The following is a 57,671-nucleotide window of genomic DNA, read 5'->3' on the forward strand; positions in this document are numbered from 1 at the left end:
CAACGATGAAGGTTCTCAACGCTTCGTCCTGGGGTCTTTTGAAGTTACTGCTGTTGCAGGCAGTGTTTGTCCTGTCTTGGAGTTCCGGCTTTATTGGCGCCAAGCTGGGTGCGCAGAGTGCGGGAGCCTTCAATCTGTTGTTCTGGCGATTTCTGCTGGTGTCGGTGTGCCTGGGGCTGTTTTTGAACGTCAGGTTGCTGAGGATTTCCTGGGCGCACATTCGTCATCACGCAGTGATCGGGTTTCTGTCGCAGTTCCTGTACTTGAGTTGTGTTTACGTGGCGATCCAGAACGGTTTACCGCCGGGGATTGCCGCGATCATTGCAGCATTACAACCATTGATGACCGCTGCATTGTCAACGGGCAGTGTGGTCGAGCGCAGTGGTGGCTGGCAGTGGTTGGGGTTGATGATCGGTTTTGCCGGGGTGTCGATTGTTATCGCGGGGCAGTACAGCAGCAGCGGGGCAGATGTGGGCCTGGTCATGTATTTATTGCCTATGGTGTCGGCGTTGGGCCTGACCTTGGCCACCCTGTATGAGCGCCGGTCAGTTCAGGCGCAGCACAATGGCTTGACCCTGGCGCTGTTCATCCAATCGCTATTGACCTTGATCGGCTTTACCGTGGCCGTGCTATATACCGATACACTGAGCATTCCCCACGAACCCGAAGTGCTGGTCTCGATTGTCTGGCTGACGGTGTTTTCCACCTTCATCGCCTACTTGAGTTTGTGGATGCTGCTGCGGGTGATGACGGCTACCGATGTGGCGTCGCTGGTCTACCTGGAACCTCCGGTGACCCTGGTATGGGCAGCACTCATGTTTGGCGATGTGATTTCTGCGTCGACCTACGTGGGCATTGCAGTAGTGGTCGCCGGGTTGATCCTGGTGCGTCTGAAACGACCGACAGTTGTGTGTGCCCTGAAATAGCCCCCCAGTGGCGGGCACACTGGCACGCGGCTTGGCCAGGCAATCAGTGTATTGGGCCTTTGGAACGGCCCTCAACGTGCTGTAGCAATGACCGACCGGCGCGTAGCGCCTGGACGGCCATTGGTGTATCAGACCCGACGCATCACTGCTTTTAGAGGGGCACCCAATGTGGCGGTAGAGCGTAGAGTCACTGAACCACGCGATAACACGGCACATACGCCGCGCCACCCGGCAGCTTCATCCGGTGCTGTTCCACAAACGCCTTCAACAACTCATCCAATGGTTTCATGATCGCCGGATCACCGTGAATCTCATACGGGCCATACTGCTCGATCAGCCGGATACCCTTGTCCTTGACGTTGCCCGCGACAATCCCTGAGAACGCCTGGCGCAGGTTGGCCGCCAGTTCATGGGGCGCCAGGTTGTGGTTTAGTTGCAGGCTGGCCATGTTTTCATGGGTTGGGTCGAATGGGCGCTGGAAACCTTCGTCGATTTTCAGCAGCCAGTTGAAGTGGAACGCATCGTTGCGTTCGCGGCGGAACTGCTTGACCGCCTTCAGGGCGCTGGTCATTTGTCGCGCCACTTCGGCTGGGTCGTCGATGATGATCTGGTAGTGGGCCTGGGCCGCTTCGCCCAGGGTGGCGCCGACAAAGGCGTGCAATTGGTGCAGGTACGGCGCGGCCTGTTTTGGCCCGGTGAGGATCACCGGGAACGGCACGTCGTGGTTATCCGGATGCATCAGGATGCCCAGCAGGTACAGGAATTCTTCGGCTGTACCGGCACCGCCCGGGAAGATGATGATGCCGTGGCCGACCCGTACAAAGGCCTCCAGGCGTTTTTCGATGTCCGGCAGGATCACCAGTTCATTGACGATCGGGTTTGGCGCTTCGGCAGCGATGATGCCCGGCTCGGTCAGGCCCAGGTAGCGACCGCCAGTGATGCGTTGCTTGGCGTGGGAAATGGTTGCACCCTTCATCGGGCCTTTCATTACGCCGGGGCCGCAGCCGGTACACACGTCGAGGCTGCGCAGGCCCAGTTCATGGCCGACTTTCTTGGTGTATTTGTATTCTTCGGTGTTGATCGAGTGTCCGCCCCAGCACACCACGATCTTTGGCTCGACACCGGGGCGCAGGGTGCGGGCGTTGCGCAGCAAGTGGAACACGTAGTCGGTGATGCCCTGGGAATTGCTCAGGTCGATGCGCTGGCTGTCCAGTTCGTTTTCGGTGTAGACGATATCGCGCAGGGCGCTGAACAGCATTTCCCGGGTGCTGGCGATCATCTCGCCATCGACGAAGGCGTCGGCCGGGGCATTCAGCAGTTCCAGGCGTACGCCGCGATCCTGCTGGTGGATGCGCACTTCGAAGTCTTTATAGGCGTCGAGGATGGTCTTGGCATTGTCGATATGGGCGCCGGTGTTAAGAATGGCCAACGCGCACTGGCGGAACAAGGTGTAGGTACTGCCGGAGCCTGCTTCACTCAGTTGCTGGACTTCACGTTGGGACAACGTTTCGAGGCTGCCTTTGGGGCTGACGGAGGCGTTGATGACTTGTCGTTGAGGCATTCTGATTCCCTGAAAGCACAACCACCGGGCTGCGTGCGGCCAGTGGCTTGATGATGAGGAGCGCCGAATACGGTCGCACAGGACAGGCATTTTCTCCGGCCGGCAGGCCGGACGCAAACACCGTCGGGCCTCATCATGCCGCAGAACTTGCCGAATCCGCGCCCGTGCCGGAAAAATATATAGCCTTTGTCCCGTGTGGATTGGATTTTGAGAACAGAAGATTTGCAGCTATCGTGACGCTTCGGTTTTTCGGACGTCATAGACCGGTACGATTGAAGCTGAATGGCCACCATTGGCCTTCGGCCCCTTGGAAGAGGCAGAAATTTTTATGATCATCAAACCGAAGGTTCGTGGCTTTATCTGCGTGACCGCCCACCCAGTTGGCTGTGAAGCGAACGTCAAGGAGCAGATCGGCTACGTGACCGAGCACGGCGCCATCGAAGGCTGCCCGAAGAAGGTCCTGGTCCTTGGTGCTTCCACCGGCTACGGCCTGGCCGCGCGCATCAGTGCCGCGTTTGGCTGCGGCGCCGACACCCTGGGTGTGTTTTTTGAGAAAGAAGGCGAAGAAGGCAAACTCAGCTCTGCCGGCTGGTACAACAGCGCCGCCTTCCACAAATTTGCCGCAGAAAAAGGCCTGTACGCCAAGAGCATCAATGGCGATGCGTTCTCCGATGAGATCAAGCGCCTGACCATCGAAACCATCAAGAAAGACCTGGGCAAGATCGACCTGGTGGTCTACAGCCTGGCAGCGCCGCGCCGTACCGACCCCCAAGGCGTGGTGCACAACTCCACCCTCAAGCCGATCGGCAAAGCCGTGACCCTGCGCGGGATCAACACCGACAAGGGCATCGTGGTCGACACTACCCTGGAACCTGCGACCCAGGAAGAGATCGACGGCACGGTCAAGGTAATGGGCGGTGAAGACTGGCAGCTGTGGATCGACGCGCTGCGTGACGCCGACGTGCTGGCCGAAGGCGCCAAGACCACCGCGTTCACTTACCTGGGCGAAAAATTGACCCAGGACATCTACTGGAACGGTTCCATCGGCGAGGCCAAGAAGGACCTGGACACGAAAGTCCTGACCCTGCGCGACAACCTGGCTGCGCTGAAAGGCGACGCCCGTGTATCGGTGCTCAAGGCCGTGGTCACCCAGGCCAGCTCGGCGATCCCGATCATGCCGCTGTACCTGTCCCTGCTGTTCAAGGTAATGAAAGAGCAGGGCAGCCACGAAGGTTGCATCGAGCAGGTCTACGGCCTGTTCAAGGACAGCCTGTATGGCAAAGAGCCCAAGCTCGACGCCGACGGCCGCCTGCGTGCCGACCTCAAGGAGCTTGAGCCGAAGGTTCAGGACGCGGTCGCGGCGCTGTGGAATCAGGTTTGCGACGACAACGTCAACGAGATCAGCGATTTTGCCGGTTACAAGGCGGAGTTCCTGCGCCTGTTCGGTTTCGAGATCGACGGCGTGGACTACGACGCTGACGTTAATCCGACCGTGAAGATCAAGGGCCTGGTTAAGGCCTAAGCGCTTCGGTTAAAGAAAAACGGCCTTTCGGGGCCGTTTTTTATTGCCGGTGAAAACCCGTTCTCAGAACGGCCCTACGCGTCGTCGCGCGCCTGCAATCGGCCTGGATATGCCAAACTCCGCCTCCTGTCACATTCAAACTAACGGAGGATCTTCATGACGATTCGTGCAGTAGTTTTTGATTTCGGCGGTGTCCTGTTTGATTGGAGCCCGCACCATCTCTACCGCCAATTGATTGCGGATGACCGTGAGCGTCAATGGTTCCTGGACACTATCTGCACCCAGGCCTGGAACACCGAGCAGGATGCCGGGCGCACCCTGGCCGAAGCGACCCGTACGCTGATTGCCGAACACCCGCAACATGAACCCTTGATCCAGGCATATTACGATCGTTGGCACGAAATGCTGCGCGGTCCGCTACCCGAGGGCGTGGCGATACTGGAAGCCTTGCATGAGGCAAAAATGCCGCTGTTTGGCTTGACCAATTGGTCCGCCGAGACCTTCCCCTATGCCCGCAAGCATTATCCCTTCCTGCAGTATCTGCGCGACATCGTGGTCTCCGGCGAAGTGAAGCTGATCAAGCCTGATGCCGCCATCTACCACGTCAGCCTTGGTCAGGTCCGCGCCCATTTGCCGGATATCCAACCCGCTGATGTGGTGTTTATCGATGACGTGGCTGGCAATGTCGAGGCCGCCATGGCCCTGGGGTGGCAGGGGATTCACCACGTGTCCGCCGAGCGCACCCGTGAACGGCTGCGGGAACTGGGTGTGAGCTTCTAGCGCGCCCAATGTTCCAGTACAAAGTCGACGAAAGCTCGCAGCTTGGGTAGGCGATAGCGGTCTTGGGCATACAACAGGTGCATGGACCGGTAAGGCGGTTGATAGCCTGGCAGCAATGCAACCAGTTTGCCGGCGCGCAGGTCGGGACCCACCAGGGCATCGGGCAGCATGACGATGCCCATGCCTTCTACGGCCGCACGGTGCAAGGCTTGGGAGCTATTGATGGTCATGGGGCCAGACACCGCGATTTCGACTTCTCCCTCGGGCCCTCGCAAACGCCATTGCTTACCGGCGTTGCGCCAGTCGTCGGTTGAGGGATAAGCGAACGCCAGGCAATCGTGCTGTTGCAGGTCGGCGGGAGCGTGCGGTGTGCCCCGGCGGGTCAGGTAATCCGGGGAAGCGCACAAGGTCATCGTGTAGTTTTGCAAAGGCCGGGCGATCAGGCTGGAAGGGTGTAGCTCGCCGAGCCGGATGGCCACATCGAACCCACTGTCGATCAGGTCAACCGACTGATTACTCAGCATCACATCCAACTGAATCTGCGGGTGGCGCCGGGAAAACTCGCTCAGCGCCGGAGCCAGGCGCTCGGCGCCGAACGCTGGCGGAGCGGTGATCCGCAACAGGCCCTTTGGGGCTTCGCTGTGGACTTGCTCGGCCAATTGTTCGGAACCGGCCACCAGCCCCAGCACTTCCAGGCAGCGCTGGTAATAAAGGCTGCCGAACTCGGTCAGGCTCTGTTTGCGGGTGGTGCGTTTGAGCAGGCTGACCCCCAGTCGCTGTTCAAGGGCGCGCAAGTGATTACCGACCATGGTGGTAGACATCCCGCAGGACTGCGCCGCCGCCGTCATGCTGCCAGCGTCCACCACCTTTACATACACGGTCATCGCCTGGAACAGGTCCATTATCAAGCCTTGATTTAAAGTTATTGCAGTTTTGAGCAGTTTATCCAGCTTGGGTGGCTAACGATACTGTTGCTATCACTACGATGCCCTGGAGCCTGACACCATGACCGCCGCCTGCCTGATGAGCACTTATCAACCTTTGGCCTTGAGTTTTACCCGCGGCTTGGGCACACGCTTGTGGGACCGGCAGGGCCGTGAGTACCTGGACGCCGTGGCCGGTGTGGCGGTGACCAACGTGGGTCACTCCCATCCGCGCCTGGTGACGGCGATCAGCGAGCAGGCAGGATTGCTGCTGCACACATCCAACCTGTACAGCATTGACTGGCAACAGCGGCTGGCCCAGCGCTTGACCCAACTATCAGGGCTGGACCAGGTGTTTTTCAATAACTCTGGCGCCGAGGCCAATGAGACAGCGCTGAAACTGGCGCGGTTGCACGGCTGGAAAAAGGGCATTGGGGAGCCACTGGTCGTGGTCATGGAAAACGCCTTTCATGGCCGCACCCTGGGCACGATGTCCGCCAGCGATGGGCCATCGGTTCGCCTGGGTTTCCAACGCTTGCCGGGAGACTTCATCAAGGTCGGTTTCGGTGACCTGAAGGCGTTGGACGCAGTGACCCGGGAGTTTGGCGCGCGTATTGTCGCGGTGCTGCTGGAACCGATCCAGGGCGAAAGCGGCGTGCAGCCTGCACCGCCTGGCTACCTGAAAGCTTTGCGCGATCACTGCACACGGAACGGCTGGCTGTTGATGCTGGATGAGATCCAGACCGGGATTGGCCGTACCGGTCGCTGGTTTGCCTTCCAGCATGAAGGGATCGTGCCGGATGTCATGACCCTGGCCAAAGGCCTGGGCAACGGTATCCCGATTGGCGCATGCCTGGCGCGGGCCGCCGTGGCCAAGCTGTTCACGCCGGGCAGCCATGGCAGCACCTTTGGTGGCAACCCGCTGGCCTGCCGTGTGGGGTGTACGGTGCTGGATATTATTGAGGAGCAAGGGTTGCTGGAGAATGCGACGCAACAGGGTGAGCGGCTGTTGGCGCGTTTGCGGGTGGAGTTGAACGAGCATCCGCAGGTGCTGGCGATACGGGGACAGGGCCTGATGATCGGGATCGAGTTGGCCGTGCCTCAACGGAACCTGGTACAGCGTGCGGCGCAGGAGCATGGTCTGCTGATCAACGTTACGCGGGGCAAGATCATTCGCTTGTTGCCACCGTTGACGATTGATAGCAAGGAGGTGGAGATGATCGTGCGAGCCATTGCCCACTTGCTGTAGCCGCTGCCGAGGCACGAGGCTGCGATAAGGGCCGCAGGACCTTCGGCCATTTCAAAACCCAGACGACTGCTACGCAGCCGATCGCAGGCTGCGCCAGCGGCTACAGGCGATCGGTGATCGGCTTTTGTAGCCGCTGCCGAGGCACGAGGCTGCGATAAGGGCCGCAGGACCTTCGGCCATTTCAAACCCCAGACGACTGCTGCGCAGCCGATCGCAGGCTGCGCCAGCGGCTACACTCCATTCAGCCATTCCTGATTCATCGTTTCGGTGTCCCCCAGGTAATCCAGCAACCAGGTCATGGCCGGAGACAGTTTGTTCTGCGACCAGGCCACGCAGGATGGGCTGGCGGGGAAGGGCCGGGACAATTGCAGGGCAACCAGCTCACCGCACTCGATCCACGGCAACACCTGGTGCGCCGGCGCCATGCCGACGCACAGGCCGTCCCGCAGGCAATCGATGGCGGATGCCCAATGAGGCACGACCAGGCGCCGCTGGTTATCCAGGGTCCAGGTGTCGCGCTTGGGCAGGTTGCGGGAGGTGTCAGTCATGCACAGGGACGCGAAGGGCCGCAGTTGATCGTCACTGAGCAAGCCTTCCTGCGCGGCCAGTGGGTGGCGGGCGCTGACCACGCACAGCCAATTCAACAGCCCCATGTCGCGGAAGGTGAAGCGGCTGGCTACCGGTACTGCGCTGGTGGCGCCGATCACGATATCGGTGCGTTCGTCCGCCAGGGCGTCCCATACACCGTTGTACACCTCGTACTCCAGCAGCAATTCCACTTCAGGGAACTGACGGTAGAAATCCAGCACCAATTGCCGGCAGCGTTGCGGTTTGACGATGGAGTCCACTGCCACCTTCAACTGACCGCTCCAGCCATTGGCCACCTGTTGGCACAGGCGACGAGTGCCGAGCATTGTTTTCATCACCCCGCGAGCTTCTTCGATAAACAACTTGCCGGCTGGCGTCAGTTCCACGTCACGATGACGACGGACAAACAACGGCACTGCCAACCACTCCTCGATTTGTCGAACCGTGTAGCTGATGGCCGAAGGCACGCGGTGCAGCTCTTGGGCGGCAGCGCTGAAGCTGCCGTGGCGAGCTACCGCGTCGACTACATCCAAGGAGTATTCAGACCACATGTCGGCTGCCTTCAAAAAATTTGATGAGAGTCTCCAATTATTATCACTTCACAGGAGAATTGTCAGCTTCATACTAGGTGTCAGTCAGCAAATAGTTTGATGGCAGATTCAGTAAGGCTTCAATGAAAAATTCTTTTGGTTTCACCTGGTACCTGGCTGGGCTGAGCATGCTCGGTTATCTGGCCATGGATATGTACTTACCGGCGTTTGGCGCCATGGGCCAGCAATTGCAGATTTCGGCCGGTGCCGTGGGCGCCAGCTTGAGTATTTTCCTCGCCGGCTTTGCCGTCGGGCAGTTGTTGTGGGGGCCGTTGTCCGATCGGCTGGGACGCAAGCCGATCCTGCTCACCGGTTTGAGCCTTTTTGTGCTGGGTTGCCTGGGGATGTTCTGGGTCGAGACGGCGCCCCAATTGTTGGCGTTGCGGTTTATCCAGGCGATTGGCGTGTGCTCTGCTGCCGTCAGTTGGCAAGCTCTGGTGATCGATCGGTATCCGGCGAACAAGGCCCATCGGGTATTTGCCAGCATCATGCCGTTGATGTCCCTGTCTCCGGCCCTGGCGCCATTGCTGGGGGCTTTGGTGTTGAATCACTGGAGCTGGCAAGCGATCTTCGGTGTGTTGTTGGGGGTTTCGCTGTTGCTGTTGCTACCGACCTTTTTCCTCAAGCCCGCACCTAAACGTTTGGTCACTGATGCTGAACCTTCCCGGCTCGGTTACGGGCAGTTGCTCAAGTCGCGGGTATTCACCGGTAACGTAATGATCTTTGCCGCGTGTTCGGCCAGTTTCTTCGCTTGGCTGACTGCTTCGCCCTTTATCCTCGGCGATATGGGCTACAGCCCTAATGACATTGGCCTGAGCTATGTACTGCCGACGCTGGCCTTCCTGATAGGCGGCTACAGTTGCCGCAGTGCCTTGCAGCGTTTGCAGGGCAAGACCCTGTTGCCGTGGTTGCTGGTGGCGTATTGCATCAGCATGGTGGCGTTGTACCTTGTGGCCACCTTGACCGTGCCGACCCTCACCACCTTGCTGATTCCGTTCTGCCTGATGGCGTTGGTCAATGGCGCCAGCTACCCGATCGTGGTGGCGAATGCGCTGATGCCCTTTGCGGAAAACTCCGGCAAGGCTGCAGCACTGCAAAACACCTTGCAACTGGGGTTGTGCTTTCTCAGCAGCCTGCTGGTGTCGTCGATGATCGATCAGCCGCTGCTGATCACCGTGATCGTGATGCTCGCGACCGCGCCGTTGGCGGTGTTGGGTTACTGGTTGGCACGGACGAAGGCTGATGATTCCACTGCCGGCTTGGTCCGTACCCCTTAAAGCGTCACGTCCATATTCACCGTCGGTGCCCATGTTCCTTGGCTCATGGCGGCCAGATCGTTGTTTTTGTAACGCCGACGGAGGGGTCTTGTTCGATTGATTGTATACAACTCTATGGACATATAGTCTTGGTATTGCATACAGTGAGCGCACAACAAAAACAGAGACCCCCTCACCATGACTATCCCGAAGGCGTCACCGCAACGGCCAGAAGACGAGAATCTCGGCATTGCCGCCAATATGGCTTATGGCCTGCAGCATGTGCTCACCATGTACGGCGGCATCGTTGCCGTACCGCTGATTATTGGCCAGGCGGCCGGGTTGTCGCCGGCGGACATTGGTCTGTTGATCGCCGCGTCGCTGTTTGCCGGTGGCTTGGCAACTTTGTTGCAAACCCTTGGCCTGCCGTTCTTCGGTTGCCAATTACCGCTGGTGCAAGGGGTGTCCTTCTCCGGTGTGGCAACCATGGTGGCGATTGTCGGCAGTGACGGAGCGGGAGGGGTGCCGGCGATTCTCGGGGCGGTGATGGCCGCGTCCTTGATCGGCTTGCTGATCACCCCGGTGTTCTCGCGGATCACCAAGTTCTTTCCGCCGCTGGTGACCGGTATTGTCATCACCACCATTGGCTTGACCCTGATGCCCGTCGCCGCCCGTTGGGCCATGGGCGGTAATAGCCACGCCGAGGATTTTGGCAGCATGCCCAATATCGGCCTGGCGGCACTGACCCTGGTGCTGGTGTTACTGCTGAGCAAGATTGGCAGCGCGACCATTTCGCGGCTGTCGATTCTGTTGGCAATGGTGGTCGGCACCGTGATTGCGGTGTTCCTCGGCATGGCCGACTTTTCCAGCGTGACCCAGGGGCCGATGTTTGGTTTCCCCACGCCGTTCCATTTCGGCATGCCGACCTTCCACCTGGCGGCGATTATTTCCATGTGCATCGTGATCATGGTGACGCTGGTGGAAACGTCGGCAGACATCCTGGCGGTGGGCGAGATTATCGACACCAAGGTGGACTCCAAGCGTTTGGGTAACGGCTTGCGTGCCGATATGCTGTCGAGCATGTTTGCCCCGATCTTCGGCTCGTTCACTCAAAGCGCTTTCGCCCAAAACGTGGGCCTGGTGGCGGTGACCGGGGTCAAGAGCCGTTTTGTGGTGGCCACCGGCGGGGTGTTCCTGGTGGTGCTCGGTTTGCTGCCGTTCATGGGGCGGGTGATTGCGGCGGTGCCCACATCGGTGTTGGGCGGTGCCGGAATTGTGCTGTTCGGCACGGTGGCGGCCAGTGGTATTCGCACCCTGTCCAAGGTTGATTATCGCAACAACATGAACCTGGTCATCGTCGCCACCTCCATCGGCTTCGGCATGATTCCCATCGCCGCGCCAAGCTTCTATGACCAATTCCCCGGCTGGTTCGCCACGATCTTCCATTCGGGGATCAGTTCGTCAGCGATCATGGCGATTTTGCTGAACCTGGCATTCAACCACTTCACTACCGGTAACTCAGACCAGCAGTCGGTATTCGTCGCGGGCACCGAACGCAGGCTGTGTTTCCAGGATGTGGCGGCGCTGCGGGATGGGGATTATTTCAGCGGCGGCAAGTTGTTTGATGCCGAAGGCCAGGAAATTCCTGTGTTGGCGCAGGTGCCAAAAGTGACGGTGCCGGAGCGGGCGCAAACCAGCGAAGTGTAATGACGCATCACGAAAAAGATCGCCGCCTTCGGCAGCTCCTGAAAGAGGCTGCGAGAGGCGGCGTTCTTTTAATTCGTTTTGCAGGTCTCATCCAGAAATTTCACGACCGTGCCCATGCACGCCTGGCGCTCCTCGATGTGAGGCATGTGGGTGGAGTCTTCAAACAACGCCCAGCGAACATCGGGAATCTCTTCCAGGAACGGCTTGACCACTTGAGCGGTCGCCGGGTCATGGCGCCCGGAAATGACCAGGGTGGGCACCTCGATTTTCGACAGGCGGCCTGTGATGTTCCACTCTTTCAAACGGATGCTTTGTTCTTGCATGAGCAGGGTTTGCTGCACACCTTGCGGCAACAGCGTACGCAGGTGCTGGTTTTCGCTGATCCAGGTTCGCATGCAGCTTGGGGAGTTGGCGACGATCAGTGTGCGCAGCCCCCGGGGATGCAGAAGGGCGTGTTCGCAGCCGAGCACGCTACCCCGGGATTGCCCGAGAAGGGCGTAGTTGTTGCTGATTTGCAGGTGATCCAGCAGGTTGTCCAGCTCTTCCAGAAACAGGTTGAGGCTCCAGAATGAGGGGGCCTTGTCGGGCAGGAGCGTTGAGCGACCATTGTCCAGTTGGTCGTAGTGAATGACGGCATGGCCACTGGCAGCCACATCCTTGAACGCGTCGAGGTATTCATGGGTACCGCCCGGGCCGCCATGGAGGATCACCAGTGGTGTCAGGCCGCTATCAAGGTTACCGGTCACCCGATACCAGGTCCGGTAGGCGCCAAAGACAGCAAAGCCTTCGCGGGTTGTTTCGATGAACTCCATTTCGTGCCCTGCCATGGAAAAATGATCAGGTACACAATAGTCGGCACGACAAAATTGCGTAACTAGCAAAACAGCTAGGTTTTCCATCTACTCAAAAACCCAGGGGCAAGTTTGCCGGCACAGATAAAGTCCGGGGCGAATCATGAAAAACTATTCAATGCTTGACTTATCCTTTTCAATCAGTAACATACGGCGCATTCCGCGATAGCTCAGTTGGTAGAGCAAATGACTGTTAATCATTGGGTCCCTGGTTCGAGTCCAGGTCGTGGAGCCAGATATTGAGAAAGCCTGCAGAGATGCGGGCTTTTTTTTGCTCGAGATTTTGTCAGGGAGCTGTGCAAGCAAGCTCCAACTGCAGAACAATCCCCCCGAAGCATCGATTCGGGGCTCGCCTGCCTGGCAATGCTGGGCAGATTCAGGACTCCATTGTGTGACCCGCCCCCAACCTTTGGTTTAGTCTGGATCAATACGTTGATCTCTAGCACCTCAGGAGTACTGAACATGACCGATTCATCTCCCTACCTTCCGCCCAAGGTCTGGACCTGGGACACCGAGAACGGTGGCACCTTCGCCAGCATCAATCGGCCCATCGCCGGTGCGACCCACGATCAGGAGCTGCCGGTGGGGCGCCATCCGCTCCAGCTGTATTCCCTGGCGACGCCGAATGGGCAGAAGGTCACCATTTTGCTGGAAGAGTTGCTGGCCCTCGGTCATCAGGGCGCCGAATACGATGCGTGGTTGATCCAGATTGGCGAGGGCGAGCAATTTGGTAGCGGCTTCGTGTCGGTGAACCCGAACTCGAAGATTCCTGCATTGATGGATCGCAGTGGCACGACACCCATTCGGGTCTTTGAGTCGGGGGCGATTTTGCAGTACCTGGCGGAGAAGTTTGGAGCGTTCCTGCCAACTGAGCCTGCTGCCCGCGCCGAATGCCTGTCGTGGCTGTTCTGGCAGATGGGCAGCGCGCCGTACCTGGGAGGCGGGTTTGGTCATTTCTATGCCTACGCACCGACGAAGATTCAATACGCAATCGACCGGTTTGCGATGGAAGCCAAGCGCCAACTCGATGTGCTGGACAAGCAACTGGCGGTGAGCGAATACATTGCCGGCGATGAGTACACCATTGCTGATATCGCGATCTGGCCCTGGTACGGCGGTCTGGTAAAGGGCCGGCTTTATGATGCCGCCCAGTTTCTCTCGGTACAGGACTACCCGAATGTCCTGCGCTGGGCCGACGCCATTGATGCGCGCCCGGCGGTCATGCGTGGGCGCAGGGTCAACCGTGTTTCGGGGGAGCCGGCCGAGCAATTGCGCGAACGCCACGATGCAGCGGATTTCGACGACCGAGCTTAGTTCGCCAGCCAATTCGACACGCCAAGCTATCACCGAACACAAGCGCGCCGCCGTGCGCGGCGGAGCCTTCCTCGTTGAGGGTTTCGACGCGGGCTTGCAGGCGCTCGGCTTGGGTCTGGGCGTTGCTTTTATCTTTCGGAAATTTTGTCGGCCATATTGGGAATTTTCTGACTCGCTTGATGGCATGGGGTGCCGTAGGTTTGTCAGTTTTACCCTGGAGCAACGCACTTATGGATCAGGTTTCACCCAAAATGGTATCCCGGCGACGCGGTCGTTTGGAGTTGCTGCAAATTAAGGTCGGCATTGCCGCGAGTCTGTTATCTATCGTAACCCTGGCGTGCGTGGCCGGGTGGACGATCTGGGTGACGCACTACGTCAAGCGCGAGTCGGAAATGACCACCTTAATGCTCAAGGAAATGACACAGAAGACGGATCTGAGCCCTCATGTGGGCACGGTATTGGCGACCAAACTGACAACCGCCGAGGGCGGCGGTAGTTTGGTGGAGGTTGGGGTTACGCTGTCCAATCAGGGCAATGATATTGCCAGGATGAACCTGGGTCAGCGGGTGTTATCGATTGTCAAAGTGCAGCGCTTTGACTCGGGGCTGCCGGTTTATGGCCCTGCTTGGGATGTGGCGGCGGCTCGCTACGACGGTATGTCGTCTGCGTTGTTGGTGTTCCCTTATCTCGATATCGGGCCGTCTGAATCCTATGAGCTTAAGTACATGGTCAGGCTTGATGAACCAGGTTTGTATTTGGTGCGGTTTTTATCCCGGATGAAGAGTGATCATATTGACCGTCACAAGTTGAGGATGAATACGCCAGCCCTGATCGAGTATTCGACGGGCGCAGATGCATTTATTACCGTGCCGTAGTTCCTGGCGGGGACGTTTATCGCGATACCAGATCTTCTGGACCATTGCGCAGTCGATCTTTTCGGGAATAGCGATTGCCAGTGACGTCGCCGCCATCAATTCCTTTGGCCTGCGTTGTTTGGTGGCGATGCGTGTTCGACGCCATCAGTGGCCGCGACTCACGGCGGTAGTGGCTGCGGATATATCCCAGCTCAGCATAACGTGGGATATCGCTGCGTCGATGACCTCATGGCCCACGCCATCCCTGGCAAGGATGGAAATGCCCTGGAGGAAGCTGTCGAACACAGTGGCCAGGGCATGGGCATTGGTGGGTAACTGCCCGGCGGCCATGCCGCGTTGTACGCAGGCCGCGATCCCGGCGCGGGTACGCAACCGGGACTGGGTAAGCGCCGTAGTCACCCGCGCATTCTCCGGGGAGGGCGCGCTCATGACGCCCAGGGCTACCATGCAGCCTTTGGGATGGCCTCTTTCACACTGCATGCTGGCCGATTGGCGCAGGGCGGTTTCGATGGACAGGCGGGGTGGCAGGTTTTCATCCCACAGGCATTCGGTGACCTGGGCAAACGTTGCCAGGTAACGCTGCACGCATTCCTGGAACAAGGCGTCCTTGGAGCCGAAGGCGGCGTAAAAACTCGGGGCGGAGATCCCGCCTCCCAGGCCAGCTTTTAATTGGCTCAAGGACGTGGCGTCGTAGCCGTGCTCCCAGAACAGGTGCAAGGCCTGTTCGATGGCTTGATCGCGGTCGAAGCTGCGGGGGCGTCCCATCTGCGCCATGATGAAATCCTCTGAGTGATGACTTAAATACTAGTCGATACATAAGTCGTTGACAACGAGAGTCTGTCTCCGTCAACATTTGTATCGATCGGTATTTATATGGCTCATCGAGCCAACCTCAACCCAGGAGTCTTCCCTGTGACCCCCTCTATTTCTCTATCAGTCGACGCTGTGCCTGAACGCTTGCCCATTGGCGCCTTGCTGGCCCTGGCCATGACCGGCTTCATCTGCATCGTTACCGAAACGTTGCCGGCAGGCTTGCTGCCCCAGATCAGCGATGGCCTGGCGATCTCCCAATCGTTGGCTGGCCAGATGGTCACGGCTTACGCCTTGGGTTCGGTGCTGGCGGTGATCCCCTTGACTATCGCCACCCGCGGTTGGCGCCGGCGCAATGTGCTGTTACTGACCATCGTTGGATTTCTGTTGTTCAATTCGATCACCGCGCTGTCGCCCCATTACGGACTGACGCTGGTGGCGCGCTTCTTTGCCGGGATGGCGGCGGGACTGGCGTGGAGCCTGCTGGCCGGTTACGCCCGGCGCATGGTGGCACCGGAGCAACAGGGCAGGGCGCTGGCACTGGCCATGGTCGGCACGCCGATTGCGCTGTCACTCGGTGTGCCGCTTGGCACTTGGCTGGGCAGTGTGGTGGGTTGGCGCACCGCGTTCGCCATCATGTCGGCCATGACCCTGGTGTTGATTGTCTGGGTGCTGATAAAGGTTCCGGATTACCCCGGACAGGCCGCCCACCAGCGGCTGCCGCTGCGCAAGGTACTGACGACACCTGGCGTACGGCCGGTATTGGCGGTGGTGATTGCCTGGATGCTGGCCCACAACATTCTCTATACCTACATCGCGCCGTTCGTAACGCCCGCCGGGCTGTTGGAGCGGGTGGACCTGGTGCTGCTGGTCTTTGGCGTGGCGGCGTTGGCGGGCATCTGGATCACCGCCAGGTTGGTCGAACCGTTGCTGCGCAGGACGGTACTAATCAGTCTGGCGACCTTTGCCGCGACGTGCCTGGCATTTGGCTTCTCGGCACAAGTGCCGGTGGTGATCTACGTCGGCGTGGCAATCTGGGGCCTGAGTTTTGGCGGGGCCGCCACTTTGTTGCAAACCGCCCTGGCGGATGCGGCGGGTGATGGGGCGGATGTGGCGTTGTCGTTGAATGTGGTGGCCTGGAACAGTGCCATTGCTGGCAGTGGTGTGGTCGGCGCAATCTTGCTGGATACCTGGGGCGTGGCCTCGTTCCCGTGGGCGATGCTGGTATTACTGGCCGTAGGGTTTGCCATCGCGTGGACGGCCCGTCCCCATGGCTTCAAGCCTGGGCGTCGGGCAGCCGGCAAGGCTACTGTCGCGGCACACTGAGCCTTTTTGTGTGCATGCCCCAGTGCTATCGCAGGCTTGCTGGGGCTCGACACACTGGATTCACTTTACCCCGTCTTCCTCACCAAGCATGATGCGCCGCTCGCACTCATGCCATAGGTGCCGGACATCCGTGGTGAAAAGGAACTGCAGTTGAACGAACAGACATTGTCCATGCGCCTGGAGCGCGTGGCCGCGCATGTGCCAGCCGGTGCGCGCCTGGCGGATATCGGCTCTGATCACGGTTACTTGCCAGTGGCGTTGATGCGCCGTGGCGTCATTGCGGCGGCGGTGGCCGGTGAGGTGGCCTTGACGCCGTTTCACGCGGCCGAACGCACCGTGTGCGAGAGTGGTCAGGACCTGCGCATCAGCGTACGCCTGGCCAATGGCCTGGCGGCGATCGAGCCGGGAGACGGGATTACTGCGATCAGTATTTGCGGCATGGGCGGCGAGACCATTCGCGACATCCTCGACAGCGGCAAGGCGCGCCTGACCGGCCAGGAACGCCTGATCCTGCAGCCCAATGGCGGCGAGCAGCCATTGCGCCAATGGCTGATGGAAAATGGCTACCGCATCCTCTTCGAGGAACTGCTGCGGGAAAACCGCTTCGACTACGAAATTATCGTCGCCGAACGCACCGGGCCGGTGGTCTATACCGTCGAACAACTGTACTTCGGCCCGCTGCAGATGCAGGCCCGCAGCCCGGCGTTCCTGGCCAAGTGGCAACGCCTGCTGCGCCATAAGCAGCGAACCCTGACCCACTTCGCCCGAGCGCGACAAGCGTTGCCTGAGGAAAAGGTGCAAGACATCGCCCGACAGGTTCGATGGATCAGCGAGTTGCTGGCTTGAGCTCGGTCGGCCTCACTTACTCTTTTTCAACGCCTTCAACCGCAAAGACGCTCTCTGCACGGCGGCCATCTTCTCGGGGCGCTTCATCCGTTTCCACTGACGAATATCCTCCTTGCTCCGCCCACAGCTGACACACAGATCGCCACTCAACTGACAGATTGAGACACACGGATTCTCGATATCCTTAGCCAAGATTTACTCCCTTCCCCGCATACAGCTTGGCCAAGCGCAGACGCCAATCTGCGCCATGCTGGATACGGCACTCCTCCTCGGAGTCGAACCGCACGCAGTGCTCCAACGAGGGCAGATCCACACCGGCATCCCTCAGCGCGGCGCCCGTCAGTTCACGCATTCGCAGGTCTTCTCCCTGTGCAAGGGCTTGCTCCTTGTTCGTGCGGGTATCAAACACCCAGATCACTCGCAGGCTCTGGGGAAAGGCGGCGTAGTCGACTGCGTGAGTCAGCCAGTCAAACCCGCTGATGTGCGCTTTGGCTATTTCACAGGCTTCGGTCAGGGTCGCAACCAGGCGACGTTCGATACGTGCGCTGTCGCGTTTGGTCGAGGGCATTGCGGGCTCCGGCGGTTACAGTTTTATCGTCATCATGGAAGGGTTTTACCCCGGCGCGCAGGAAAGCGGCTGACAGGTTTTCGTCATGAACGCGTGCGAGTTTTGCCCAGCCGCGAAGATGACGCAACTGAATGTGCCTGCGCGCTAACGCTTCGTTTGATAACGGAAGGTGGATTTCAAGGAGAATAGATGTCGATGTTTTGTCCGGTTATGGAGAAATCCAAAAGGGGTATGAAGGGAGTGACCTCCGGCTCGACGTACCTGGGTATCGACGCCTACGCCTGTTGCATTGGCTGGCGGGGCAGGGTGCAGACGTCGTTGATCATCTTCCTCTGCGTGGGTTCGCTTTGGCTTCCGGTACTGGTGTTGCAGAAGCGTTTGCAGCAGATGGCTTCGAGTGCGGTTGAGGCCGGCAAGGCGCTCGATGATGAATACCATGGCGTCTACAGGAAATGGTTCTGGCTGGGGATTTTCGGGTTTTTGGGGATGTTTGTGATCGTGATGATCATGGTGACGAAGATGACGCCGAGGCAGTTGACTGGGCTGTGGATATAGGAGGGGCGGGTTAGCCCGGATCATACCCGCGCTTGGCATGACTCAATACCGCGTCCAGCGCAGCCCGCAGGCCTGTCGATGCACTGGTCAACGGAGCAGGGCCAGCCGTCACCAACGAAGCCGCGCCACTCATGGAGGCTTGTCCCAACGCCACAATAGACGCGCCTGCTACATAGGCACGCTCAGCGGCCTGCGCGATGGTCGCCAGATAGCCGTCCATGTTGCCCGCCTTGAACATCGCCCATGCGTCCGGAACCATCAGCACCTCCACCGATGCCCCTGCGTGCTGTGCCGCCTGGAAAAACAGGCGAGAGGTGGGCTCGAGTGTGGTTTGGACCGCGCACAACACCACGACCTTTCCACCTGCTTGAACGGCCGCCAATGCCAGAGCCTCATCCGCGCGCAAAATTGGCACCCGGGTGTGTGTGCCGGCACGTTCAACCGCTGGGCCCAAGGTCGAACAGGTGAGCACCACCGCGTCACCGTGTTGAGCCAGTGCAACAAGCACCCGTCGCGTTTCCTCGGCGATACCAGCAGTCAGCGTGCCGGCGTGTTCGGTTGCTGCGAGCAGGTCGGGCCGAACTACGTGGTGCAACACCTGCGGCCCGATCCCCAGCGCTGCTGCGGCAGCGTCAAACACGGCAATGTTGCTCTCGGCAGTATGAAGGCAGGTAATCCGCATCGCTCAAGTTCTCGAAGTTTTTCAACACCCGTCGACTTTAACGCGAGAGCATTGGCGCTACGTCTTTTTCCTTCGTGCCCACATCATGCAGGGAAATCCTCGACGTCTCCGGCAACGCCAACCCGCCCGCCAACGCCAGTAACGCCACCGCGATCAGGTAAAACGCCGGCGACAGGTTGCTGCCAGTGGTGCTGATCAACCACGTCGCTACCAGCGGCGCGGTGCCGCCGAAGATCGTGTAGGCCATGTTGTAAGTGATCGCCGACGCGGTGTACCGCGTACGGGTCGGAAAGGTCTCCGACAGCAAGGCCGCTGTGACCACCCCACACAACACCGCGCCAACCGCCAGCAACATCACCCCGACGATAGACGCCGTGAACGAACCGGAACTCGCCATCAGGAACGACGGATACACCACCACAATCAACAACGCACACGCCGTCATCACCGTGACCCGACGCCCCACCCGGTCCGAATACAGCCCCGCCAGAGGACAAATCGCCGCCGCGAAAATCAACGCAATCAGCGACACCAGCAACGCCATAGCGCGACTCAGCCCACCCGCGACTTGCAGATACGTCGCAAAGTAAGTGGTGAACATGTAAAACGACAGCGCCGTGAGTGACACAAAAGCGCCCAGGCAGCAGATCGCCGCACCATGGTTGCGCAAGGTTTCCTTGAGTGGCGAATGAGCGACGGCATGTTCCTGCTTCACCGCCTGGAACGCCGGCGTCTCATCCAGCTTCCAGCGCAAGTAAAGCCCCACCAGGCCCAGCGGCGCAGCAATCAGAAACGGCAGGCGCCACCCCCAACTGCCCATCGCCTCGGCGGATAACGACGCTTCAAGAGCGTAAGCCACCACGGCTGCGGCGGCGAAGGCGGAAAACGTCGACACCGGAACGAAGCTGCCATACCAGGCGCGTTTGTCACTCGGTGCGTGCTCCATCAGATAAGCACAGGCGCCGGCGTATTCACCCCCGGCGGAGAAACCCTGGGCGCAGCGGATCAGCGACAGAAGAATCGGTGCCGCGACACCAATGGCGGCGTAGGTGGGGAGCAGGCCGATCAGGGTTGTAGCGCCGGCCATCAGCAAAATTGTCATCGCCAGGGTGCGTTTGCGGCCGATTCGGTCGCCGAGCATGCCGAAGAAAATCCCGCCCAGGGGGCGAAAAGCGAAGGCTACGGCAAATACCGCGAAGGTTTTGAGCAGCGCGACACTGGCGTCGCCGCTGGGGAAGAATTGCTGGGCGATGGTGGTGGCGAGGAAGCCGTAGACGGCGAAGTCGAACCACTCCACGAAATTGCCGATGCCGGCGGCGATGATCACTTTTCGCAGGGTTTTGGGGCTTACCTGTTCGGTGGATGGGCTCGTCATGGTGGGCCTCGGCGTTTTTATCAGTAATCATTCGATTATCGGAGGAGTGACCAAGGCGGCAGGGTTCAAAAGTGTCGTTCGCGTAGTCAGTAGCGACTTGGTGGGGTTGATGTAGGCAGGATTTGGGCCAGGTTGGCGAAGATAGTTGTTGGATGGGGAGTTCTGGATGATTGGGTCAGGTCACAACAAAAGAGCCACTCGGCTATTCGAACCAACGAAAATTCTGGGCTGCCCTCGATTCTCCTAAGAAAATGGCCTTAAGATAGTCGAAGGCTGGAATGGAACATCTCGACTAAAGGACGCGACATTTATGGAAGTCAGCTTTTCTCAAATCAGCGAGCGTTTGAACAACCGTCGATTCACCGTAGCGGACAACACCCAAGGGCTATCCGGTGCAGGCACAGTGTTTCATTACCATGTCGAGGAAAATGCCATTTCGGGTACTTACCAAGGCGGCCGAATTCGTATGGGTAACGGGCGCGTGACTGGTCCCACTACCATTGAGCTTCTTTATCAGTGTTTAACGACGGAGGGTGAGATTCTCGCCGGCTGGTCTCGTGGCACGGTAGGTGTTGACCCGGCAGGGCGGACCACGCTGACTTTTGTATGGGGTTGGTTGTCGGGCGCGACTGGAGGTGGGGAGTCTAGCTACGTTGAGCTTGTTGCGTAGCGGTTAAGTAAAAAAGCAAAAAGGGGACTGGATAAAAGTGGGATAAAAGGGACTCAGATTTATTTATGATTTGGGCGCCAAAAGCGCTGTAAAAATAAACCCCCCGTTGTTCTGCTTTGTTCTATGGTCGAAGCGGCTGTTCGTGAAAGACAGCTTTCGGCCGATTCTGTTGAAAAAGTCGACCATGGTTTGCGCAGCACAAAAGTATGCGCCTGAGATTGAAATCTTTACTTTCGGCAGAGGCTTCCGGACTCGGATTTCACGTAGCAGTGTGCAAAAAAGACGTTTTAACCAGTCAATGACCAGGCTGTTTGGGCGAACCGACTTTTTCAACAGAATCGGCCAATAGCGGACGGCGCATGACAAGGCGTTTCTACAATAAATGCTCGCGGAGAAAATCGATGAAAGCCATCGTCCGCGCTGAACGTCGCCGCTCACGACTGAGCACGGCGCTGACAGGTAGCGCGCTGCTCTGATAATTGTCGAGTACGGTATGAACCTTGCCCTGCTCGACGTCAGCTGTGAACAACCATTCTGGTGAAAGGGAAATACCCAAGCCGCAGAGAACCATTTCGCGGATGGCCTCGCTGCTGTTACTGGTGACGTTGCCCTTGATAGCTACATCGAGCTCTTGCGCGATGTGCGTGAAGTGCCAACTGTCGTAATGCTCCAGCAAAGTGAAACCGATGCAGTTGTGGCCTGTCAGCTCGTTGGGCTCACGTGGCACGCCGTGTCGATCCAGGTAGCCGGGCGCGGCATAGACCCGCCGCGGGCTGGTACCCAGTGGCACTGCCACCAATCCCTCGCTCTTCACCACGCCAATGCGGATAGCCAGGTCGATATTTTCCTTGAGCAGGTCTTCATTGTGGTCACTCAGCCGTAGGTCAATCCGGACATCGGGATGGCGTTGCAGGAAAGTCCCTATGAGCGGCGCGATGCATAACCTTCCATAACTGACCGGGGCGGCGACTCGCAGAGGGCCGGCGATCTGCTCCTGACCGCTGGTGAAGCTGCGCGTGGCGGTTTCGAGGTGGCCGAGAATTTCCTGGCAGTGGCTGTAGAACCGTTGCCCCTGGTCGGTCAGGGCCAAGTACCGGGTGCTGCGGGCGAACAGTGGCCCGCCCAGGTACTGCTCCAGAGCGCGCACCTGCTTGCTTACTGCCGGCTGGCCCATGTTCAGTTCGCGAGCCACCGCGGAAAACGACCCGCGCTCCACGACGCGTACAAAGGTGTGCATGCTGTCGAACAAGTCCATCGGCGTTTAGGTCTCTTTGTGGAATAAGTCATATGCAAATTTAGCTTCTTATTGGAATGATGAAAGCGCGACAATCTGTAGGTGTCAACTCAATCAGAGGTACCCATCATGAATCACACCATGCTCGCCGCTGTCGCCGAATCCGCTCATGCCACTCTGACTGTCCGCCAAATCGATCGCCCTGTCCCCGGTCAGGGCCAGGTACTGGTCAGGGTTAACGCCGCCGGAGTCAATCCACTCGATACCAAAATCGCTGCCGGCGCGGGGGCTCACGCCCGCCAAGCCCTGCCGGCAGTGCTTGGCCTTGACCTCGCCGGTACGGTCGTCGAACTGGGCGAAGCGGTCGAGGGTTTCACCGTAGGCCAGGAAGTCTTCGGCATGCCCGGTGGCATCGGTGGTGCCCAAGGTACTATGGCCGAGTACATTGCCGTGGATGCCCGGCTGATCGCTGCCAAGCCACACACCCTCGACATGCGTGAGGCGGCTGCATTGCCTTTGGTGTTCATTACCGCATGGGAAGGTCTGGTCGATCGCGCCAATGTCCGCTCCGGTCAGCGTGTACTGATTCATGGCGGCGCAGGTGGGGTCGGCCAAGTGGCTGTGCAACTGGCTAAGGCTAGCGGTGCCGATGTCTACGCCACCGGTTCGGCGGGTAGTCTCGACTTCATTCGCTCGCTGGGGGCTACGGCGATCGACTATCAGGCACAGAGCGTCGAGGACTATGTCGAGCACTACACGGCTGGTGAAGGATTCGACATTGTCTACGACACTGTCGGCGGCAGCACACTGGATGCTTCATTCAAAGCGGTGAAAGCTTATACCGGGCACGTGCTGAGCTGCCTGGGTTGGGGCCAGCATAGCCTGGCGCCGTTGTCGTTCAAAAGTGCAACCTACTCGGGCGTCTTCACCCTGGCGCCGCTGCTCACCGGCAAAGGGCGCGAACACCACGGCGCTATCCTGCGCGAGGCCGCCGTGCTGGCCAATGCTGGTCAACTGACGATCCGCGTGGATCAACAGCACTTTGCGCTGCCAGACGTCAACGAGGCATTTCGCCAAGTCGCCGAAGGCCGCGGCAAGGGCAAGACGGTAATCCAGTTGGTGAGTGAATAGCCCCTTGTGATCCCTGGTTCAATCAGCGCAAACGGCCAAGAGCGTCCGCTTCTGGCCCCGAGTGTGTAAAAACGTCAGATTGGGTTTTCTATTTCGACGCTAGGAGACCGTGCTCACGTTTCGCAAACTGATCAAGGTCACGATGTTTTCAGGAACAGTTAAAACGGCTCAGTAGCCTCTTAAAGTCCTTTGGACGGGGTAAAAAAGACTGGCTTTTACGCCGTTAACGCTTTCATCAAGCCAGTGGTGCCGATGATTTTCATGACCCGTTTCAGGTTGTAGGCGAGCACATTCAGGCTCATCTCGGCGCTTACCCCGTTAAGCTTTCGGGTCAGGAAGTGTGTCGCGCCCATCCATTGCTTGAGCGTCCCGAAGGGATGCTCAACCGTCCGTTTTCGGATCCGCATCATTTCCGGCGCGTTGCTCAGCCTGTTCTGCATTTCCTCCAGTACGGCTTCATGCTCCCAGCGTCGAACCCGCCGTTCCGTGCTCGGTGTGCACTGCGGTTTCATTGCGCAGCCCCCGGCATTTCGAACTCCAGTAACGGTGCAACGTCAGGCCTTTTTCAACGTTGGTATAGCGCCAGATCAGCGTCTCTCCAGCCGGACAAATGTATTCGTTCTTTGCCGCGTCATAGATGAAGGCATCGTTATTGAAACGCCCGCCCGCTTTGGCTCCAGATGTCATCGGCTTGGGCACATAGGCGGTGATGTCTGCATCGTGACAAGCCAAGATCTCTTCGCTTTTGAAGTAGCCTCGGTCAGCCACTATCGACAGCATTTCTGACGCCATCGCCTCGCGGGCCTGCTTGGCCATCGAGCTGAGTTGATCGCGGTCGGAACCGACGTTGGTAACCTCATGTGCAACGATCAAATGGTGCTGGGTATCGACCGCTGTCTGCACGTTGTAACCGACGATTCCCGTGCCGCGAGTCATCATGGAGCGAGCGTCTGGATCGGTCAGTGAGACCTGTTTATCCGGCGATTCGTTGAGCTGAATTTCAATGACCTGTAACTCTTTCATCTGAGCTTTGAGCTTGTCGATTTTCTCTTGCAGACGAGTAGCCTTGGGCTGAGCGATGGTGGGTTCTTGCTGATCGGCTTCGTCGAGCGCAGTCAGATACCGATTGATACTCGATTCAATTTCTTCCATTCGCCGCTTCAGCTTGGCGCTGGTGAAATTGCGGTCGCGGTTGTTGACGGCCTTGAATTTACTGCCGTCGATGGCAACCAGATTTTCTCCGAATAATCCCAACGGCAGGCACAGCACCACGAACTGGCGGCAGACGCCTCGGATGGCCTTGCTGTTGTCTTTTCGGAAGTTGGCGATGGTCTTGAAATCGGGCATCAAACGCCCGGTCAGCCACATCAGCTCGACGTTGCGTTGGGCTTCTCGTTCCAGGCGCCGACTCGACTGAATGCGGTTCAGATAGCCGTAGATGTAGATCTTCAGCAGGACAGCGGGATGGTAAGCCGGCCTGCCAGTATCTGCTGGTATGGCGCCTTCAAAACCCAGTTTGACCAGGTCAAGTTCGTCGACAAAAACGTCGACTACGCGCACCGGATTGGTATCCGTGACGTAATCGTCGAGGCTCTCTGGAAGGAAGGTGCTTTGGCCTCGATGTTCACCTTGGATAAAGCGCTTCATGGGCGATCCTTGCGATGAAATCCTCAGAAATCATAGCAAGGGTTCACGAAAGCGTTTTTACACACTCTGGGCCGATTGCTGCCTCTCGTGAAGGGCTGCACCCGGCCAATTCTGGTGGTTCACCAGTCCTGTCGAGCAATCATTCGAACGGCTGATCCGCGCCGAAACTTGCCCAATAGAGACAATGCCGCTTCGCTGCCCTTATCTGGGGCGAAAGTATTCCGGAAGTAATACCCCCCTCACTTGTCTGTCGCCATTACATCTGTCTGCCGTTGCGTGCAGCGATCGCAACGGTGCTCGGCAAATCAGCAAGTGAAACGAACCGTCGTGTCGCGCCATCAAGTGCATCAATGCAACCCGATTCGATGTCGTAGACCCAGCCATGCAGATTCATGCGCCCCTGCTCGAGCGCGAGTGCCACCGATGGGTGCGTACGCAGATTCGCCAGTTGCGCGATTACGTTTTCGCGCACGAGGCCGTCGAGCTTTGCGCGGGGCGTGTCGAACTCATGCGCCGCGTTAATCGCTTTCGCGGCGTCCGAGTGACGTAGCCAGTTAGCGACCGCGGGCAGATGGTCCAGACACGTGCAGCGTGAGATCGCTCCCATCGCTCCGCAGTCCGAGTGGCCGCAGATCACGATGTCCCGCACGCCGAGCACTGCGACCGCATATTCAACGGTAGCCGAGACTCCGCCCGGTTCGGGACCATACGACGGCACAATGTTGCCGGCGTTGCGAATCACGAACAGCTCGCCCGGTTCGCGCTGTGTAAGGAGTTCAGGTACAACACGACTGTCCGAGCAAGTGACGAACAACGCCTTTGGATTTTGTGTCGTCGCGAGCTGCCTGAAAAGTTCGACGCGTTGCGGATAAACCTCGCGCTGAAAGCGCAGAAAGCCGTCAATAATGTCACGCATGGAGTTCTCCAAACCTGAATGCCGGATGGCGCGAGCACTCAATATGCCATCGCGCCGTTGTGGTCGTCATTATCGCAGACCTCACGCGCGTTGGCTGTACTCGATCAACGATGGACTTCGAGCCGCGACCAGCGCGGCGGATGTCTGAAGCGCCTTGGCAGCTGCCATTTATGTATCGCAGCCTGAAAGACGATTGAATGGCCCCATTTTTTATAGACATCCTATGACCGCTTCTGGCCCAGAGTGTGTAAAAACATTTTTCCGCGCAGCACGCAGCCGAAACCAGACTGAAGTTCGCGCTTCTACGCAAAATCTGTGTCTGTTCGCCTGCCGATAAATTTCAGATTTAACGTAGATGCGCCCATTTCAATTTTGGCGAAGCGTTTTTACACACTCTGGGCCGATTGCGGCCAGCCAGAAAGGACTATTCTTGGCCATCATCTACTTTGATCTGTTGAGTTCGTTTAATTACGATTCAAGGTTCTCCGCCGTCATCTGTTGTGTTTACTTTGTACTCAATGTTTTCCCGCGTCTGCCATGTCGCCATTTGTCGTCTATCTAGTGCGCGACAGAGCGACAGTGTCAGCCGGCCAACTCAACTTTCGGTAGATTTCCGACGGTAAAACCGTCTGAAATCGAATTTAGAGTGGTCAGCGATCGGTCACCATTTGGCTCTTACAAAGAGGAGAGCCTTGATCATGAGCAAAGAAGCACAAACGATAGTCACCCTGCTGGATCGCGAGTACGAGCAGGTGCATCGCGGATGCGAGACGCTTGGCCGATAGCTACGTGGATGCGTCCATGAAGCTGTACAAAAAGACCGGAGTAACATCTGTCGTGGCTGCCGTGTCAATCAAGCAGACAGGCACTTGCTGTGGTCGCGCTGTACAAGGCAGTCGGCGGAGAGGGCCTGGAGCCGGTTCAGTAGCTTTGCGCGACAGTGATACTCAGTTGACGGCTTTAAGACAGCCGATCAGGGTCTCGATAAATAGCTGCAGCGATGGTGGTAGTGTGCGTTTGGGCATGGTCAGGACTTGAATGGTCCGGTCGGAAAATCGGGGGTTCGACAGTGGGACCGAAATCAGGTCATTACTGTCATTCACCCGCTGGCTGATTGCACCACCAAACGCGATCGTGTCGGTGTGACGGACAAACTCATGAATGGCCCCGGAGTAGTTGCAGGTCATCACGTGATTGAAGGCCAACCCCTCCATTTCGCAGACTAGGTCGAACAACTGCCTCTGGGTCGTGCCTTTGGGTGTGAGCGCCAAGGGGAACGGCACGAGCGAGCGCAGGGGCAATTGCTTGAGCGTCGACAGCGGATGACCGGCACGCATGATCGCGCGAATCGCCGAGCGGCTTGAATAGAGGATCTCGACACCTTCGGTAGGTTCTGTGCTGAACGTCAACCCTACGTCGGCATCACCGCGCTTCACTTTCTCTGCGCATTCGAGCGGTGACATTACCTCCAACACGTACTGGAAAGCCGGATGTAGCGGGTAATGCTGGATCAATACGTGCGGCAGAAAATAACGTGATAGACCCTCTGTCGAAACCAGGCGAATAACTCTCGCTCCGGGGTAATCACCGCCGCGTAGCTCCGACAGCAGGGCCTGTTCTTCCAACGAGGCGCGCCTTGCGTGGTGGGCCAAAGCGCTACCGGCAGCCGTCGGCTCCATGCCCCGTGGCCGACGCTCGAACAAGGGTAAGCCAATACTCTCCTCCAAGAGGGCGATCTGGCGGCTGACCGCGCTGGGCGCGATATGCAAGCGCTCACCGGCGGCAGCCAGCGAACCTGAATCAAACACGGCCAGAAAATAACGATAATCCATGGGCTTCTCATGTGCCAAGGCATCTATTAATTAGAAGCTAGTATTCAAAAAACAGCAATATACAGTGCGATAGGCGACTTCTATATTGGCCTGAATCTTTCAGCTCTAATCGGAACTGTTATGTCCAAGCAACAAGCACTCGCCAGTGTTCGCCAATACCTGACCGACGGCCATTTCGAAGCCGACTTGCGTCGCAGGGTCGCCATACGCAGTGAAAGCCAGGCCCCCGGCCAGGCGCAGGAATTGACGCGTTATCTTCATGAGGAAATAAAACCTGCCCTGGAACGGATGGGCTTTGAGTGCCAGACCCTTGAGAATCCGAAGGGCGCGGGCCCATTGCTGTTCGCTTCGCGTCACGAAGGCGCGGACCTGCCGACGGTACTGAGCTATGGGCATGGCGACGTCGTACTCGGTTATGCCGAGCAATGGCGTGAAGGCCTCAACCCCTGGGTGCTGGCCGTGGAAGGCGATCGTTGGTATGGACGCGGCACCGCCGATAACAAAGGCCAGCACAGCATTAACCTGACGGCGCTGGAGGCCGTGATCAAGGCCCGTGAGGGGCGCTTGGGGTTTAACATCAAGGTTTTGTTTGAAACCGGTGAAGAGTGCGGTTCTCCCGGATTGCGCGAGGTCTGCACGACTCATCGACAGTTGCTGCAAGCCGATGTTTTCATCGCATCGGATGGCCCACGCCTGAACGACAGCCGCCCGACGATATTTCTCGGATCTCGAGGCTCGGTGCTGTTTTCCTTGCAAGTGCAGGCACGCGACAAGGGTTTGCACTCCGGGAACTGGGGAGGCGTCATGTCCAACCCGGCCGTGGTGCTGGCCAACGCACTGGCAAGCCTGGTGGATCAGCACGGCCGCATTCGTTGCCGAGAACTGGTGCCCTCTTCGATTCCCGACTCGGTGCGTGCAGCCATCCACGACCTGGGCATCGATCAACACGCCCTCGGCCGCCCCCTGGATGCTGATTGGGGGGAGCCGGGCCTGACCCTGGGCGAACGGCTTTTTGCCTGGAACACCTTGGAGATCCTCGCGTTTACGGCGGGCAATCCTGCCAAGCCCGTGAATGCCATTCCACCTTCGGCGATCGCGCATTGCCAATTGCGTTTTGTGGTCGGCACTGATTGGCAGAACCTGGAGCAGCTGCTGCGCCAACATTTGGATGCTGAAGGCTTCCACTGCGTCAACATCGTCATTGATCGTTGCACGCCCAGCACTCGCCTGGACCCCGACAATCCATGGGTGCGTTTTGCGAAAAAGGTCATCAGCGACACAACCCCCAGGCCGATCGCCGTACTGCCCAACCTTGCCGGTACGCTGCCTAACGACATTTTCGCTAATGTCCTGGGGCTACCAACCCTATGGATTCCGCACTCCTACCCCGGCTGCTCACAACACGCGCCCGATGAACACCTACTGGGTTCGGTGGTGCTCGAAGGCCTGCAAATAATGACCGCCCTGTTCTGGGAACTGGGCGACATGGCGCAATCGCGCACATAAAAAACAGGGCTCAGCCCTTTGTATCTGCCGCTCACACACTTACAAAACCAGGAGCGTCGAACATGACAGCGTTATCGTCCACCCTCGTTACACCTGCAACTGAACGGAGCAAATCCATATGGAAACCGGTCGGCGCCGCCTTGATCGGAAACACCCTTGAATGGTTTGACTTGTCGGTTTACGCCTACTTTGCGTTAACCATCAGCAAGGTGTTTTTCCCCGCAGCGGACCCAGCAGTGTCACTGTTTCTTGCATTCGCGACTTTTGGCATTTCTTTTCTGATTCGTCCGCTGGGCGCTGCGGTTCTGGGCTCTTATGCCGACCGACAAGGCCGCAAGAAAGCATTGAGCCTGTCCATATTGCTGATGCTGATCGGCACGGCGACGATAGCGGTGATGCCCAGCTATTCCACTATCGGGATAATCGCACCTATCGGCATTCTGTTTGCGCGCCTGCTGCAAGGTTTCTCCGCCGGCGGTGAGTTCGGCAGCTCAACCGCGTTCATGATGGAGCACGCCCCGCAAAAGACCCGTAACTTTGTCGCGAGCCTGCAATTTGCGAGTCAGGGCTTTGGCGTGGTGATCGCCTCTTTATTCGGCTATTTCCTGACGACCAGTCTTGATGATCAACAGATGTTCGAGTGGGGTTGGCGGGTGCCGTTTTTCTTTGGTTTGATTCTTGGTCCGGTGGGGCTTTACATCCGCCGCACGGTGGATGAGTCCCCTGACTTCAAGGAGAGCGAGCCCGGTTCGCAGCCGTTAAGGGATGTGCTTCTTTCACAAAAGACATTGCTGCTAGTCGCAATGGGGGTGCTGATCGTGTCGACGGCATCCAATTTCATGATCAAGTACATGCCGTCCTATGCGTCAACCACATTGAACATTCCACTGTCGTCGGGCTTCCTGGCTACGCTGACCGGTGGCCTGATCCTAACCCTGGTGACACCCATTGTCGGCTTCATAACCGGGTTCGTCAGTCGTATCAAAATCATGCTCTGGGCCTCAATCATCTATATCCTGGCGATCGTTCCGGCATTCCTCTGGCTGAACAAAGTTCCTAGTGCAACGTCGCTGTTACTCGTTGTCTCGATGATGGCGCTGATCAAGGCCGTTTACTTCGCACCGCTAGCCTCACTAATGGCTGATGTGTTCCCCATCCATACCCGGGTGACGGGCATGTCGCTGAGCTACAACCTGTCAGTGACGATCTTCGGCGGCTTTGCGCCAGTGATTGCTACTGGACTGATCGCGCTTACAGGTTCTCAGCTGGCCCCCAGCTTTTATCTAATCCTGGCGGCCGCCCTTAGCATCAGTGCCTTGTTGGTTGCCAGGCGAAAGTTGAAGTTATCGTAACTCAGTACCCCTTTGACCGTAGACCTTACCAAAACCAATAAGGCAGGCACTTGGGTGTTGGTTCATTGACCAACTCCAGGTGGTAAGTAATAGAGTTAAAGAAAAACATATTCAATATAAGGAAGGCGACAGCACCAAAAGAGAAAATCGCCAATTCACGATGTGGATGCACGCAGAAACGTGACCCCATCCAAGGCCGAACTGCAACAAGGGCAATCAAACCCGCGAACGCACCGTGATAGTTTGGCCGAAGAGGGGTCACAGCATAAAGACCATATGTAAATGCAAGCAGTAACCAAAGGCCATCCGGCGTACCCAGTGCTCTGGGAGTTCTCTTTCGATATCCATGCCCATGGGAAATGATGGATTCTGATGGGCAGTAGCAGCGACTAGGCTAAGAAGGTCTGGCTTTCGAACTCCCTTTTGGCCAAGCCTGCTGCTAATGACCGTTTTGGGTCGATAGTGGCCTGTGGAGAAGAAAGCTATCAGCGCCAAGCGGACTGATCGACCCTGGCCGGGGTCGATCAGGGGAATTCTTAGAAACTCCATTCCTCAGCTTGGACGACTCGGCAGAATGGCCCAGCCAAGGTTGCATTGTGGTGGGCAACGATGGCTTCTGCTTTGAGCGTTGGAGTATCAGAGCAGGTATGTCCATTGGCGATGAGCACAGCATCGAAGCCGCAATCGCGGGCAGCACGGCAAGTACTATCTACGCAGTATTGAGTTTTCATTCCTGTAACGACGATGCCTTCACAGTCACGCTCGCGTAGCTGACTGGCCAGGTCAGTCTGAGCGAAAGCGTTGGGACGTTTTTTCTCGAAAATCACTTCGTCACCCCTTAGCTGCAACTCCTGGACAAGCTCGGTGAGCGGGCTACCCGGCTCGATAGGAGACCCGGCCGGACCTATTTTGGCGAAGCGTTTTTACACACACTGGGCCGAAAGCAGCCCTTTAATTTTCATGCTGGTCTACCATGCCACCCCGGCAGTAGTTTCACGCGCTACCGACTTCAATCCTCCAAGGTATCGCAAATGAGCATCGACCAAATCAGTCTCCCCAAAGGCGTAGGCCCACACGCCATCAAACTCCTCGACGCCATCACCGGTGCTGACACGAAAGAAGACCTGAACCGCGCTGGCGGCAAGGCCGAGGGTTTTGTGTTGGGCCTGGAAAGCACTAAAGCCATCAAAAGCCAAATCGCCGAGTCGCTGTATGTGGCTTACGACGACGCGGCGAGTAATCGGTTGAGTGAGTTGAAGGGTTAGTCCCGCAGGACCGCGTTGGGCTCTATCTACAGGGTGTTTCGCGGCCCATCAGTTTGCCGATCAGCAATACGCTCAACTTGCTCAGTTGGTGAATGGCCAGCGCAACGTCGCGGTCTTTGCCGGTCAGTTCGCTGGACAGGTCGAGCAGCAGGGCGCTGACGGAGGAAGGGGTATCGTAGTTGTTGGTGATCAGGGTTTCGCTGCTGACGCCGGAGGTGACGCTGAAGAGGGCGCTCGTCTCTGGGACGGTGTTGGTGTCGGTGGCGGGGTTCAGGTAGTGATCAAGGGCGCGCCGGGCGGCTTGTTGGAGTTTAGATCCGGGGTGTTTGGAGGATTCGGGGTTACTTTGTACATATACGCAATTCCTGACTTGGGGCTGACTCCCTTTCGCTACTAAACGAAAAGGGTGGCAGCTGCACGCAGGTTAGTAGACCGGGGAATTACGCAAAGCCGGCGCGCCCGAAGGCGCCCTACGCACAGCCACCATCAAGCACAGACAGGAACGTCTGATTGATGAAGCTCATGCACTAAGCGCAATTCAACTAAGGGCTACTAAACCCGATCACTGAGGTTTCAGCCACCGAGCAACCTTAGAGACCCATACCCAAGCGAAGCAGCTACCCACCGATACGCCCTCAAGCCCAAGTCACTCAAACACCAGGGCAAACAGCGTGCTTGCTTACAGCCGTGAGTGGATCACGGCTCGCGTCGAGGCGCTGAGGTTGAATCAGCTCTCGCAGGAACTGCTTTCGTCCTGGCTGGATTCAGCCGCCAGCTTCAGTCGGTCAGCTTTGCTGATGTATTTATCCTTGCCGGACGGTGCCAATTTGGCGCTGGCCTTTTTGGCGTGAGCCTTTAATAGCTGCTTTATTTTTTTACGACGATTCATGGTTTCTGCTCAACGGGTAACGGCTTGAATAATATCAGCTTAAATTAGTTGATCAGCCCCCGAACTGCAGGGTGCCCATGGCCAGTTTTGCCATCAATGCCCCGGCGCCCAACTGCACCAGCCACAGCGCCAACCCGCCGAGGAATACCCCGAGGGCGACTTGCAGCACCAGGCTTTTCTGGCGCTTGGCTTGAGGGGCGCGAGGGGTGAAGTGGTCCAGTTCGTCGCGGTCGGCACGCAGGCCCAGGTCGTCGTTTTTCATAGTGTTCTCACAGCAAAGGGGCAGTTGTGGTTCAGTCTAGGGCTGGGCGCAGCAGGCAGCGAGTTTTTTGTAGGAGCAGGGGACGCCTGGTTCTTGTACGCGAAGGTCGTTAACGATAACGCGGGTATACAGAATGAGCGTGGTGCTCTTGAGTTTTTCGCGAGCAAGCTCGCTCCTACAGTGGGTATGAAAAAGGGGAAGCCATTTTGGCTTCCCCTTTTTTGCATCGTAGCCAGGCTTACAGCACCTGAACGATCGCCTTGGTCACGGCACCGATGTTCGCCTGGTTCAGCGCGGCGACGCAGATGCGGCCGGTGTCCAGGGCGTAGATGCCGAACTCGCTGCGCAGGCGGGTGACTTGCTCAACGGTCAGGCCGGAGTAGGAGAACATTCCGCGCTGGCGACCGACAAAGCTGAAGTCGTGGCCTGGAGCAGCCTTGGCCAGTTCGGTCACCATCTGCTCGCGCATACCGCGAATGCGTAGGCGCATCTCGGCCAGTTCGGCTTCCCATTGGGCGCGCAGCTCTGGATTGTTCAGCACCGCTGCCACAATCACCGCGCCGTGGGTCGGCGGGTTGGAGTAGTTGGTGCGGATCACGCGTTTGACCTGGGACAGGATGCGCGCGCTTTCTTCTTTCGATTCGCTGACGATGGACAAGGCGCCAACGCGCTCGCCGTACAGCGAGAACGACTTGGAGAACGAGCTGGAGACAAAGAAGGTCAGGCCCGATTCGGCAAACAGGCGCACGGCGGCGGCGTCTTCGTCGATACCGTCGCCAAAGCCCTGGTAGGCCATGTCGAGGAATGGCACCAGGTTTTTCGCCTTGACCACGTCCAGCACTTGTTTCCAGTCCGCCGGGCTCAAGTCGACGCCGGTCGGGTTGTGGCAGCAGGCGTGCAGCACGACGATGGATTGTGGCGGCAGGGCGTTGAGGTCTTCCAGCAGACCGGCACGGTTTACGTCGTGGGTGGCGGCGTCGTAGTAGCGATAGTTCTGCACCGGGAAGCCGGCCTGTTCAAACAGCGCGCGGTGGTTTTCCCAGCTTGGGTCGCTGATGGCGACGACGGCGTTGGGCAGCAGTTGCTTGAGGAAGTCGGCACCGATTTTCAGGGCGCCGGTACCGCCGACAGCCTGGGCGGTGATGACACGGCCGGAACTGATCAGCGGTGAGTCAGCACCAAACAGCAGCTTTTGTACGGCCTGGTCATAGGCAACGATGCCGTCGATCGGCAAGTAGCCACGGGCGGCGTGCTGCGCCACGCGAATGGCTTCCGCTTCGGCAACGGCACGCAAGAGTGGAATCTTCCCCTCTTCGTTGCAGTAAACGCCCACGCCAAGGTTGACCTTGGTGGTTCGGGTATCGGCGTTAAATGCTTCGTTGAGGCCCAGGATTGGATCGCGTGGTGCCATTTCGACAGCGGAGAACAGGCTCATTTTTGCGGCGGCTCTGAATGGGAAAGGAGGGACGTGTCGCGCTCCAGCCGAATGCACTAGAGCGGTGCACAAACGGGGAGCTAGTATAGAGGCCATCAGTGTCGACCGCGACAGCCGAAACGGCTTTTCGAGCAAGTTTTTCAGTTTATTTGTCGACCGTTAGTCTTATTGCAATCTCAATATGAAAGGGCGGGTAGGACGATTGCCTTGAAAGCCGTCACATTTGCCTCCACTTCTACAGCTATCATGGTTTTTTCCTGCGGCGGGCACTCTTGCAGTCCCCGTCGCACGTTGTCTTTATCGTCCCAGCCAGTGTGTTCTCGCCGGGGTGACTTCAGAGGTACGTTATGTCGGATTTCCAGCTAGTCACCCGCTTTGAGCCCGCCGGCGATCAACCGGAAGCCATCCGTCTGATGGTTGAAGGCATCGAGGCCGGCCTGGCTCACCAGACTTTGCTCGGGGTGACGGGTTCAGGCAAGACCTTCAGCATCGCCAACGTCATCGCCCAGATCAATCGTCCGACTCTGGTGCTGGCGCCGAACAAGACCCTGGCCGCGCAGTTGTACGGCGAGTTCAAGGCGTTTTTCCCGAACAACGCGGTGGAGTACTTCGTTTCCTACTACGACTACTACCAACCGGAAGCCTACGTTCCGTCCTCCGACACCTTTATTGAGAAAGACGCCTCGATCAACGACCACATCGAACAGATGCGGCTGTCGGCGACCAAGGCATTGCTGGAGCGCAAGGATGCAATCATCGTCACCACGGTGTCTTGCATCTACGGCCTGGGCAGCCCGGAAACCTATTTGAAAATGGTGCTGCACGTCGATCGTGGCGACAAACTCGACCAGCGCGCCTTGCTGCGCCGCTTGGCGGACTTGCAGTACACCCGCAACGACATGGACTTTGCCCGGGCGACCTTCCGCGTACGCGGCGATGTGATCGACGTCTACCCGGCGGAATCCGACCTGGAAGCGATCCGCATCGAGTTGTTCGATGATGAAGTCGAGAGCCTGTCGGCCTTCGACCCGTTGACCGGCGAAGTGATTCGCAAGCTGCCGCGTTTCACCTTCTATCCCAAAAGCCACTACGTGACCCCGCGAGAAACCTTGCTGGGCGCCATCGACGGCATCAAGGAGGAGTTGGTCGAGCGCCTGGAATACCTGCGCTCCAACAACAAGCTGGTGGAGGCCCAGCGCCTTGAGCAACGCACCCGTTTCGACCTGGAGATGATCCTCGAGCTGGGTTACTGCAACGGCATCGAAAACTACTCGCGCTACCTCTCGGGTCGCGAGTCCGGGCAGGCGCCACCGACATTGTTTGATTATCTGCCGGCCGACGCCTTGCTGGTGATCGACGAGTCCCACGTCAGCGTGCCGCAGGTCGGCGCGATGTACAAAGGTGACCGCTCGCGCAAAGAGACGTTGGTGGAATACGGCTTCCGCCTGCCGTCGGCACTGGATAACCGGCCGATGCGCTTCGATGAGTTCGAAGGTATTAGCCCGCAGACGATTTTTGTCTCGGCCACGCCGGGTAATTACGAGGCGGAACATGCGGGACGCGTGGTTGAGCAACTGGTGCGCCCGACCGGCCTGGTAGACCCGCAAATCGAAATTCGCCCAGCGCTGACCCAGGTTGACGATCTGCTTTCGGAGATCGGCAAGCGCGTGGCACTGGAAGAGCGGGTGCTGGTCACCACCCTGACCAAGCGCATGTCCGAAGATTTGACCGACTACCTGGCCGACCACGGCGTGCGGGTGCGCTATTTGCACTCGGACATCGACACCGTGGAACGCGTGGAAATCATCCGCGACCTGCGCCTGGGCACCTTCGATGTGCTGGTGGGGATCAACCTGCTGCGCGAAGGTCTGGACATGCCGGAAGTGTCTCTGGTGGCGATTCTCGATGCCGACAAAGAGGGCTTCCTGCGCTCTGAACGTTCGCTGATCCAGACCATCGGCCGTGCGGCGCGGAACCTCAATGGCCGGGCGATTCTGTATGCCGACCGGATCACCGGTTCCATGGAGCGGGCGATTGGCGAGACCGATCGCCGTCGCGACAAGCAAATCGCCTTCAACCTGGCCAATGGCATTACACCAAAGGGCGTGTTCAAGGACGTCGCCGACATCATGGAAGGCGCCACTGTACCGGGATCGCGCAGCAAGAAGCGCAAAGGCATGGCCAAGGCTGCCGAGGAAAGCGCCAAGTACGAAAACGAACTGCGCTCGCCGAGCGAAATCACCAAGCGTATCCGTCAATTGGAAGAGAAGATGTACCAACTGGCGCGGGACCTGGAGTTTGAGGCGGCGGCACAGATGCGTGATGAGATTGGCAAGTTGCGCGAGCGGTTGTTGACGGTTTAACCCCGCTACTTCTTCCCTCTGCAGGAGCAAGCTCGCTCGCGAAAAACCTTAACGATAGCGCGGGCTGCCTGGATATTCGCGGCACTCTCAGGTTTTTCGCGAGCAAGCTCGCTCCTACAATATGGCGTCGCTCTGGTGTTACCATTCGTCCCTTGTTTCAAATTTCAGTTTTATCGACCATTCGAGACCCGCCATGACCACCGTCCGCACGCGCATCGCGCCATCGCCCACTGGGGATCCCCACGTTGGCACTGCCTACATCGCCTTGTTCAACTACTGCTTTGCCAAGCAGCATGGCGGTGAGTTCATCCTGCGGATTGAAGATACTGACCAACTGCGTTCGACCCGCGAGTCTGAGCAGCAAATTTTTGATGCCTTGCGCTGGCTCGGTATCACCTGGGCCGAAGGCCCGGATGTCGGTGGCCCTCACGGCCCGTATCGGCAGAGTGAGCGTAGCGAGATCTACAAAAAATACACCCAGCAGTTGGTGGACCTGGGCCATGCCTTCCCGTGCTTCTGTACCAGCGAAGAGTTGGACCAGATGCGTGCCGAGCAACAGGCCCGGGGTGAAACCCCACGCTATGACGGCCGTGCGTTGCTGTTGTCCAAGGAGGAAGTCGCCCGGCGCCTGGCTGCTGGCGAACCTCATGTGATCCGCATGAAGGTGCCGAGCGAAGGCGTCTGCGTGGTTCCGGACATGCTGCGCGGTGACGTCGAGATTCCGTGGGACCGCATGGACATGCAGGTGCTGATGAAGACCGACGGCCTGCCGACGTACTTCCTGGCCAACGTGGTCGATGACCACCTGATGGGCATCACCCACGTACTGCGTGGCGAAGAATGGCTGCCATCGGCACCGAAACTGATCCTGCTTTACGAGTACTTCGGCTGGGAACAACCGCAACTGTGCTACATGCCGCTGCTGCGTAACCCGGACAAGAGCAAATTGTCCAAGCGCAAGAATCCTACTTCGGTGACCTTCTACGAGCGCATGGGCTTCATGCCCGAAGCGATGCTCAACTATCTGGGCCGCATGGGCTGGTCGATGCCGGACGAGCGCGAGAAGTTCTCGCTGCAGGAAATGGTCGACAACTTCGATCTGTCACGCGTGTCTCTGGGTGGGCCGATCTTCGACATCGAGAAGCTTTCGTGGCTCAACGGCCAATGGTTGCGTGACCTGCCGGTGGAAGAATTCGCCAGCCGCGTGCAGCAATGGGCGTTGAACCCCGAGTACATGATGAGGATCGCGCCGCATGTGCAGGGCAGGGTGGAAACCTTCAGCCAGGTTGCACCGTTGGCCGGGTTCTTCTTTGCCGGCGGCGTCAACCCGGATGCCAAGCTGTTCGAATCCAAGAAACTCTCCGGAGACCAGGTTCGTCAGTTGATGCAGTTGATCCTGTGGAAGCTGGAAAGCCTGCGCCAATGGGAAAAAGATGCCATCACCGCCACTATCCAGGCGGTGGTCGAATCCCTGGAACTGAAACTGCGTGATGCCATGCCGCTGATGTTTGCCGCGATCACCGGGCAGGCCAGTTCGGTTTCGGTACTGGATGCCATGGAAATTCTTGGTCCGGACCTCACTCGCTTCCGTCTGCGCCAAGCCCTTGATTTGCTTGGCGGTGTGTCGAAGAAAGAAAACAAGGAATGGGAAAAGCTGCTGGGCGCTATTGGCTGAGCAACCTGTTGTAACGGTTAAACCCCGGTTTTCCGGGGTTTGATCGGTAAGTGATTGTTATGTCGGCAAAAAATATTGGAAATTGTTAAAAATAAATTTGACAGCCTTCCAAAGCGCCATTAAGATTCGCCCCGTCCTCACCGATGAGGGGCTATAGCTCAGCTGGGAGAGCGCCTGCATGGCATGCAGGAGGTCAACGGTTCGATCCCGTTTAGCTCCACCAATTTACAAGTTTCAAGGTCTGGCCACACCGGCCTTGAATCGATCAGGCTAAGTTTAAAGATCAGCCTGATCATGTTGTACAGAAGGTTTTGTCCCCTTCGTCTAGTGGCCTAGGACACCGCCCTTTCACGGCGGTAACAGGGGTTCGAGTCCCCTAGGGGACGCCAGTTTCAACAAGCAGTTCGAAAGGTCTGCTGCGCCGCGAGGCGAAAATCCGGGGCTATAGCTCAGCTGGGAGAGCGCCTGCATGGCATGCAGGAGGTCAACGGTTCGATCCCGTTTAGCTCCACCAATTTACAGGTTCAAGGTTGCGGCCACTCCGTCCTTGAATCGATCAGGCCAGGTTCAAGATCAGCCTGATCATGCTGTAAGAAGGTTTGTGTCCCCTTCGTCTAGTGGCCTAGGACACCGCCCTTTCACGGCGGTAACAGGGGTTCGAGTCCCCTAGGGGACGCCACGATTACCCGCTCTGCGGGATTTTTAAGGGTCATTCAATTATTGAATGGCCCTTTTGTTTGTCTGGCGTTTGCCTATCTCCTTTCTCCTCTACCACTCTTCTGACCAATGGTCTTCTCAATGGCTTGCTAATATTATGATGAGAATAATATTCTGTTCGTAATATTCGGAGGCGACGATGAATGATAAAAAAGCGCAAACCCGTGAACGTATTCTTCAGGCCGCCAGTGCCGCGCTGATCCGGCGTGGGCCGGCCGAACCGAGTGTGGGTGAGGTGATGGGCGCCGCGGGGCTTACCGTAGGCGGTTTCTATGCCCATTTCGAAAGCAAGGACGCACTGATGTTGGAGGCTTTCAATCGGTTGCTGGCCCAGCGTCGTGCTTCTATTGACGACATGGGGGCCGAACTGACAGGCGAAGAGCGCCGTGCCCTGATGGCGGCATTCTACCTGTCACGCAAGCACCGTGATTCCACCACCCAGGCTTGTCCAATACCTGCCACGGTGGGGGAGATGGGCCGCTTACCAGACGATTTTCGGCAGGTTCTGAACGAACACCTCGAGCTGATGGCCGCGCAGTTAGCGTCCAGCCCTGAAGACACCGACAAAGCCTTGGCTGACATGGCGTTGATGGTGGGCGGCCTGGCGTTGGCCAGGGCTCTGGGGCCGGGAGAGTTGTCGGATCGTATGTTGCGCGCGGCTAAATCGGCGGTGCGTTGAGGCGGCCTTTGACCCGGGGAATGAGTGATGAGCACATTTAAGTGGACTCGTGGCGTCAATGGCGCCTTAGGCCGGCTGGCGCCGCAGATAATCGCCAGCAAAATGCGTCGGGTGTTTATGACTCCTCGGAATTTTCCGCCCCGTGATTGGGAGTTGCCACTGCTGGCACAATCGGAGCGCATCACCTTGCGTTTTGGCCTGTCGGCCTTGCGTTGGGGTCAAGGCCCAACAGTGTTATTGATGCACGGTTGGGAGGGGCGTCCTACGCAGTTTGCCAGCCTGATCAGTGCGTTGGTGGGTGCCGGTTATTCGGTGATTGCCCTGGAGGGGCCAGCGCACGGTCGTTCTCCCGGTCGCGAGGCGCATGTGTTGCTGTTTGCTCGAGCGATGCTGGAAGCCGCCGCCGAGTTGCCGCCATTGCACGCTGTGATCGGGCATTCCATGGGCGGTGCCAGCGCGATGCTGGCCGTCCAGTTGGGGTTGCGTACCGAGGCGTTGGTGAGTATCGCAGCGCCATCACGCTTTCTCGATGTATTACGTGGCTTTGCCGGCATGGTCGGCCTGCCGGCTCGGGCGCGTTCGGCGTTTATCCAGGAAGTCGAACACGCCTTCGGCATGCCCCTCAAGTACCTGGACGTTGCGCATTATCAAATGAACATGCCGGGCCTGATCGTGCATGCCGAAGACGATACGTTTGTCTCGGTCAGGGCTTCCCAAGTGATTCATGAAGCCTGGTTCGACAGTCGCCTGATGCGTTTGAAGCAGGGCGGACACCAGAAGGTGCTGGCCGATCCGCACGTCATCAAGGGCGTGCTGGCGCTGCTCGCCGGTTGTCGCCCGGCGCAGCGGCAAACCGCCTGAGCCATGGGGTACACTGCTCCTCGCCGACATTAATCGACCGGGAGCAAAGCATGGGCTGGGATTTGGCATCGCCGTTTATCATCGACCTACAGGTTACGCCTGAGGATATTGACGGCCTGGGGCACGCCAACAATGCGGTGTATGTTTCCTGGCTGGAACGCTGTGCCTGGCGCCATTCCCAGCGCCTGGGCCTGGACCTGGCCGAGTATCGGCGACTGGATCGCGCCATGGCTGTGGTTCGTCATGAGATCGACTACCTGGCGGCAGGTTATGAAGGTGACGAGTTGCAACTGGCGACCTGGATTGTCGACTGGGACCAGCGCTTGAAAATGACTCGCCATTTCCAACTGGTCCGTCCCGGCGATGATGCTACCTTGCTACGGGCGCAAACCACCTTTGTCTGTATCGAACTGTCCAGCGGCAAGCCCAAGCGCATGCCGGCGGAGTTTATCGAGGGCTATGCCCCGGCGTTGCTTATCTGACGCAGGGGTTAACGGTGGCCGGGGGAAACCCAGTAAACTGCGCCACGTTTTTTGTTGAGTGTTTTCCATGCAAATTGCTTTGGCGCCCATGGAGGGGTTGGTCGACAACATCCTGCGGGACGTGCTGACCCGTGTCGGTGGCATTGATTGGTGTGTGACCGAGTTCATCCGGGTCAACGACCGCCTGCTGACGCCTGCTTATTTCCACAAACTCGCTCCAGAGTTGTTGCACGGTGCCCAAACCGCCGCTGGCGTGCCCTTGCGCGTGCAATTGTTGGGCTCTGACCCGGTATGCCTGGCAGAAAACGCCGCCTTGGCCTGCGAGTTGGGCAGCGAGGTCATCGATCTGAACTTCGGCTGCCCGGCCAAGACGGTCAACAAGTCCCGAGGCGGCGCGGTACTGCTCAAGGAGCCGGAGTTGCTCAACCAGATTGTCGAACATGTACGCCGTGCGGTGCCGGCGCATATCCCGGTCACCGCGAAAATGCGTTTGGGCTTCGACAGCCCGGACGGTGCGCTGGTTTGTGCCACGGCGCTGGCCGAAGGTGGCGCTGCCCATATCGTCGTGCATGCCCGGACCAAAACCGATGGCTACAAGCCGCCGGCTCATTGGGAGTGGATCCCACGGGTGCAGGATGTGGTCAAGGTGCCGGTGTTCGCTAACGGGGATATCTGGAGTGTCGAGGACTGGCGGCGTTGTCGGGAAATCAGTGGCGTCGAAGACATCATGCTGGGTCGCGGCCTGGTCGCTCGCCCTGACCTGGCCCGGCAGATTGCTGCTGCTCGTGCCGGCGAAGAAGTGGTGGAGATGACCTGGGCGCAAATGCAACCGATGCTCCAGGCGTTCTGGGTGCAATCGGTCGCGCAGTTGACTGAGCGACAGGCTCCGGGCCGTTTGAAGCAATGGCTGGCGATGCTGACGCGCAATTATCCGCAAGCGGTGGAGCTGTTTACCGCCATGCGCCGTGAAACCGATCTGGAGCAGGTCAGTCGTTTGCTCGGCATGGCTCATCCCGAAGCGGCTTGAAATGTCGCTGCAGAAAATTGCTTGAAAGTTTGACCTCCCAAAGCAATCCCAAAGGGCGCCACTGGCGCTAATGTTGCTCAGTTAAGCGAACCCCGACCCTTGTAGGAGCGAGCTTGCTCGCGAAGAATTCATAGGCGCCGCGTTCATCCAGAATGCACGCGTTATCGTTGACGTTTTTCGCGAGCAAGCTCGCTCCTACCGGCATTGGCCACTGGTGCCCTTTTTTGTGCGCTTAACGCCGGGCTAAGTATGGCAGGACGCTACAACGGATAGATGGCTACGTCGCCTGATATCCTGGCCTTTCCAAGGCCCCACCAACCTTGCCAAGCGTTCTGGGACGTGGCTTGGCGCGGATTGCATCAGCCAGAAAAATCTCATAAATCAGCAGATTTGACCTCTGTCGAAATCCCGCGCTTTTTAGGTTTGGCAGCTTGCGGTTACGTGTACTGCTGGAACCTGTCGCCCGGACCTGCCACTGACGAAGAGCATTAAGCACTGTTTCAACTAGCTTGGCTTTGCCAAGTATCGATGATGTGTCGAGTTGTTTTATGTTTATCTAAGTGGTCCACTTCGGAGAGGCGTATGAGGGTATCAAGTCTATTAAGCGATATTAATGGATTCAGGGAGGTTGAAAGCCTGAACCCTAAGGTGGGTAATGTGCGTATAAAAAATGCGCAACTCGATTCGCCGCTTGTTTATGCGAATGCGACGGTGACGGCCGGAAGTAATCCACTTTCGGTAAATATTTTTGAAGATATGCTTGAAATCGCTCAAGCAATATTTAGCTGGATTGGGATGTTGGCGAATTATTTACAGAGTTTATTTTCATCGAAACCGGTTCCGTCCCCTCCATCTGATCGACCGACGATAGTACCTTCACCCGTCAAGCCTATGCCCGCTAAACCATGTCAAGTGTTGCCTAGGCCAATGGCATGGTCGGGGGGGTAGAAAGACGTAGCCATGACAGGGCTTGTCTGACCTCAATGTTGTGTGATTTTTCGAAGTGTTGCTCCAACTTCTTTAAGAGGTTCTAACTTGATGGATTTTTATCGGTCGAGCAGTCATGTTGTGCCTGCCAGAAACTGTATTAAAGAGTACTCGGATGTTAAAGGTGCTTATGATCAGATGAGCTTGAATGTTCAGCGACAGGCACCGGCTCTCACTTTTGCAGCTAAGGAGAAGTCAGTTGCAGCGTCAGCGCCATCTCCTTCAGATTCGCCAGGCGGTTCAATAGGTATCATGGCGGAGGCTGGGAAATTTATTGAGCGCGCTAGAGAGGTGCTTGATTACTTAGCGAGCGGCCTTAGAAAGATTGTCAGTGCACTCAGTAGCTTGTTGATTTTGTGGTTTGGTAAGTCTTGAAATTTATTAAATAACCCTGTTGCTTTTCAGTTTTTTATGGGGTGAAGGGTCAGTGTCAGATAATTCGAGAGGTCGGCATCTAGGGCCTTACTCCAAGGGTAGAGAGATTAAATATGTATATTTCTTCAAGTGTTGCAAACCAGTGTGAACGTTCCTGTGCAGGTGGTGAGCGTGCAGGTGATTATGAAAGGCTGTCGACTTCGCTCAAGAAGGGCGCGTCGGCGGCTGTAGTTGGGCAAGGTAATGCTCGGCAGGAGTATAAATCAGCCCGGCAGGATCAAGAGGAAGTACCTAATGCGCTGACAGTCCTTTTCAATATGTTAACCGACGCCATCGCCAAGTTGATGCAGCTCTTGGGGGATGAGGCTACACCTGGTGTTATCAAGCCTGATACACCCTCTGTCGCAGTTCAGGAAAAAACAATATTGCCGGTTACCCCCAAACCCCGAGAGGCACTTGTTGATTTTTCTTCGAGGCAAAACGGTGAGAAACCGAGCAATATTTGGTCGGGCTTATATGAGCAAAAGCAGGTGTTTGCACAGGACTATAACGTCAGTACTCACGTCGCTACGATTAAGGTTGCGATGATGAGGTTTGGCCAAAGCCCCATGGATGTGTTCAGAAGCGTTACGCCCAGCGGCGATGGTTATGACGTCACCATGAGAGATGACTTCAAGGTGCATCTGAGTCGAGGCGAACTGAAGCAGGTAGCCAGCTCATCGAATTTTTCGGGGGATGACCAAGGCATGCTCAAGGATGCCAACTTTATCCTTGCAGCGTTCATCAAGCGCAAAAAAGAGGGCAATGTGGGTAACCCGCCTTATGCAAGCTTTGATGTCGCCTTGCAAGAGAGTCTGAAGGGTGAGTTCCATAAGCGCATGCTGGAGGGGTTGGGTTTGGTCGGCCATATGCGCCAGGCGTTGACGGGGCATCTGTTGGAGAAAGGCGCCATTGGTCTCATCGACCTCAGCTACCGTCGGTCGGTTGCGGTGATTGAGGGAGCTATGGACCAGCATGGTCGTAAAGGAGAAGCGCCCACCCGGTCCCATGGGTATGTGCTGGTCTGACGGGAGGACAATGCCTTGAGCATCTATTTGCAACGTCATCATCAGCCAGTCTTCAAGGGCGCTCTCGGTACGCAGGGTTTAAGTGCCAATATTTTACCGGGTTCGAATAGGCGCACTGACAACATCACTCTTTATGAGGGCGCGCGGGGTTCGAGCAGCCCGTCAGCGTCAATGGAGAGTTGGCGGGGGCATTCACAGTTGCTAACGGCTGTGCTGCCTTTGCTGATCAAGCTTTCATCGTTGTTGAAGTCTTTCGTTCGCACAACTGCCGTCACCCCGATTGCTGTGGAGAAACCTGATCGGCTTGTGAAGCCCCCTCAGGTGGATCAGGGCAGTACGTATCGTTCGAGCAAAGCCATTGGGGAGAAGCCTGCCGATATCTGGGGCGAGTTCTATCAAACGAGGGAGGGCAACTGTGTCACGGTGTCGGCGATCAAAGCCGCGATGATGAAGTTTGGTCAGAGCCCGGTTGGCATTTACCGCGAAATACAGACCGCTGATCAAGGTTATAGGGTGACCACCCGGGATGGCGCGGTTGTCACTGTTACCCATGAAGAGTTGAGAGTGGCCGCCGAGCGCTCAGGCTTTCAAGGGGGTGACGCGGGGCAGCTGAAGGATGCCAACTTCTTGTATGCCGTGAGCGCCAAACGAGCCCAGATGGAGAATCACGAGGGGGCATGGGACAGTTTCGACGCCGGGATGCAGAGCCTTAACAATGGCGAGGGGCCTGGGGCCGCGTTCAAGCGCCTGGGGCTTTTTGGCCATATTCGTCACGCTACCATGCAAGATTTGGCGAATGGCGCCATCGGCACTCTTGCCTACGATGGGCATTCCGTTGCCGTGATTGACGGCCATGAAGAGCGCTACGGGGCCAAAGGACTTCCGCCCCCGTTGCACCGAAAGCTGGTGGCCGAATATCAGGCAATCAAGCTGATCTGATGGGGCATCGGGCTCACCTATCTTGCGCAGGTGAGCCTGGTGCTAATCCAGCCTTGCAACGGCTTCATGCCGGCATTCCTGACGGATCGACCTGTGCATCCAGTAGGCTCATGAAGGCGCGAGCAGCGTTCGACAGCGTCCTCTCGGTGTGCACGATATAACCTAGCTGGCGACGGAGTTGTATGCCTGGCAAAGCAATCCGCGCCACCTGATCATCGAGCATGGTACGCGGCAGCACACTCCAGGCCAGCCCTATGGAAACCATCATTTTGATGGTTTCCAAATAGTTGGTACTCATGGCGATGTTTGGCGTCAGGCCCTGGGCTTCGAACAGCCGATGCACGATATGGTGAGTAAAGGTATTGCCACCGGGAAATACCGCCGGGTGCTGGGCGATGTCGGCCAGGTTGACCGTACTGTTGCTGATCAGGCTGTGTTCCGGTGCCACCACGAAATCCAACGGGTCGTCCCACACAGGCGTTGCTCGAACGAGAGTGTGGGGTTCTGGCGCCAGGGTAATTACCGCCAATTCGGCGCGTCCATGGAGGATTTCTTCGTAGGCAACTTCTGAATCGAGGAACTGAATGTCCAGCGCGACGTTCGGGTATTCCCGGGTGAAGGTACGCAGCACCGGTGGCAGGCGGTGCAGGCCGATGTGATGGCTGGTGGCCAGAGTCAGGCGTCCGCTGACTTCCCCGGTGAGATTGGTCAGGGCGCGGCGAGTGTCGTCCAGTACATTGAGAATCTGGTAGGCCCGCGGTAAAAGCGCCCGGCCGGCCTCGGTCAGGCCAACTTCACGGCCCAAGCGGTCGAATAGGCGCACCTTCAATTGTTGCTCCAGGCCAGCGATACGCTTGCTGATTGCCGGTTGGGTCAGGTGCAGCCGTTCACCGGCGCCGGAGAAGCTGCCGGTCTCAGCGATGGCAATAAATGCATTGAGGTTGGCCAGGTCCACGATGGTATTCCAGTTGGTTATCCAAAGCATAAAAAATATGAATTTGAGTTATTTAATGTAACGCCATAGCATCAGCCTCACAAGCCAAAGGGTTATTGAGTACTCAAGACCCTCGGCATAGAAAAGATGAGGACCGTGTGATGGCCGGCAAAACGCTTTACGACAAGCTTTGGGATTCCCATGAAGTGAAACGGCGCGATGATGGGTCGTCGCTGATCTATATCGACCGTCACATCATCCATGAAGTGACCTCGCCCCAAGCGTTCGAAGGCCTGCGACTGGCCGGGCGCAAGCCTTGGCGCGTCGACTCGATCATCGCCACCCCGGACCACAACGTACCGACCACGCCTGAGCGTAAGGGCGGGATCGACGCGATTGTCGACACCGTGTCGCGCCTTCAGGTACAGACCCTCGATGACTATTGCGACGAATATGGCATCACCGAATTCAAGATGAATGACGTGCGTCAAGGGATTGTTCACGTAATCGGCCCGGAGCAGGGCGCGACCTTGCCAGGCATGACCGTGGTCTGCGGCGACTCCCACACGTCTACCCACGGTGCTTTTGGCGCCCTGGCCCACGGCATCGGCACTTCCGAGGTGGAGCACGTGTTCGCCACCCAGTGTCTGGTGGCCAAGAAAATGAAGAACATGCGGGTAGAGGTTGAAGGCACATTGCCGTTTGGCGTGACCGCCAAGGATATCGTCCTCGCTGTGATCGGCAAGATCGGTACCGCCGGCGGTAACGGCCACGCCATTGAGTTCGCTGGCAGCGCCATTCGTGACCTGTCCATCGAAGGCCGCATGACCATCTGCAACATGTCCATCGAAGCCGGTGCCCGTGTGGGCATGGTGGCGGCGGATGAAAAGACGGTAGCCTACGTCAAGGGTCGTCCGTTTGCCCCTAAAGGCGCCGATTGGGACGCTGCGGTCGAAGCCTGGAAGGATTTGGTTTCCGACGAAGACGCGGTGTTTGACACCGTGGTCAAGCTCGATGCTACCCAGATCAAGCCGCAAGTCAGTTGGGGGACTTCGCCTGAAATGGTCCTCGCCGTTGATCAGAACGTGCCGGACCCCGCCAAGGAAGCCGACCTGGTCAAACGTGGTTCCATTGAGCGTGCCTTGAAATACATGGGTTTGAAAGCCAACCAGGCGATCACCGATATTCAATTGGATCGCGTATTCATCGGCTCCTGCACCAACTCGCGGATTGAAGACCTGCGCGCCGCTGCGGTAATCGCCAAGGGCCGCAAAGTCGCCTCGACCATCAAGCAAGCGATCGTGGTCCCGGGTTCGGGCCTGGTGAAAGCCCAGGCCGAGGCTGAAGGCCTGGACAAAATTTTCCTCGAAGCCGGTTTTGAATGGCGTGAACCGGGCTGCTCCATGTGCCTGGCGATGAACCCGGACCGCTTGGAATCGGGCGAGCACTGTGCGTCCACCTCCAACCGTAACTTTGAAGGGCGCCAGGGTGCCGGTGGGCGTACCCACCTGGTGAGCCCGGCCATGGCTGCCGCCGCTGCCGTCAACGGTCGTTTCATCGACGTTCGCGAATTGATCTGAGGAGTCCACGATGAGAGCTTTTACCCAACACACAGGTTTGGTCGCGCCCTTGGACCGTGCCAACGTCGACACCGATCAGATCATCCCCAAGCAGTTCCTCAAGTCGATCAAGCGCACCGGTTTCGGTCCCAACCTGTTCGACGAATGGCGCTACCTGGATGTGGGCTACGCCTACCAGGACAACTCAAAGCGCCCGCTGAACAAGGATTTCGTGCTTAACGCCGAGCGTTACCAAGGCGCCAGTGTATTGCTGGCCCGGGAAAACTTTGGCTGCGGTTCCAGCCGTGAACACGCGCCGTGGGCCCTGGAAGAATATGGCTTTCGTAGCATCATCGCGCCGAGCTACGCCGACATCTTCTTCAACAACAGCTTCAAGAACGGCTTGCTGCCGATCATCTTGACCGACGAGGAAGTCGACGAGTTGTTCCAACAAGTGGAAGCCGACGTGGGCTACCAGTTGACCGTCGACCTGGCCGCGCAAACCGTGACCCGTCCGGATGGCAAGGTGTACCACTTTGAAGTGGACGCCTTCCGCAAAGATTGCTTGATCAATGGCCTGGATGATATCGGCCTGACCTTGCAGGACGGCGAGGCGATTGCCGCGTTTGAAGCCAAGCACCGGGTAAGCCAGCCGTGGTTGTTTCGCGATGCCTAACTGACCTGTAGGAGCGAGCTTGCTCGCGAAAAGCCTGAGATCGCCGTTGGGTGTCAGGTGCCCAGCGTTATCGTTGGCGACCTTCGCGAGCAAGCTCGCTCCTACAAAGAAGCACCACAACGAGGAAATGACCATGGGCAACACCCCCCACACCCAAGTCGTGCAAAAACAATTCGGCGAACAGGCCTCGGCCTACCTGAGCAGCGCAGTCCACGCTCAAGGCACCGAATTCGCGCTGCTCCAGGCTGAACTGGCCGGGCAGGGCGCTGCACGACTATTGGACCTGGGGTGCGGTGCCGGTCATGTCAGCTTCCATGTCGCGCCGCTGGTAAACGAAGTGGTGGCCTACGACCTGTCGCAGCAGATGCTCGATGTGGTCGCCGCCGCTGCGGTGGACCGTGGCCTGAACAACATCAGTACCGCGCATGGCTATGCCGAGCGCCTGCCGTTTGCCGATGGCGAGTTCGATTTTGTATTTAGCCGCTACTCGGCCCATCACTGGAGCGACCTCGGCCTGGCTTTGCGAGAAGTACGCCGGGTGCTCAAGCCGGGCGGCGTGGCTGCCTTCGTGGACGTCTTGTCACCGGGCAGCCCGCTGTTGGACACTTATCTGCAAACCGTCGAAGTGCTGCGTGACACCAGCCACGTGCGCGATTACTCCGCCGGTGAATGGATGCGCCAGATCAGCGAAGCCGGTTTGCATGTGCGCAGCAGCAGTCGTCAGCGCCTGCGCCTGGAATACAGCTCTTGGGTCGAGCGCATGCGCACGCCACCAGCCTTGCGCGCTGCGATCCTGGAATTGCAGCAGGCGATGGGTCAGGAAGTCCGCGATTATTTTGAAATTGAAGCCGACGGCTCCTTCAGCACCGACGTGCTGGTGGTGTGGGCCGAGCGTTAGTATTGTTCCTGACCTGCCTGTGGGCGGGTCGCCCGATGAAATGAGGAAAGCATGAGCAAGCAGATTCTGATTCTTCCAGGCGACGGTATTGGTCCGGAAATCATGGCCGAAGCGGTCAAGGTCCTGGAATTGGCCAACGACAAGTACAGCCTGGGCTTTGAATTGAGCCACGACGTGATCGGTGGCGCTGCCATCGACAAGCACGGCGTGCCCCTGGCCGACGAAACCCTGGACCGTGCCCGCGCTGCCGACGCTGTGCTGCTGGGCGCCGTGGGCGGCCCGAAATGGGACAAGATCGAACGAGACATCCGCCCGGAGCGCGGCCTGCTGAAAATTCGTGCGCAACTGGGCCTGTTCGGCAATTTGCGCCCGGCGATTCTCTACCCGCAACTGGCCGATGCTTCCAGCTTGAAGCCGGAAATCGTTGCTGGCCTGGATATCCTGATCGTCCGTGAACTGACCGGCGGTATCTATTTCGGCTCGCCACGAGGCGTGCGCGAGTTGGAGAATGGTGAGCGTCAGGCCTACGACACCTTGCCGTACAGCGAAAGCGAAATTCGTCGTATCGCCCGTGTCGGTTTCGACATGGCTCGCGTGCGTGGCAAGAAGGTCTGCTCGGTAGACAAGGCCAACGTCCTGGCTTCGAGCCAACTGTGGCGGGAAATCGTCGAACAAGTGGCCCAGGACTATCCGGACGTCGAATTGAGCCACATGTACGTCGACAACGCCGCCATGCAATTGGTGCGTGCGCCCAAGCAGTTTGACGTGATCGTCACCGACAACCTGTTCGGCGATATCCTCTCCGACCAGGCTTCGATGCTCACCGGTTCCATTGGCATGCTGCCGTCGGCGTCCCTGGATGCCAACAACAAGGGCATGTATGAGCCGTGCCATGGTTCGGCGCCGGACATTGCGGGGCAGGGCATTGCCAACCCGCTGGCGACCATTTTGTCGGTGTCGATGATGCTGCGCTACAGCTTCAACTTGACCAGCGCTGCGGATGCCATCGAGAAGGCCGTGAGCCTGGTGCTGGACCAGGGCCTGCGCACCGGCGACATCTGGTCGAAGGGTTGCACCAAGGTTGGCACGCAGGAAATGGGCGACGCAGTAGTCGCCGCGCTGCGGAATCTGTAATCTCTCGGGCCCGCTGGCAGTTGTTGCTGCCCGGCGGCCCACTTTTTAACAAGGTGTAGTTGCGATGAAACGTGTAGGTCTGATCGGTTGGCGCGGTATGGTCGGTTCCGTGCTCATGCAGCGGATGCTGGAAGAGCAGGATTTCGATCTTATTGAGCCGGTGTTTTTCACCACTTCCAATGTGGGTGGGCAAGGGCCGTCTGTGGGTAAGGATATTGCTCCGCTCAAGGACGCCTACAACATTGAAGAGCTGAAAACCCTTGACGTGATCTTGACCTGCCAGGGTGGCGACTACACCAGCGAAGTTTTCCCCAGGCTGCGTGAAGCCGGCTGGCAAGGTTACTGGATCGATGCCGCCTCCAGCCTGCGTATGCAGGATGATGCGGTGATCACCCTCGACCCGGTGAACCGCAAGGTCATCGACCAGCAGCTTGATGCCGGCACCAAGAACTACATCGGCGGCAATTGCACCGTCAGCCTGATGCTGATGGGTCTGGGCGGTCTGTTCGAAGCCGGCCTGGTGGAGTGGATGAGCGCCATGACTTATCAGGCGGCCTCCGGTGCCGGCGCGCAGAACATGCGTGAACTGATCAAGCAAATGGGTGCCACCCACGCCGCTGTCGCCGATCAACTAGCCGACCCGGCCAGTGCCATTCTCGATATCGACCGCCGTGTCGCCGAAGCCATGCGCAGCGATGCCTACCCGACCGAGAACTTTGGCGTGCCGTTGGCGGGCAGCTTGATCCCGTGGATCGACAAGGAACTGCCCAACGGCCAGAGCCGCGAAGAGTGGAAGGCCCAGGCCGAGACCAACAAGATCCTGGGTCGCTTCAAGAACCCGATCCCGGTGGACGGTATCTGCGTGCGCATTGGCGCCATGCGCTGCCACAGCCAGGCGCTGACCATCAAGCTCAACAAAGACGTGCCGATCGCCGATATCGAAGGGCTGATCAGCCAGCACAACCCATGGGTCAAGCTGGTGCCGAACAATCGTGACATCAGCATGCAGGAGCTGAGCCCGACCAAGGTCACCGGCACCCTGAATGTACCGGTTGGCCGTCTACGCAAGCTGAACATGGGCACCCAGTACCTGGGCGCATTCACCGTTGGCGACCAATTGCTCTGGGGCGCGGCTGAACCGCTGCGCCGCATGTTGCGAATTTTGCTGGAGCGTTGATCGCGTAAAGCATTGATGAAACCCGCGCTCTGGTGACAGCCGCGGGTTTTTTATTGCACTTTGGACCCTATCTTGGGCAGCCTGCAATCGGCTGCGCAGCAGGCGCCTGGGTTTTGAGATTGTTGAAGGTCCTGCGGCCCTTATCGCAGCCTCGTGCCTCGACAGCGGCTACAAGGACCTGCGATCACCTGTAGCCGCTGGCGCAGCCTGCGATCGGCTGCGCAGCAGTCGCCTGGGTTTGAGATTGTTGAAGGTCCTGCGGCCCTTATCGCAGCCTCGTGCCTCGACAGCGGCTACAAGGACCTGCGATCACCTGTAGCCGCTGGCGCAGCCTGCGATCGGCTGCGTAGCAGGCGCCTGGGCCTTGTATCATCAGCGACACCGCCACCCAGGCCAATTGCCTCCCCTCCAAGCACCCGGTAAAGTGCCGCTCCCCCCGCAATGCCCGAGGCAGTCCACATGACCCAGACCTTTGATATCGCCGTGATCGGCGCCACCGGTACGGTGGGTGAAACCCTGGTGCAGATTCTCGAAGAGCTGAAATTTCCGGTAGGCACCTTGCACCTGCTGGCCAGCAGCGAGTCGGCCGGGGCGTCGGTGCCGTTTCGCGGTAAGAATGTGCGGGTGCGGGAAGTCGACGAATTTGATTTCAGCAAAGTGCAACTGGCGTTCTTCGCTGCCGGCCCCGCCGTCACCTTAAGCTTCGCCCCGCGGGCCACGGCCGCCGGTTGTGCATTGATCGATTTATCCGGCGCGTTGCCGGCCGATCAAGCGCCGCAAGTCGTGCCGGAAGCCAACCCTCATGTATTGAACACCCTGAAGAAACCGGTGCAGTTGGGTAGCCCAAGCGCATCGACCACTGCTTTGGCGGTGGTGCTGGCGCCATTGCGCGGCTTGCTGGATATCCAGCGTGTCAGCGTCACTGCCAACCTGGCCGTTTCCTCCCAGGGCCGTGAGGCGGTAAGCGAGTTGGCCCGGCAAACCGCCGAGTTGCTGAACGTGCGCCCACTGGAGCCGAAATTTTTCGATCGGCAGATGGCGTTCAATCTGTTGGCCCAGGTTGGTACCCCGGACGCCCAAGGGCACACCTCCCTGGAAAAACGCCTGGTGCACGAGCTGCGTGCGGTCCTGGACATGCCGTTACTGAAGATTTCCGTTACCTGTATTCAAGCCCCGGTGTTTTTTGGCGATAGCCTGAGTGTGTCGTTGCAACTGGGCGCTGCGGTAAACCTGGATGCCGTCAACCAGGTATTGGAAGCGGCGCCCGGCGTCGAGTTGGTGGAGGCGGGCGATTACCCTACTGCGGTGGGTGATGCGGTCGGCCAGGACGTGGTCTATATAGGTCGGGTTCGTGCAGGCGTTGATGACCCTGCGGAACTAAATCTATGGCTGACGTCAGATAACGTACGCAAGGGTGCCGCGCTTAACGCCGTACAGCTGGCGCAGTTGTTGATAAAAGGCTTTGTGTAAAAGATACTTGGCACCAATTTGTAGATTGATTCTAACCAGGCGTTATGCTTGGCCCCATGCTGAAAAATTTGCGCGCCGCTGATCTATCGGCGCGCCGTGCTTTATGGCAGCGGTATCCAACCTTCTCGCCGGGCGGGGAGTGTTCAAACTAAGGATGAGGCTATGGTTCAAGTTCGCAAACTGGTGTTAGCAATAGCGGCCGCGTCGGCGCTGTCCTCCGGTATGGCGCAAGCGCTGCAGCTTGGGGAGATGACCCTCAAGTCGAAGCTGAACCAGCCGTTGTCGGTGGAGATCGAACTGCTGGATGTCGGTGGCCTGAATGCCTCGCAGATCGTCCCGAGCCTGGCATCCTCCCAATCCTTCGTGGACGCGGGGGTTGATCGTCAAGCGTTTCTCGAGGACCTGGTGTTTACCCCGGTGCTCAACCCCAGCGGCCGGAGTGTGGTGCGCGTCACCTCCAGTAAACCGTTGCCGGACTCCTACATACGCTTCCTGTTGCAGGTGCAGTGGCCCAATGGCCGGCTGATGCGTGACTACAGTGTATTGCTGGACCCCGCCAAGTTCGAGCAGGCAGCCCCTGCGCCACAAGTGAGTGCTCCCGCCGTTGCTGCTCCGACGGTCAGTAAACCTGCGGAATATGCCACGACGTCTCGCGACACCTTGTGGGAAATTGCCGCGAATAACCGTAATGGTGGATCGATCCAGCAAACCATGCTGGCTATCCAGGCGCTGAATCCCGATGCGTTTATCGACGGCAATATCAACCGCATGAAGACCGGCCAGGTTCTACGATTGCCCGACCCGGTACAAAGCACCAGCCTGCCACAATCCCTGGCGATTGCCGAAGTGGCTGCACAAAATACAGCCTGGCGCCAAGGGCGTCGCAGTGGCAACCAGGTTGCGGGGAAATCGCAACTGGATGCCACCAAGCGTGCTCGCGCAGGCAGCGCGCCCTCCCAGGTCCCTGCTCAGGATAACTTGAGCCTGGTATCGGCCGAGGCTGCGAAGGCCGGGGTCAAAGGTGCTGCCGGCGACAACAAGGTCTTGGACAACACGCTCGCAGTCACCCAGGAGAGCCTGGACTCGACTCGACGCGAGAATGAAGAGCTGAAAAGCCGCATGGCTGATCTGCAAAGCCAGCTAGACAAGCTGCAGCGGTTGATCGAGCTCAAGAATAATCAGTTGGCCAAGTTGCAGGCTGAAAGTGGCGTCCCGGCGCAGCCGGCTGCCGCGATATCGGCTGAACTGGCCGCGCAACCAACCGCTCCGGGCGCCACGGCGACTCCAGTAGATGAAGCGCCGATCAAGCCTGGCCCGGCCCCCTCTATTGAAGGCAAGTTCAACGATCTACTGACCAATCCTATCGTCTTGGGTGTCGTTGGTGGTGCCGCAGGTTTACTGGTGCTGTTGCTCTTGTTGCTGTGGGCTCGCCATCGCAACGCCCGCCTGGAAGAGGAAAAACACCTGCGCATGGCCCAGGCGCTGGCTGACGAACCGGCGTTTTCGCCGAACGTCGAGCATGATTTGCCGCCCGACAGTTTTGAAGGTCTTGAAGCTCCGTCGTCGAGCGTCAAGTTGGCTCCAGTTCCAGTCGTGGCGCCGGTAATTGCTCCCGTGATCGAACCGGCGGTGGCGCCGGTTGAGCATCCAGCCGACGCCCTGGCACAAGCCCAGTCCCACATTGAGCGCGGCCATTTGAACCAGGCGGCTGAGGTGCTCGAGGAATCCATCAAGCAAGAGCCCAAGCGGAGCGACCTGCGGCTCAAACTGATGGAGGTCTATGGCCTGCAGGGGGACAAGAACGGGTTCGTTACCCAGGAGCGGCAACTGGTCGCCAATGGCGAAAATCACGCACAGGTCGAACAACTGAAGAGCCGTTTCCCTGCCATGGCCGTACTGGCCGCCGGGGTCAGTGCTGCCGTCGCGGCCGCGGCGCTGGACGCGCAATACGTCAAAGACTTGCTCAAGGACGAGACGCCACCTGTCGCAGCGCCTGAAACCGATGCTTTTGACGCGGACTTTGACCTCAGTCTGGACGATCTTGAAGCCGCTTCCCCAGCCGTCGTCAACCCGCAGCCCGATGAGCCGAGTTTTGAATCGATGCTGCAGCAACAGACCGAAGCCAAGGCCAACGAGGAGGACTTGTCGGACTTCGACCTGGACCTGCCGCCAGTTGCGCCGCCAACCCTGACGCCTGCTGCACTGGATGATGTGGATTTGCCGGAAGATTTCGACCTGTCCCTGGCCGATGAGCCACAGGTGCCAGGGACGGCCAAGCCGGATGCCTTCACTTCGGAGCTTGATGACGTCAATGCCGAGTTGGAGCGCCTGTCCCAGAGCCTTGAACATCCGCCGATCGGGCCGACATTTACCGCCGAGGACGCGGCGCTGGGGCATGACGAGCCAGACTTTGATTTCCTCAGCGGTACCGACGAAGTCGCCACCAAGCTGGACCTGGCCCAGGCCTATATCGACATGGGGGACGCTGATGGTGCCCGGGATATCCTGGGAGAGGTCCTCACCGAGGGCGATGCCGGGCAAAAGAGCGAAGCCAGGGAAATGCTCAGCCGGTTGGCTTGACGGCAGCAATTCACATGGCGTCCCAGGCGCAGGGCCTTATAATGGCTGCCTTTGCGCAACTCATCAGGCTCTCAGCTCTTGGCAAATATAGATAACGCGGCCGCCGAAATGGCGGCCGCAGGCTTTTTCAGAATCGCGCTGGGCGTGGAATACAAGGGCTCGCGCTATCGCGGCTGGCAACGGCAGGCCTCTGGTGTGTCGACGGTGCAGGAAACCCTGGAGAAGGCCCTGTCCAAAGTCGCCGATTCGCCGGTTTCGCTGATGTGTGCCGGGCGCACCGATGCCGGTGTGCATGCCTGTGGGCAAGTGGTGCACTTCGATACTCTGGCTGATCGCTCGATGAAGGCTTGGGTCATGGGGGCTAACATCAATTTGCCTCACGACATCAGTGTCAGTTGGGCCAAGGTCATGCCTGCGGATTTTCATGCGCGTTTCAAGGCCATTGCCCGGCGTTACCGCTATGTGATCTACAACGATCAGATCCGTCCAGCCCACTTGAACGAAGAAATTACCTGGAATCACCGCCCGTTGGATGCCGAGCGCATGGCCGAAGCGGCCCGGCACTTGGTGGGCGTCCATGATTTCAGTGCTTTTCGTGCCGGCCAGTGTCAGGCCAAGTCCCCCATCAAGGAGGTTCATCATTTGCGGGTGACGCGTCACGGCAAGATGATTGTCCTGGATATCCGTGCCGGGGCCTTCCTGCATCATATGGTACGTAATATCGCCGGGGTCCTGATGACCATCGGTACCGGCGAACGCCCGGTGGAGTGGGCCAGGGAAGTGCTGGAGAGCCGGGTGCGTCGTACCGGCGGGGTGACCGCGCATCCATTCGGCCTGTATCTGGTGGATGTAGAGTACCGTGACGAATACGAGTTGCCGGAACGTTTCATCGGGCCACACTTCCTCACAGGTTTCAGCGAACTTGGCGGCTGACGCCCGGAAAAGCATTTGTTACCATCCGGGACTTTCTCGGATAACCCCCTGAGGTTCCAACGATATGCCAGCCGTTCGCAGCAAGATTTGTGGGATTACCCGCATAGACGACGCGTTGGCGGCGGTCGAGGCGGGGGCGGACGCCATCGGTTTTGTGTTTTATGCCAAGAGTCCGCGGGCGGTGAATGTGCAGCAGGCCCGGGCGATCATCGCTGCATTGCCGCCGTTTGTGACCACCGTAGGGTTGTTCGTCAATGCGAGCCGCTGTGAACTCAATGAGACCCTCGACGCTGTGCCGCTGGACATGCTGCAGTTTCATGGCGACGAAACGGCGAGCGAGTGCGAAAGCTATCAGCGCCCTTACATAAAGGCGCTGCGGGTCAAGGCGGGAGACGACATCGCTGCCAGTTGCGCGGTATTTGCCACCGCTCGCGGGATTCTTCTGGATACCTATGTCGAAGGTGTTCCCGGTGGTACCGGTGAGGCGTTCGATTGGTCGTTGATCCCCGAGGGCTTGAGCAAGCCGATTATCCTGGCTGGCGGCCTGTGCGCGGATAATGTGATGGATGCCATCAAGCGAGTTCGGCCTTATGCGGTGGACGTCAGCGGGGGGGTTGAGCAGAGCAAGGGCATCAAGGATCACGGCAAGATCCGCGCATTTATGCAAGCTGTACGCGACAGCAGTGGCTTGATGT

General features: G+C 58.2%; 49 protein-coding genes, 5 tRNA genes and 4 pseudogenes (1 of these 58 running past the window's edge). 39 read left to right on the top strand and 19 right to left on the bottom strand.

The genetic code is table 11. The features are described 5' to 3' along the window. The first annotated feature begins 5 nt into the window (after positions 1-5). A complete protein-coding gene (locus GIR22_RS10410) occupies positions 6-926 on the top strand; it encodes a DMT family transporter (RefSeq protein ID WP_154743370.1) in 921 nt (306 codons plus the stop codon). Positions 927-1,113: 187 nt separating this feature from the next. Here GIR22_RS10410 and ppnN read toward each other — a convergent pair whose 3' ends face one another. After that, a complete protein-coding gene (ppnN, locus tag GIR22_RS10415) occupies positions 1,114-2,487 on the bottom strand; it encodes a nucleotide 5'-monophosphate nucleosidase PpnN (RefSeq protein WP_154743259.1) in 1,374 nt (457 codons plus the stop codon). Positions 2,488-2,815: 328 nt separating this feature from the next. Here ppnN and fabV point away from each other — a divergent pair, with 328 nt between their 5' ends. Next, positions 2,816-4,009: an enoyl-ACP reductase FabV gene (fabV, locus tag GIR22_RS10420; protein WP_154743260.1), complete on the top strand. Its 1,194-nt coding sequence runs from the start codon at positions 2,816-2,818 to the stop codon at positions 4,007-4,009. A gap of 156 nt (positions 4,010-4,165) precedes the next feature. After that, positions 4,166-4,789, top strand: coding sequence for an HAD family hydrolase (locus tag GIR22_RS10425; protein WP_154743261.1), 624 nt, complete (start codon positions 4,166-4,168; stop codon positions 4,787-4,789). Here the strand turns inward: GIR22_RS10425 and GIR22_RS10430 are convergent. Beyond that, a complete protein-coding gene (locus tag GIR22_RS10430; RefSeq protein WP_154743262.1) occupies positions 4,786-5,691 on the bottom strand; it encodes a LysR family transcriptional regulator in 906 nt (301 codons plus the stop codon). The genes GIR22_RS10425 and GIR22_RS10430 overlap by 4 nt on opposite strands. 103 nt (positions 5,692-5,794) lie before the next feature. Between GIR22_RS10430 and GIR22_RS10435 the strand changes: the two genes are divergently transcribed. Beyond that, entirely contained in the window at positions 5,795-6,961 is a 1,167-nt protein-coding gene (locus GIR22_RS10435; protein WP_154743263.1) for an aspartate aminotransferase family protein, read from the top strand. Positions 6,962-7,191: 230 nt separating this feature from the next. On the opposite strand, the gene punR is transcribed toward GIR22_RS10435, so the two are convergent. Next, entirely contained in the window at positions 7,192-8,100 is a 909-nt protein-coding gene (punR, locus tag GIR22_RS10440) for a DNA-binding transcriptional activator PunR (protein ID WP_154743264.1), read from the bottom strand. Positions 8,101-8,222: 122 nt separating this feature from the next. Between punR and punC the strand changes: the two genes are divergently transcribed. Together punC and GIR22_RS10450 are read left to right on the top strand one after the other, a co-directional pair. After that, positions 8,223-9,416, top strand: a complete 1,194-nt coding sequence (gene punC, locus GIR22_RS10445; protein ID WP_154743265.1) for a purine nucleoside transporter PunC — start codon at positions 8,223-8,225, stop codon at positions 9,414-9,416. Between the two features lie 177 nt (positions 9,417-9,593). Beyond that, positions 9,594-11,102: a nucleobase:cation symporter-2 family protein gene (locus GIR22_RS10450; protein WP_154743266.1), complete on the top strand. Its 1,509-nt coding sequence runs from the start codon at positions 9,594-9,596 to the stop codon at positions 11,100-11,102. 68 nt (positions 11,103-11,170) lie between these two features. On the opposite strand, the gene GIR22_RS10455 is transcribed toward GIR22_RS10450, so the two are convergent. Continuing rightward, positions 11,171-11,914, bottom strand: coding sequence for an alpha/beta fold hydrolase (locus GIR22_RS10455; RefSeq protein WP_154743267.1), 744 nt, complete (start codon positions 11,912-11,914; stop codon positions 11,171-11,173). Positions 11,915-12,112: 198 nt separating this feature from the next. Here GIR22_RS10455 and GIR22_RS10460 point away from each other — a divergent pair. The 3 genes from GIR22_RS10460 (at position 12,113) to GIR22_RS10470 (ending at position 14,142) form a co-directional block, all read left to right on the top strand. Continuing rightward, positions 12,113-12,188: transfer RNA gene (locus tag GIR22_RS10460), tRNA-Asn, on the top strand. Positions 12,189-12,415: 227 nt separating this feature from the next. Continuing rightward, a complete protein-coding gene (gene yghU / locus GIR22_RS10465; protein WP_154743268.1) occupies positions 12,416-13,267 on the top strand; it encodes a glutathione-dependent disulfide-bond oxidoreductase in 852 nt (283 codons plus the stop codon). Between the two features lie 230 nt (positions 13,268-13,497). After that, positions 13,498-14,142: a hypothetical protein gene (locus GIR22_RS10470; RefSeq protein ID WP_154743269.1), complete on the top strand. Its 645-nt coding sequence runs from the start codon at positions 13,498-13,500 to the stop codon at positions 14,140-14,142. Between the two features lie 144 nt (positions 14,143-14,286). Here GIR22_RS10470 and GIR22_RS10475 read toward each other — a convergent pair whose 3' ends face one another. Beyond that, complete coding sequence (locus GIR22_RS10475) at positions 14,287-14,916, bottom strand: TetR/AcrR family transcriptional regulator (RefSeq protein WP_154743270.1); 630 nt, start codon at positions 14,914-14,916, stop codon at positions 14,287-14,289. 138 nt (positions 14,917-15,054) lie between these two features. Between GIR22_RS10475 and GIR22_RS10480 the strand changes: the two genes are divergently transcribed. Next, entirely contained in the window at positions 15,055-16,278 is a 1,224-nt protein-coding gene (locus GIR22_RS10480; protein WP_178122193.1) for an MFS transporter, read from the top strand. Positions 16,279-16,428: 150 nt separating this feature from the next. After that, positions 16,429-17,124: a tRNA (adenine(22)-N(1))-methyltransferase gene (locus GIR22_RS10485; protein ID WP_281349848.1), complete on the top strand. Its 696-nt coding sequence runs from the start codon at positions 16,429-16,431 to the stop codon at positions 17,122-17,124. Positions 17,125-17,136: 12 nt separating this feature from the next. Here GIR22_RS10485 and GIR22_RS10490 read toward each other — a convergent pair whose 3' ends face one another. Together GIR22_RS10490 and GIR22_RS10495 are read right to left on the bottom strand one after the other, a co-directional pair. After that, positions 17,137-17,316, bottom strand: coding sequence for a DUF1289 domain-containing protein (locus GIR22_RS10490; RefSeq protein WP_154743272.1), 180 nt, complete (start codon positions 17,314-17,316; stop codon positions 17,137-17,139). After that, entirely contained in the window at positions 17,309-17,692 is a 384-nt protein-coding gene (locus GIR22_RS10495) for a hypothetical protein (RefSeq protein ID WP_154743273.1), read from the bottom strand. Before GIR22_RS10495 ends, GIR22_RS10490 begins: the two co-directional genes overlap by 8 nt. Before the next feature lie 306 nt (positions 17,693-17,998). On the opposite strand from GIR22_RS10495, the pseudogene GIR22_RS10500 reads away from it, so the two are divergent. Then, positions 17,999-18,247: pseudogene (locus tag GIR22_RS10500) on the top strand (DUF2269 family protein); the annotation flags it as partial. A 10-nt stretch (positions 18,248-18,257) separates the two neighbouring features. Here the strand turns inward: GIR22_RS10500 and GIR22_RS10505 are convergent. Together GIR22_RS10505 and GIR22_RS10510 are read right to left on the bottom strand one after the other, a co-directional pair. Then, positions 18,258-18,929: an aspartate/glutamate racemase family protein gene (locus GIR22_RS10505; RefSeq protein ID WP_154743274.1), complete on the bottom strand. Its 672-nt coding sequence runs from the start codon at positions 18,927-18,929 to the stop codon at positions 18,258-18,260. 37 nt (positions 18,930-18,966) lie between these two features. Beyond that, positions 18,967-20,304: an MFS transporter gene (locus GIR22_RS10510; RefSeq protein WP_154743275.1), complete on the bottom strand. Its 1,338-nt coding sequence runs from the start codon at positions 20,302-20,304 to the stop codon at positions 18,967-18,969. Between the two features lie 310 nt (positions 20,305-20,614). Here GIR22_RS10510 and GIR22_RS10515 point away from each other — a divergent pair, with 310 nt between their 5' ends. Then, a complete protein-coding gene (locus GIR22_RS10515; RefSeq protein ID WP_154743276.1) occupies positions 20,615-20,974 on the top strand; it encodes an avidin-fold protein in 360 nt (119 codons plus the stop codon). A 373-nt stretch (positions 20,975-21,347) separates the two neighbouring features. Here GIR22_RS10515 and GIR22_RS10520 read toward each other — a convergent pair whose 3' ends face one another. Continuing rightward, positions 21,348-22,229, bottom strand: a complete 882-nt coding sequence (locus tag GIR22_RS10520) for a LysR family transcriptional regulator (protein WP_154743277.1) — start codon at positions 22,227-22,229, stop codon at positions 21,348-21,350. Between the two features lie 108 nt (positions 22,230-22,337). On the opposite strand from GIR22_RS10520, the gene GIR22_RS10525 reads away from it, so the two are divergent. Further along, positions 22,338-23,339, top strand: a complete 1,002-nt coding sequence (locus tag GIR22_RS10525; protein ID WP_154743278.1) for a zinc-dependent alcohol dehydrogenase family protein — start codon at positions 22,338-22,340, stop codon at positions 23,337-23,339. A 215-nt stretch (positions 23,340-23,554) separates the two neighbouring features. Here GIR22_RS10525 and GIR22_RS10530 read toward each other — a convergent pair. The 3 genes and pseudogenes from GIR22_RS10530 to GIR22_RS10540 all read right to left on the bottom strand — a co-directional run bounded on the left by GIR22_RS10530 (position 23,555) and on the right by GIR22_RS10540 (position 27,734). Then, positions 23,555-24,986 (bottom strand): annotated as a pseudogene (locus tag GIR22_RS10530) (IS1182 family transposase). Between the two features lie 256 nt (positions 24,987-25,242). Continuing rightward, entirely contained in the window at positions 25,243-25,902 is a 660-nt protein-coding gene (locus tag GIR22_RS10535) for a carbonic anhydrase (RefSeq protein ID WP_154743279.1), read from the bottom strand. 947 nt (positions 25,903-26,849) lie between these two features. After that, positions 26,850-27,734 (bottom strand): LysR family transcriptional regulator, encoded by an 885-nt coding sequence (locus GIR22_RS10540; RefSeq protein WP_154743280.1) that lies wholly within the window; start codon positions 27,732-27,734, stop codon positions 26,850-26,852. Positions 27,735-27,854: 120 nt separating this feature from the next. On the opposite strand from GIR22_RS10540, the gene GIR22_RS10545 reads away from it, so the two are divergent. Both GIR22_RS10545 and GIR22_RS10550 read left to right on the top strand, forming a co-directional pair. Continuing rightward, positions 27,855-29,240, top strand: coding sequence for a M20 family metallopeptidase (locus GIR22_RS10545; RefSeq protein WP_154743281.1), 1,386 nt, complete (start codon positions 27,855-27,857; stop codon positions 29,238-29,240). 62 nt (positions 29,241-29,302) lie between these two features. Then, the gene (locus GIR22_RS10550; protein ID WP_154743282.1) at positions 29,303-30,592 is read left to right on the top strand and encodes an MFS transporter; all 1,290 of its coding nucleotides are present in this window, start codon (positions 29,303-29,305) and stop codon (positions 30,590-30,592) included. 536 nt (positions 30,593-31,128) lie between these two features. On the opposite strand, the pseudogene GIR22_RS10555 reads toward GIR22_RS10550, so the two are convergent. Further along, a pseudogene (locus GIR22_RS10555) lies at positions 31,129-31,500 on the bottom strand (isochorismatase family protein); the annotation flags it as partial. Between the two features lie 123 nt (positions 31,501-31,623). Between GIR22_RS10555 and GIR22_RS10560 the strand changes: the two are divergent. Continuing rightward, entirely contained in the window at positions 31,624-31,857 is a 234-nt protein-coding gene (locus tag GIR22_RS10560; RefSeq protein ID WP_154743283.1) for a hypothetical protein, read from the top strand. A gap of 22 nt (positions 31,858-31,879) precedes the next feature. Here GIR22_RS10560 and GIR22_RS26385 read toward each other — a convergent pair. The 4 genes and pseudogenes from GIR22_RS26385 to GIR22_RS10575 all read right to left on the bottom strand — a co-directional run bounded on the left by GIR22_RS26385 (position 31,880) and on the right by GIR22_RS10575 (position 34,443). Next, positions 31,880-32,211: pseudogene (locus GIR22_RS26385) on the bottom strand (DUF6124 family protein). Between the two features lie 373 nt (positions 32,212-32,584). Next, complete coding sequence (locus tag GIR22_RS10565) at positions 32,585-32,746, bottom strand: DUF2986 domain-containing protein (RefSeq protein ID WP_154743284.1); 162 nt, start codon at positions 32,744-32,746, stop codon at positions 32,585-32,587. Between the two features lie 52 nt (positions 32,747-32,798). Further along, complete coding sequence (locus tag GIR22_RS10570; protein WP_154743285.1) at positions 32,799-33,008, bottom strand: hypothetical protein; 210 nt, start codon at positions 33,006-33,008, stop codon at positions 32,799-32,801. 238 nt (positions 33,009-33,246) lie between these two features. Next, on the bottom strand, positions 33,247-34,443 hold the full coding sequence (locus GIR22_RS10575; protein ID WP_154743286.1) for an amino acid aminotransferase: 1,197 nt from the start codon (positions 34,441-34,443) through the stop codon (positions 33,247-33,249). 347 nt (positions 34,444-34,790) lie between these two features. Between GIR22_RS10575 and uvrB the strand changes: the two genes are divergently transcribed. The 13 genes from uvrB to GIR22_RS10640 all read left to right on the top strand — a co-directional run bounded on the left by uvrB (position 34,791) and on the right by GIR22_RS10640 (position 45,615). Further along, positions 34,791-36,806, top strand: a complete 2,016-nt coding sequence (gene uvrB / locus GIR22_RS10580; RefSeq protein WP_154743287.1) for an excinuclease ABC subunit UvrB — start codon at positions 34,791-34,793, stop codon at positions 36,804-36,806. Between the two features lie 193 nt (positions 36,807-36,999). Next, positions 37,000-38,481 carry a glutamate--tRNA ligase gene (gene gltX, locus GIR22_RS10585; protein ID WP_154743288.1) on the top strand — a complete coding sequence of 494 codons (1,482 nt, stop codon included), beginning with the start codon at positions 37,000-37,002 and terminating at the stop codon, positions 38,479-38,481. A 147-nt stretch (positions 38,482-38,628) separates the two neighbouring features. After that, positions 38,629-38,704 (top strand) — tRNA-Ala (locus GIR22_RS10590). Between the two features lie 90 nt (positions 38,705-38,794). Further along, positions 38,795-38,870 (top strand) — tRNA-Glu (locus GIR22_RS10595). Between the two features lie 49 nt (positions 38,871-38,919). Further along, positions 38,920-38,995, top strand: a tRNA-Ala gene (locus GIR22_RS10600). Positions 38,996-39,084: 89 nt separating this feature from the next. Then, positions 39,085-39,160: transfer RNA gene (locus tag GIR22_RS10605), tRNA-Glu, on the top strand. A 177-nt stretch (positions 39,161-39,337) separates the two neighbouring features. After that, positions 39,338-39,877, top strand: coding sequence for a TetR/AcrR family transcriptional regulator (locus GIR22_RS10610; protein ID WP_154743289.1), 540 nt, complete (start codon positions 39,338-39,340; stop codon positions 39,875-39,877). 27 nt (positions 39,878-39,904) lie between these two features. After that, a complete protein-coding gene (locus tag GIR22_RS10615; protein ID WP_154743290.1) occupies positions 39,905-40,738 on the top strand; it encodes an alpha/beta hydrolase in 834 nt (277 codons plus the stop codon). A gap of 50 nt (positions 40,739-40,788) precedes the next feature. Further along, entirely contained in the window at positions 40,789-41,220 is a 432-nt protein-coding gene (locus GIR22_RS10620; protein ID WP_154743291.1) for an acyl-CoA thioesterase, read from the top strand. A gap of 67 nt (positions 41,221-41,287) precedes the next feature. Continuing rightward, positions 41,288-42,247: a tRNA dihydrouridine synthase gene (locus GIR22_RS10625; protein ID WP_154743292.1), complete on the top strand. Its 960-nt coding sequence runs from the start codon at positions 41,288-41,290 to the stop codon at positions 42,245-42,247. 1,035 nt (positions 42,248-43,282) lie between these two features. Next, positions 43,283-43,609 (top strand): hypothetical protein, encoded by a 327-nt coding sequence (locus GIR22_RS10630; protein WP_154743293.1) that lies wholly within the window; start codon positions 43,283-43,285, stop codon positions 43,607-43,609. Positions 43,610-43,722: 113 nt separating this feature from the next. Further along, positions 43,723-44,676: a hypothetical protein gene (locus GIR22_RS10635; protein WP_154743294.1), complete on the top strand. Its 954-nt coding sequence runs from the start codon at positions 43,723-43,725 to the stop codon at positions 44,674-44,676. Positions 44,677-44,691: 15 nt separating this feature from the next. Next, positions 44,692-45,615: a hypothetical protein gene (locus GIR22_RS10640; RefSeq protein WP_218581657.1), complete on the top strand. Its 924-nt coding sequence runs from the start codon at positions 44,692-44,694 to the stop codon at positions 45,613-45,615. Between the two features lie 64 nt (positions 45,616-45,679). Here GIR22_RS10640 and GIR22_RS10645 read toward each other — a convergent pair whose 3' ends face one another. Further along, positions 45,680-46,570, bottom strand: coding sequence for a LysR substrate-binding domain-containing protein (locus tag GIR22_RS10645; protein WP_178122194.1), 891 nt, complete (start codon positions 46,568-46,570; stop codon positions 45,680-45,682). 140 nt (positions 46,571-46,710) lie between these two features. Here GIR22_RS10645 and leuC point away from each other — a divergent pair, with 140 nt between their 5' ends. From leuC to GIR22_RS10690, 9 genes are all read left to right on the top strand, one after another. After that, complete coding sequence (gene leuC, locus GIR22_RS10650) at positions 46,711-48,129, top strand: 3-isopropylmalate dehydratase large subunit (protein ID WP_154743296.1); 1,419 nt, start codon at positions 46,711-46,713, stop codon at positions 48,127-48,129. 10 nt (positions 48,130-48,139) lie between these two features. Continuing rightward, positions 48,140-48,784, top strand: coding sequence for a 3-isopropylmalate dehydratase small subunit (gene leuD / locus GIR22_RS10655; protein ID WP_154743297.1), 645 nt, complete (start codon positions 48,140-48,142; stop codon positions 48,782-48,784). A gap of 133 nt (positions 48,785-48,917) precedes the next feature. Further along, the gene (locus tag GIR22_RS10660; RefSeq protein WP_154743298.1) at positions 48,918-49,682 is read left to right on the top strand and encodes a class I SAM-dependent methyltransferase; all 765 of its coding nucleotides are present in this window, start codon (positions 48,918-48,920) and stop codon (positions 49,680-49,682) included. A gap of 51 nt (positions 49,683-49,733) precedes the next feature. Then, positions 49,734-50,816: a 3-isopropylmalate dehydrogenase gene (gene leuB, locus GIR22_RS10665; protein ID WP_154743299.1), complete on the top strand. Its 1,083-nt coding sequence runs from the start codon at positions 49,734-49,736 to the stop codon at positions 50,814-50,816. A gap of 64 nt (positions 50,817-50,880) precedes the next feature. Beyond that, positions 50,881-51,993, top strand: a complete 1,113-nt coding sequence (gene asd, locus GIR22_RS10670) for an aspartate-semialdehyde dehydrogenase (protein ID WP_154743300.1) — start codon at positions 50,881-50,883, stop codon at positions 51,991-51,993. A 459-nt stretch (positions 51,994-52,452) separates the two neighbouring features. After that, a complete protein-coding gene (locus GIR22_RS10675; RefSeq protein WP_154743301.1) occupies positions 52,453-53,463 on the top strand; it encodes an aspartate-semialdehyde dehydrogenase in 1,011 nt (336 codons plus the stop codon). A 162-nt stretch (positions 53,464-53,625) separates the two neighbouring features. After that, entirely contained in the window at positions 53,626-56,043 is a 2,418-nt protein-coding gene (locus GIR22_RS10680; protein ID WP_154743302.1) for a motility hub landmark protein FimV, read from the top strand. Positions 56,044-56,151: 108 nt separating this feature from the next. Further along, positions 56,152-56,976, top strand: coding sequence for a tRNA pseudouridine(38-40) synthase TruA (gene truA, locus GIR22_RS10685; RefSeq protein ID WP_154743372.1), 825 nt, complete (start codon positions 56,152-56,154; stop codon positions 56,974-56,976). Positions 56,977-57,040: 64 nt separating this feature from the next. After that, positions 57,041-57,671, top strand: the 5' portion of a protein-coding gene (locus tag GIR22_RS10690; RefSeq protein ID WP_154743303.1) for a phosphoribosylanthranilate isomerase. The gene runs 2 nt beyond the window's last position; only the first 631 of its 633 coding nucleotides appear in the window; its start codon is at positions 57,041-57,043; only part of the stop codon is in view: it crosses the right edge, with 1 base visible at position 57,671.

Source organism: Pseudomonas karstica (assembly GCF_009707515.1).
Lineage (GTDB): Bacteria > Pseudomonadota > Gammaproteobacteria > Pseudomonadales > Pseudomonadaceae > Aquipseudomonas > Aquipseudomonas karstica.

Bases quoted from the DNA above. Each gene is read 5' to 3' on its own strand.
- uvrB (WP_154743287.1), top strand. From the start codon at position 34,791: ATGTCGGATTTCCAGCTAGTCACCCGCTTTGAGCCCGCCGGCGATCAA.
- asd (WP_154743300.1), top strand. From the start codon at position 50,881: ATGAAACGTGTAGGTCTGATCGGTTGGCGCGGTATGGTCGGTTCCGTG.
- GIR22_RS10565 (WP_154743284.1), bottom strand. From the start codon at position 32,746: ATGAATCGTCGTAAAAAAATAAAGCAGCTATTAAAGGCTCACGCCAAA.
- GIR22_RS10625 (WP_154743292.1), top strand. From the start codon at position 41,288: ATGCAAATTGCTTTGGCGCCCATGGAGGGGTTGGTCGACAACATCCTG.
- GIR22_RS10450 (WP_154743266.1), top strand. From the start codon at position 9,594: ATGACTATCCCGAAGGCGTCACCGCAACGGCCAGAAGACGAGAATCTC.
- GIR22_RS10675 (WP_154743301.1), top strand. From the start codon at position 52,453: ATGACCCAGACCTTTGATATCGCCGTGATCGGCGCCACCGGTACGGTG.
- GIR22_RS10475 (WP_154743270.1), bottom strand. From the start codon at position 14,916: ATGGCGCAGATGGGACGCCCCCGCAGCTTCGACCGCGATCAAGCCATC.
- punR (WP_154743264.1), bottom strand. From the start codon at position 8,100: ATGTGGTCTGAATACTCCTTGGATGTAGTCGACGCGGTAGCTCGCCAC.
- GIR22_RS10510 (WP_154743275.1), bottom strand. From the start codon at position 20,304: ATGACGAGCCCATCCACCGAACAGGTAAGCCCCAAAACCCTGCGAAAA.
- GIR22_RS10535 (WP_154743279.1), bottom strand. From the start codon at position 25,902: ATGCGTGACATTATTGACGGCTTTCTGCGCTTTCAGCGCGAGGTTTAT.
- GIR22_RS10495 (WP_154743273.1), bottom strand. From the start codon at position 17,692: ATGCCCTCGACCAAACGCGACAGCGCACGTATCGAACGTCGCCTGGTT.
- fabV (WP_154743260.1), top strand. From the start codon at position 2,816: ATGATCATCAAACCGAAGGTTCGTGGCTTTATCTGCGTGACCGCCCAC.
- gltX (WP_154743288.1), top strand. From the start codon at position 37,000: ATGACCACCGTCCGCACGCGCATCGCGCCATCGCCCACTGGGGATCCC.
- GIR22_RS10520 (WP_154743277.1), bottom strand. From the start codon at position 22,229: ATGGACTTGTTCGACAGCATGCACACCTTTGTACGCGTCGTGGAGCGC.
- GIR22_RS10515 (WP_154743276.1), top strand. From the start codon at position 20,615: ATGGAAGTCAGCTTTTCTCAAATCAGCGAGCGTTTGAACAACCGTCGA.
- GIR22_RS10660 (WP_154743298.1), top strand. From the start codon at position 48,918: ATGGGCAACACCCCCCACACCCAAGTCGTGCAAAAACAATTCGGCGAA.
- GIR22_RS10615 (WP_154743290.1), top strand. From the start codon at position 39,905: ATGAGCACATTTAAGTGGACTCGTGGCGTCAATGGCGCCTTAGGCCGG.
- GIR22_RS10540 (WP_154743280.1), bottom strand. From the start codon at position 27,734: ATGGATTATCGTTATTTTCTGGCCGTGTTTGATTCAGGTTCGCTGGCT.
- GIR22_RS10570 (WP_154743285.1), bottom strand. From the start codon at position 33,008: ATGAAAAACGACGACCTGGGCCTGCGTGCCGACCGCGACGAACTGGAC.
- GIR22_RS10425 (WP_154743261.1), top strand. From the start codon at position 4,166: ATGACGATTCGTGCAGTAGTTTTTGATTTCGGCGGTGTCCTGTTTGAT.
- ppnN (WP_154743259.1), bottom strand. From the start codon at position 2,487: ATGCCTCAACGACAAGTCATCAACGCCTCCGTCAGCCCCAAAGGCAGC.
- leuC (WP_154743296.1), top strand. From the start codon at position 46,711: ATGGCCGGCAAAACGCTTTACGACAAGCTTTGGGATTCCCATGAAGTG.
- GIR22_RS10410 (WP_154743370.1), top strand. From the start codon at position 6: ATGAAGGTTCTCAACGCTTCGTCCTGGGGTCTTTTGAAGTTACTGCTG.
- yghU (WP_154743268.1), top strand. From the start codon at position 12,416: ATGACCGATTCATCTCCCTACCTTCCGCCCAAGGTCTGGACCTGGGAC.
- leuB (WP_154743299.1), top strand. From the start codon at position 49,734: ATGAGCAAGCAGATTCTGATTCTTCCAGGCGACGGTATTGGTCCGGAA.
- GIR22_RS10525 (WP_154743278.1), top strand. From the start codon at position 22,338: ATGAATCACACCATGCTCGCCGCTGTCGCCGAATCCGCTCATGCCACT.
- GIR22_RS10575 (WP_154743286.1), bottom strand. From the start codon at position 34,443: ATGAGCCTGTTCTCCGCTGTCGAAATGGCACCACGCGATCCAATCCTG.
- truA (WP_154743372.1), top strand. From the start codon at position 56,152: ATGGCGGCCGCAGGCTTTTTCAGAATCGCGCTGGGCGTGGAATACAAG.
- GIR22_RS10550 (WP_154743282.1), top strand. From the start codon at position 29,303: ATGACAGCGTTATCGTCCACCCTCGTTACACCTGCAACTGAACGGAGC.
- GIR22_RS10545 (WP_154743281.1), top strand. From the start codon at position 27,855: ATGTCCAAGCAACAAGCACTCGCCAGTGTTCGCCAATACCTGACCGAC.
- GIR22_RS10620 (WP_154743291.1), top strand. From the start codon at position 40,789: ATGGGCTGGGATTTGGCATCGCCGTTTATCATCGACCTACAGGTTACG.
- GIR22_RS10610 (WP_154743289.1), top strand. From the start codon at position 39,338: ATGAATGATAAAAAAGCGCAAACCCGTGAACGTATTCTTCAGGCCGCC.
- GIR22_RS10455 (WP_154743267.1), bottom strand. From the start codon at position 11,914: ATGGAGTTCATCGAAACAACCCGCGAAGGCTTTGCTGTCTTTGGCGCC.
- punC (WP_154743265.1), top strand. From the start codon at position 8,223: ATGAAAAATTCTTTTGGTTTCACCTGGTACCTGGCTGGGCTGAGCATG.
- GIR22_RS10635 (WP_154743294.1), top strand. From the start codon at position 43,723: ATGTATATTTCTTCAAGTGTTGCAAACCAGTGTGAACGTTCCTGTGCA.
- GIR22_RS10505 (WP_154743274.1), bottom strand. From the start codon at position 18,929: ATGCGGATTACCTGCCTTCATACTGCCGAGAGCAACATTGCCGTGTTT.
- GIR22_RS10435 (WP_154743263.1), top strand. From the start codon at position 5,795: ATGACCGCCGCCTGCCTGATGAGCACTTATCAACCTTTGGCCTTGAGT.
- GIR22_RS10680 (WP_154743302.1), top strand. From the start codon at position 53,626: ATGGTTCAAGTTCGCAAACTGGTGTTAGCAATAGCGGCCGCGTCGGCG.
- GIR22_RS10430 (WP_154743262.1), bottom strand. From the start codon at position 5,691: ATGGACCTGTTCCAGGCGATGACCGTGTATGTAAAGGTGGTGGACGCT.
- GIR22_RS10470 (WP_154743269.1), top strand. From the start codon at position 13,498: ATGGATCAGGTTTCACCCAAAATGGTATCCCGGCGACGCGGTCGTTTG.
- GIR22_RS10560 (WP_154743283.1), top strand. From the start codon at position 31,624: ATGAGCATCGACCAAATCAGTCTCCCCAAAGGCGTAGGCCCACACGCC.
- leuD (WP_154743297.1), top strand. From the start codon at position 48,140: ATGAGAGCTTTTACCCAACACACAGGTTTGGTCGCGCCCTTGGACCGT.